The sequence below is a fragment of the Bacillus sp. G402 genome (assembly GCF_051172515.1).
Taxonomy (GTDB): Bacteria; Bacillota; Bacilli; order Bacillales; family Bacillaceae; genus Bacillus; species Bacillus altitudinis.
This window is the reverse complement of the sequence record NZ_JBPIZC010000001.1, coordinates 284,721-341,293: the sequence shown is the minus strand read 5'-3', so window position 1 is coordinate 341,293 and position 56,573 is coordinate 284,721. Positions and strand designations below refer to the sequence as shown.

General features: G+C 41.7%; 64 protein-coding genes (2 of these 64 cut by a window edge). 7 read left to right on the top strand and 57 right to left on the bottom strand.

Translation table 11 applies throughout. From position 1 onward, the window contains the following. The 8 genes from ACSBQP_RS01855 to ACSBQP_RS01820 all read right to left on the bottom strand — a co-directional run. Window positions 1-150 carry the 5' end (the start) of a glycoside hydrolase family 1 protein gene (locus tag ACSBQP_RS01855; protein ID WP_039165890.1) on the bottom strand. Its footprint begins 1,257 nt before the window's first position, so 150 of the gene's 1,407 nt are visible here — the first part of the coding sequence; its start codon is at window positions 148-150; the stop codon falls past the left edge of the window. Next, window positions 134-1,480, bottom strand: coding sequence for a PTS cellobiose transporter subunit IIC (gene celB / locus ACSBQP_RS01850; protein ID WP_007501108.1), 1,347 nt, complete (start codon window positions 1,478-1,480; stop codon window positions 134-136). Before celB ends, ACSBQP_RS01855 begins: the two co-directional genes overlap by 17 nt. 25 nt (window positions 1,481-1,505) lie before the next feature. Further along, window positions 1,506-1,838, bottom strand: a complete 333-nt coding sequence (locus tag ACSBQP_RS01845; protein ID WP_017357943.1) for a PTS lactose/cellobiose transporter subunit IIA — start codon at window positions 1,836-1,838, stop codon at window positions 1,506-1,508. 3 nt (window positions 1,839-1,841) lie between these two features. Beyond that, on the bottom strand, window positions 1,842-2,153 hold the full coding sequence (locus ACSBQP_RS01840; RefSeq protein WP_017367558.1) for a PTS sugar transporter subunit IIB: 312 nt from the start codon (window positions 2,151-2,153) through the stop codon (window positions 1,842-1,844). A gap of 573 nt (window positions 2,154-2,726) precedes the next feature. Next, on the bottom strand, window positions 2,727-3,512 hold the full coding sequence (locus ACSBQP_RS01835; protein ID WP_041091776.1) for an SDR family oxidoreductase: 786 nt from the start codon (window positions 3,510-3,512) through the stop codon (window positions 2,727-2,729). 13 nt (window positions 3,513-3,525) lie between these two features. After that, entirely contained in the window at window positions 3,526-4,371 is an 846-nt protein-coding gene (locus tag ACSBQP_RS01830) for a GRP family sugar transporter (protein WP_186366168.1), read from the bottom strand. 255 nt (window positions 4,372-4,626) lie between these two features. Further along, a complete protein-coding gene (gene gndA / locus ACSBQP_RS01825) occupies window positions 4,627-6,036 on the bottom strand; it encodes an NADP-dependent phosphogluconate dehydrogenase (RefSeq protein ID WP_025207592.1) in 1,410 nt (469 codons plus the stop codon). Between the two features lie 98 nt (window positions 6,037-6,134). Next, the gene (locus tag ACSBQP_RS01820; protein WP_007501120.1) at window positions 6,135-7,391 is read right to left on the bottom strand and encodes a DNA polymerase IV; all 1,257 of its coding nucleotides are present in this window, start codon (window positions 7,389-7,391) and stop codon (window positions 6,135-6,137) included. A gap of 120 nt (window positions 7,392-7,511) precedes the next feature. Here ACSBQP_RS01820 and ACSBQP_RS01815 point away from each other — a divergent pair, with 120 nt between their 5' ends. Continuing rightward, window positions 7,512-7,793, top strand: coding sequence for a hypothetical protein (locus ACSBQP_RS01815; protein WP_008342247.1), 282 nt, complete (start codon window positions 7,512-7,514; stop codon window positions 7,791-7,793). Between the two features lie 25 nt (window positions 7,794-7,818). Then, window positions 7,819-8,637 (top strand): membrane protein insertase YidC, encoded by an 819-nt coding sequence (locus ACSBQP_RS01810; protein ID WP_007501121.1) that lies wholly within the window; start codon window positions 7,819-7,821, stop codon window positions 8,635-8,637. Window positions 8,638-8,763: 126 nt separating this feature from the next. Here ACSBQP_RS01810 and ACSBQP_RS01805 read toward each other — a convergent pair whose 3' ends face one another. Genes ACSBQP_RS01805 through mce form a run of 4 tightly spaced genes read right to left on the bottom strand, consistent with a single transcriptional unit; the run spans window position 8,764 to window position 12,259 of the window. Next, window positions 8,764-9,228 carry a chemotaxis protein CheW gene (locus tag ACSBQP_RS01805; RefSeq protein ID WP_008342245.1) on the bottom strand — a complete coding sequence of 155 codons (465 nt, stop codon included), beginning with the start codon at window positions 9,226-9,228 and terminating at the stop codon, window positions 8,764-8,766. Between the two features lie 14 nt (window positions 9,229-9,242). Further along, complete coding sequence (locus ACSBQP_RS01800) at window positions 9,243-10,364, bottom strand: tripeptidase T (protein WP_035390776.1); 1,122 nt, start codon at window positions 10,362-10,364, stop codon at window positions 9,243-9,245. A 16-nt stretch (window positions 10,365-10,380) separates the two neighbouring features. Continuing rightward, window positions 10,381-11,844, bottom strand: a complete 1,464-nt coding sequence (locus ACSBQP_RS01795) for an acyl-CoA carboxylase subunit beta (RefSeq protein WP_282745247.1) — start codon at window positions 11,842-11,844, stop codon at window positions 10,381-10,383. After that, a complete protein-coding gene (mce, locus tag ACSBQP_RS01790; protein WP_435028138.1) occupies window positions 11,837-12,259 on the bottom strand; it encodes a methylmalonyl-CoA epimerase in 423 nt (140 codons plus the stop codon). Before mce ends, ACSBQP_RS01795 begins: the two co-directional genes overlap by 8 nt. Before the next feature lie 101 nt (window positions 12,260-12,360). On the opposite strand from mce, the gene prli42 reads away from it, so the two are divergent. Then, window positions 12,361-12,453: a stressosome-associated protein Prli42 gene (gene prli42, locus ACSBQP_RS01785; protein ID WP_017357951.1), complete on the top strand. Its 93-nt coding sequence runs from the start codon at window positions 12,361-12,363 to the stop codon at window positions 12,451-12,453. Window positions 12,454-12,492: 39 nt separating this feature from the next. Here the strand turns inward: prli42 and ACSBQP_RS01780 are convergent, their stop codons facing one another. The 6 genes from ACSBQP_RS01780 to ACSBQP_RS01755 all read right to left on the bottom strand — a co-directional run bounded on the left by ACSBQP_RS01780 (window position 12,493) and on the right by ACSBQP_RS01755 (window position 17,013). Further along, a complete protein-coding gene (locus ACSBQP_RS01780) occupies window positions 12,493-13,002 on the bottom strand; it encodes a L,D-transpeptidase (protein WP_008342241.1) in 510 nt (169 codons plus the stop codon). A gap of 52 nt (window positions 13,003-13,054) precedes the next feature. After that, a complete protein-coding gene (locus tag ACSBQP_RS01775) occupies window positions 13,055-14,008 on the bottom strand; it encodes an aromatic acid exporter family protein (protein ID WP_046343934.1) in 954 nt (317 codons plus the stop codon). Between the two features lie 111 nt (window positions 14,009-14,119). Next, complete coding sequence (locus tag ACSBQP_RS01770) at window positions 14,120-14,842, bottom strand: amino acid ABC transporter ATP-binding protein (protein ID WP_144625413.1); 723 nt, start codon at window positions 14,840-14,842, stop codon at window positions 14,120-14,122. Continuing rightward, window positions 14,835-15,488: an amino acid ABC transporter permease gene (locus tag ACSBQP_RS01765; RefSeq protein WP_008342239.1), complete on the bottom strand. Its 654-nt coding sequence runs from the start codon at window positions 15,486-15,488 to the stop codon at window positions 14,835-14,837. The genes ACSBQP_RS01770 and ACSBQP_RS01765 overlap by 8 nt, the downstream gene beginning before the upstream one ends. A 126-nt stretch (window positions 15,489-15,614) precedes the next feature. Next, window positions 15,615-16,379, bottom strand: coding sequence for a transporter substrate-binding domain-containing protein (locus ACSBQP_RS01760; RefSeq protein ID WP_017357953.1), 765 nt, complete (start codon window positions 16,377-16,379; stop codon window positions 15,615-15,617). 196 nt (window positions 16,380-16,575) lie between these two features. Further along, the gene (locus ACSBQP_RS01755; RefSeq protein WP_007501138.1) at window positions 16,576-17,013 is read right to left on the bottom strand and encodes a BrxA/BrxB family bacilliredoxin; all 438 of its coding nucleotides are present in this window, start codon (window positions 17,011-17,013) and stop codon (window positions 16,576-16,578) included. A gap of 167 nt (window positions 17,014-17,180) precedes the next feature. On the opposite strand from ACSBQP_RS01755, the gene ACSBQP_RS01750 reads away from it, so the two are divergent. Then, on the top strand, window positions 17,181-18,074 hold the full coding sequence (locus ACSBQP_RS01750) for a YegS/Rv2252/BmrU family lipid kinase (RefSeq protein ID WP_008342237.1): 894 nt from the start codon (window positions 17,181-17,183) through the stop codon (window positions 18,072-18,074). Between the two features lie 14 nt (window positions 18,075-18,088). On the opposite strand, the gene ACSBQP_RS01745 is transcribed toward ACSBQP_RS01750, so the two are convergent. From ACSBQP_RS01745 to ACSBQP_RS01705, 9 genes are all read right to left on the bottom strand, one after another. Further along, complete coding sequence (locus ACSBQP_RS01745; protein WP_008342236.1) at window positions 18,089-18,382, bottom strand: YesK family protein; 294 nt, start codon at window positions 18,380-18,382, stop codon at window positions 18,089-18,091. Between the two features lie 68 nt (window positions 18,383-18,450). Continuing rightward, window positions 18,451-19,707 (bottom strand): dihydrolipoamide acetyltransferase family protein, encoded by a 1,257-nt coding sequence (locus ACSBQP_RS01740; RefSeq protein ID WP_335357804.1) that lies wholly within the window; start codon window positions 19,705-19,707, stop codon window positions 18,451-18,453. A gap of 19 nt (window positions 19,708-19,726) precedes the next feature. Beyond that, complete coding sequence (locus tag ACSBQP_RS01735; protein WP_007501148.1) at window positions 19,727-20,710, bottom strand: alpha-ketoacid dehydrogenase subunit beta; 984 nt, start codon at window positions 20,708-20,710, stop codon at window positions 19,727-19,729. A gap of 12 nt (window positions 20,711-20,722) precedes the next feature. After that, window positions 20,723-21,715 (bottom strand): thiamine pyrophosphate-dependent dehydrogenase E1 component subunit alpha, encoded by a 993-nt coding sequence (locus tag ACSBQP_RS01730; protein WP_017357956.1) that lies wholly within the window; start codon window positions 21,713-21,715, stop codon window positions 20,723-20,725. 17 nt (window positions 21,716-21,732) lie between these two features. Further along, entirely contained in the window at window positions 21,733-23,157 is a 1,425-nt protein-coding gene (lpdA, locus tag ACSBQP_RS01725) for a dihydrolipoyl dehydrogenase (RefSeq protein ID WP_046527195.1), read from the bottom strand. Further along, window positions 23,147-24,268: a butyrate kinase gene (gene buk, locus ACSBQP_RS01720; protein ID WP_017357958.1), complete on the bottom strand. Its 1,122-nt coding sequence runs from the start codon at window positions 24,266-24,268 to the stop codon at window positions 23,147-23,149. Before buk ends, lpdA begins: the two co-directional genes overlap by 11 nt. A 33-nt stretch (window positions 24,269-24,301) precedes the next feature. Then, window positions 24,302-25,396 carry a branched-chain amino acid dehydrogenase gene (gene bcd, locus ACSBQP_RS01715; RefSeq protein ID WP_007501155.1) on the bottom strand — a complete coding sequence of 365 codons (1,095 nt, stop codon included), beginning with the start codon at window positions 25,394-25,396 and terminating at the stop codon, window positions 24,302-24,304. A gap of 25 nt (window positions 25,397-25,421) precedes the next feature. Then, complete coding sequence (yqiS, locus tag ACSBQP_RS01710; RefSeq protein ID WP_046343939.1) at window positions 25,422-26,315, bottom strand: phosphate butyryltransferase; 894 nt, start codon at window positions 26,313-26,315, stop codon at window positions 25,422-25,424. A 125-nt stretch (window positions 26,316-26,440) separates the two neighbouring features. Continuing rightward, window positions 26,441-28,513: a sigma-54 interaction domain-containing protein gene (locus ACSBQP_RS01705; RefSeq protein ID WP_019743379.1), complete on the bottom strand. Its 2,073-nt coding sequence runs from the start codon at window positions 28,511-28,513 to the stop codon at window positions 26,441-26,443. A gap of 149 nt (window positions 28,514-28,662) precedes the next feature. Here ACSBQP_RS01705 and ACSBQP_RS01700 point away from each other — a divergent pair, with 149 nt between their 5' ends. Then, window positions 28,663-28,899: a DUF2627 domain-containing protein gene (locus ACSBQP_RS01700; protein WP_017357960.1), complete on the top strand. Its 237-nt coding sequence runs from the start codon at window positions 28,663-28,665 to the stop codon at window positions 28,897-28,899. Window positions 28,900-28,932: 33 nt separating this feature from the next. Here ACSBQP_RS01700 and ACSBQP_RS01695 read toward each other — a convergent pair whose 3' ends face one another. From ACSBQP_RS01695 to ACSBQP_RS01555, 29 genes are all read right to left on the bottom strand, one after another. Then, the gene (locus tag ACSBQP_RS01695) at window positions 28,933-29,670 is read right to left on the bottom strand and encodes a glycerophosphodiester phosphodiesterase (protein WP_017367573.1); all 738 of its coding nucleotides are present in this window, start codon (window positions 29,668-29,670) and stop codon (window positions 28,933-28,935) included. Between the two features lie 226 nt (window positions 29,671-29,896). Then, window positions 29,897-30,997 carry a Rap family tetratricopeptide repeat protein gene (locus tag ACSBQP_RS01690; protein WP_019743381.1) on the bottom strand — a complete coding sequence of 367 codons (1,101 nt, stop codon included), beginning with the start codon at window positions 30,995-30,997 and terminating at the stop codon, window positions 29,897-29,899. 449 nt (window positions 30,998-31,446) lie between these two features. Next, the gene (gene spo0A, locus ACSBQP_RS01685) at window positions 31,447-32,250 is read right to left on the bottom strand and encodes a sporulation transcription factor Spo0A (RefSeq protein WP_008342226.1); all 804 of its coding nucleotides are present in this window, start codon (window positions 32,248-32,250) and stop codon (window positions 31,447-31,449) included. A gap of 282 nt (window positions 32,251-32,532) precedes the next feature. Next, complete coding sequence (gene spoIVB / locus ACSBQP_RS01680) at window positions 32,533-33,810, bottom strand: SpoIVB peptidase (RefSeq protein ID WP_017367575.1); 1,278 nt, start codon at window positions 33,808-33,810, stop codon at window positions 32,533-32,535. A 198-nt stretch (window positions 33,811-34,008) separates the two neighbouring features. Continuing rightward, window positions 34,009-35,742, bottom strand: coding sequence for a DNA repair protein RecN (recN, locus tag ACSBQP_RS01675; RefSeq protein WP_017367576.1), 1,734 nt, complete (start codon window positions 35,740-35,742; stop codon window positions 34,009-34,011). A gap of 34 nt (window positions 35,743-35,776) precedes the next feature. Continuing rightward, window positions 35,777-36,226: a transcriptional regulator AhrC/ArgR gene (ahrC, locus tag ACSBQP_RS01670; protein WP_007501163.1), complete on the bottom strand. Its 450-nt coding sequence runs from the start codon at window positions 36,224-36,226 to the stop codon at window positions 35,777-35,779. A gap of 345 nt (window positions 36,227-36,571) precedes the next feature. Continuing rightward, window positions 36,572-37,426 carry a TlyA family RNA methyltransferase gene (locus ACSBQP_RS01665; protein WP_007501164.1) on the bottom strand — a complete coding sequence of 285 codons (855 nt, stop codon included), beginning with the start codon at window positions 37,424-37,426 and terminating at the stop codon, window positions 36,572-36,574. Further along, window positions 37,423-39,324 carry a 1-deoxy-D-xylulose-5-phosphate synthase gene (dxs, locus tag ACSBQP_RS01660; RefSeq protein WP_435028137.1) on the bottom strand — a complete coding sequence of 634 codons (1,902 nt, stop codon included), beginning with the start codon at window positions 39,322-39,324 and terminating at the stop codon, window positions 37,423-37,425. The genes ACSBQP_RS01665 and dxs overlap by 4 nt, the downstream gene beginning before the upstream one ends. A gap of 151 nt (window positions 39,325-39,475) precedes the next feature. Then, a complete protein-coding gene (locus tag ACSBQP_RS01655) occupies window positions 39,476-40,372 on the bottom strand; it encodes a polyprenyl synthetase family protein (protein WP_205831366.1) in 897 nt (298 codons plus the stop codon). Further along, entirely contained in the window at window positions 40,356-40,616 is a 261-nt protein-coding gene (locus ACSBQP_RS01650) for an exodeoxyribonuclease VII small subunit (protein WP_003215880.1), read from the bottom strand. Before ACSBQP_RS01650 ends, ACSBQP_RS01655 begins: the two co-directional genes overlap by 17 nt. Further along, window positions 40,600-41,958 carry an exodeoxyribonuclease VII large subunit gene (xseA, locus tag ACSBQP_RS01645; protein WP_017357964.1) on the bottom strand — a complete coding sequence of 453 codons (1,359 nt, stop codon included), beginning with the start codon at window positions 41,956-41,958 and terminating at the stop codon, window positions 40,600-40,602. The genes ACSBQP_RS01650 and xseA overlap by 17 nt, the downstream gene beginning before the upstream one ends. 70 nt (window positions 41,959-42,028) lie before the next feature. Beyond that, a complete protein-coding gene (folD, locus tag ACSBQP_RS01640) occupies window positions 42,029-42,880 on the bottom strand; it encodes a bifunctional methylenetetrahydrofolate dehydrogenase/methenyltetrahydrofolate cyclohydrolase FolD (RefSeq protein WP_007501171.1) in 852 nt (283 codons plus the stop codon). Between the two features lie 14 nt (window positions 42,881-42,894). Next, window positions 42,895-43,287, bottom strand: a complete 393-nt coding sequence (gene nusB, locus ACSBQP_RS01635) for a transcription antitermination factor NusB (protein WP_008342218.1) — start codon at window positions 43,285-43,287, stop codon at window positions 42,895-42,897. Window positions 43,288-43,496: 209 nt separating this feature from the next. Next, complete coding sequence (locus ACSBQP_RS01630) at window positions 43,497-43,904, bottom strand: Asp23/Gls24 family envelope stress response protein (protein WP_017357965.1); 408 nt, start codon at window positions 43,902-43,904, stop codon at window positions 43,497-43,499. Between the two features lie 25 nt (window positions 43,905-43,929). Next, the gene (gene accC, locus ACSBQP_RS01625) at window positions 43,930-45,279 is read right to left on the bottom strand and encodes an acetyl-CoA carboxylase biotin carboxylase subunit (protein ID WP_008342217.1); all 1,350 of its coding nucleotides are present in this window, start codon (window positions 45,277-45,279) and stop codon (window positions 43,930-43,932) included. A gap of 11 nt (window positions 45,280-45,290) precedes the next feature. After that, the gene (accB, locus tag ACSBQP_RS01620; protein ID WP_019743732.1) at window positions 45,291-45,773 is read right to left on the bottom strand and encodes an acetyl-CoA carboxylase biotin carboxyl carrier protein; all 483 of its coding nucleotides are present in this window, start codon (window positions 45,771-45,773) and stop codon (window positions 45,291-45,293) included. A gap of 194 nt (window positions 45,774-45,967) precedes the next feature. Next, entirely contained in the window at window positions 45,968-46,600 is a 633-nt protein-coding gene (locus ACSBQP_RS01615; protein WP_024718861.1) for a SpoIIIAH-like family protein, read from the bottom strand. After that, window positions 46,600-47,235: a stage III sporulation protein AG gene (spoIIIAG, locus tag ACSBQP_RS01610; RefSeq protein WP_370529232.1), complete on the bottom strand. Its 636-nt coding sequence runs from the start codon at window positions 47,233-47,235 to the stop codon at window positions 46,600-46,602. Before spoIIIAG ends, ACSBQP_RS01615 begins: the two co-directional genes overlap by 1 nt. A gap of 28 nt (window positions 47,236-47,263) precedes the next feature. Further along, window positions 47,264-47,896: a stage III sporulation protein AF gene (gene spoIIIAF, locus ACSBQP_RS01605; RefSeq protein ID WP_007501185.1), complete on the bottom strand. Its 633-nt coding sequence runs from the start codon at window positions 47,894-47,896 to the stop codon at window positions 47,264-47,266. Window positions 47,897-47,910: 14 nt separating this feature from the next. Further along, window positions 47,911-49,104, bottom strand: a complete 1,194-nt coding sequence (gene spoIIIAE / locus ACSBQP_RS01600) for a stage III sporulation protein AE (RefSeq protein WP_017357967.1) — start codon at window positions 49,102-49,104, stop codon at window positions 47,911-47,913. Between the two features lie 19 nt (window positions 49,105-49,123). Continuing rightward, a complete protein-coding gene (gene spoIIIAD, locus ACSBQP_RS01595; RefSeq protein WP_087978339.1) occupies window positions 49,124-49,537 on the bottom strand; it encodes a stage III sporulation protein AD in 414 nt (137 codons plus the stop codon). Next, window positions 49,534-49,740, bottom strand: a complete 207-nt coding sequence (spoIIIAC, locus tag ACSBQP_RS01590; protein WP_003153142.1) for a stage III sporulation protein AC — start codon at window positions 49,738-49,740, stop codon at window positions 49,534-49,536. The genes spoIIIAD and spoIIIAC overlap by 4 nt, the downstream gene beginning before the upstream one ends. A gap of 19 nt (window positions 49,741-49,759) precedes the next feature. Then, a complete protein-coding gene (spoIIIAB, locus tag ACSBQP_RS01585; RefSeq protein ID WP_435028134.1) occupies window positions 49,760-50,275 on the bottom strand; it encodes a stage III sporulation protein SpoIIIAB in 516 nt (171 codons plus the stop codon). Continuing rightward, window positions 50,269-51,192: a stage III sporulation protein AA gene (spoIIIAA, locus tag ACSBQP_RS01580; protein ID WP_083693024.1), complete on the bottom strand. Its 924-nt coding sequence runs from the start codon at window positions 51,190-51,192 to the stop codon at window positions 50,269-50,271. Before spoIIIAA ends, spoIIIAB begins: the two co-directional genes overlap by 7 nt. 66 nt (window positions 51,193-51,258) lie before the next feature. Then, window positions 51,259-51,540, bottom strand: coding sequence for a YqhV family protein (locus tag ACSBQP_RS01575; protein WP_017367580.1), 282 nt, complete (start codon window positions 51,538-51,540; stop codon window positions 51,259-51,261). A 375-nt stretch (window positions 51,541-51,915) separates the two neighbouring features. Continuing rightward, on the bottom strand, window positions 51,916-52,473 hold the full coding sequence (gene efp / locus ACSBQP_RS01570; protein WP_008342209.1) for an elongation factor P: 558 nt from the start codon (window positions 52,471-52,473) through the stop codon (window positions 51,916-51,918). A gap of 25 nt (window positions 52,474-52,498) precedes the next feature. Next, window positions 52,499-53,560, bottom strand: coding sequence for a M24 family metallopeptidase (locus ACSBQP_RS01565; protein WP_007501193.1), 1,062 nt, complete (start codon window positions 53,558-53,560; stop codon window positions 52,499-52,501). Beyond that, window positions 53,557-54,000, bottom strand: coding sequence for a type II 3-dehydroquinate dehydratase (gene aroQ / locus ACSBQP_RS01560; RefSeq protein ID WP_007501195.1), 444 nt, complete (start codon window positions 53,998-54,000; stop codon window positions 53,557-53,559). Before aroQ ends, ACSBQP_RS01565 begins: the two co-directional genes overlap by 4 nt. 109 nt (window positions 54,001-54,109) lie before the next feature. After that, the gene (locus tag ACSBQP_RS01555) at window positions 54,110-54,637 is read right to left on the bottom strand and encodes a YqhR family membrane protein (RefSeq protein WP_060781186.1); all 528 of its coding nucleotides are present in this window, start codon (window positions 54,635-54,637) and stop codon (window positions 54,110-54,112) included. A 221-nt stretch (window positions 54,638-54,858) separates the two neighbouring features. On the opposite strand from ACSBQP_RS01555, the gene ACSBQP_RS01550 reads away from it, so the two are divergent. Beyond that, on the top strand, window positions 54,859-55,815 hold the full coding sequence (locus tag ACSBQP_RS01550) for a DUF1385 domain-containing protein (RefSeq protein ID WP_017357970.1): 957 nt from the start codon (window positions 54,859-54,861) through the stop codon (window positions 55,813-55,815). A gap of 38 nt (window positions 55,816-55,853) precedes the next feature. Next, complete coding sequence (locus tag ACSBQP_RS01545) at window positions 55,854-56,249, top strand: SA1362 family protein (RefSeq protein ID WP_435028131.1); 396 nt, start codon at window positions 55,854-55,856, stop codon at window positions 56,247-56,249. Here the strand turns inward: ACSBQP_RS01545 and ACSBQP_RS01540 are convergent. Further along, window positions 56,246-56,573 carry the 3' end of a patatin-like phospholipase family protein gene (locus ACSBQP_RS01540; RefSeq protein ID WP_008342205.1) on the bottom strand. The gene runs 548 nt beyond the window's last position, so 328 of the gene's 876 nt are visible here — the last part of the coding sequence; its start codon lies beyond the right edge, outside the window; it ends in the stop codon at window positions 56,246-56,248. The genes ACSBQP_RS01545 and ACSBQP_RS01540 overlap by 4 nt on opposite strands.

Here is a 56,573-nt window from a genome sequence, read left to right as displayed (position 1 = left end):
ATTCGGCTCTTTTTCAAACCAGTGATCCCAAATGTTCGGTCCCTTTCCATCTCCTGGATAACTGCCTTCTGTTTGGGTAGCAGAGGCAGAAGATCCCCACCAGAAACCTTCTGGAAATGTATATGATTGACTGTTAGTTTCCATCGACATGTATTGAGTCTCCTTCACCTTTGATGTTTGTTTGTTTCGTTTTTTCTGTCGTGACTATTTTTTCATTTTTCACATTCATACGATCAATAAATTTTAGGAACGGGAACCAAATGACAAACACAATCATTAAATTAAACAGTTGAAGCAGACCGCCCGCTAATGAATTCGTTGCCATGACTCCGCTAATAAAGATCGGGACTGTCCATGGAATATTCACGCCTGTCGGAGGCGGCACAATACCTGCGGCCATCGCAAAATAAGAAATACAAGTAATCACCATTGGCGCCAAAATCCATGGAATGAGAATAAGCGGGTTCATCACAATCGGTAAACCGAAGATAATGGGTTCATTGACGTTAAATAAACCTGGTCCTAAGCCGAGCTTTGCTACTTGTTTCAATTGCTTACTTTTAAGAAAAATTAAAATCGTAAACACAACAGCTAGCGTCATACCGGTTCCACCCATACCCACTGTATAGATTTCGATAAACTGCTTGCTGATGATGTTCGGAACCTCACCTGTTTTTGTGTAGCTTTCTAGATTTTGAATGGACAATGTATTCCAAATCGGGTCCATGACAGAGTTGATAATAATTTGGCCGTGGAGCCCAAAGAACCAAAGAATTTGTATAAAGAAAATAGCGATCAAGGTCGGAATGATACCGCTTCCAAGTCCGACAAGCGGCGCCTGAATCGCATTGTAAATCAAGTCATGCATGTTGGTTTTGAACCCTTGTGTAATGATGATATTGATCAGTAAAAAGGTTGTGAGTGTCAAAGTAGCCGGGATGAGTGCAGCAAAAGACTTAGAAACAGCTGGCGGAACCCCTTGCGGCATATTGATGACAAATTTCTTTTGGACAAAATAGCGATAAATTTCAGCAGACAAAAAGCCTGTGATCATTCCAAGGAACATTCCCTTTGCGCCCAAACGATCGACTGGGATGACGCCTGCAATGGATGCACCGCCCTCTTGTTCTAGTAAAAATGGCGTAAGGAGAAGAAAAGAGGCTAAAGCGATCACACCGCCAAAGACAGCTTCCACATCATAGCTTTTCGATAAATAGTAGCCAATCCCAAATACAACAAACACACTCATAATGCTGATGGTCGCACTAGGTGCAATATTCAGTGCAGACTGAACACCTTCAAGTGCTGTTTGACTCATGATCTTATCTAAAAATGGCAAATTCATTAATACGACCATGATGGAACCAAAAATCGTTAATGGGAACGCAAGCATAAAGGCATCCCTTAATACCCCTAGATAGCGATTGTTGTTCAATCTCCCAGCAATCGGAACCAAAATCGCACTTATTTTATCAAACATTGGTTTTCCCCCTTGTTTACACCCTTTATTGTTTCAGTGATTGCAATATCGGTAAGAGCTCTCCCACAAGCTCTTTTATCGTCATCGTTGACATGAAATGATCTTCGGCATGCATGAGCAGCAAGGAGAATGAAATCGTTTCTCCGCTTGCCTCTTGCTGTACCATTTGAAAATGGATATCATGTGCATTCCGCAAGTCATCTTCCGCTTCTTTGAGAAGGTCAGATGCTACTGTTTCATGACCTTCTCTAAATTGTTTAAGAGATTGAAGCAATTTGCTTCGTGCATTTCCGCTGTGTAAGATCAATTGAAAACTGATTTGTTCTTCCGTGAGTCCTTCGAGCGTTTTCTTTTCCATCCTTTAAGATTCCCCCATCAATGAAACCGCTTGTTCATACGCTTTTTGTCCATCTGCTAGCCCATACGCCTGCATATCGATGACCTCTACTTCAATCCCATATTTTTGAGCTTCTTTTTGAAGATCCCCTTTTAAAAAGCTCATTTGCGGTCCAATTAATACAACATCGGCATGTGCCATTTCTTTTTTCGCTTGGTCTTGTCCGACTGCCCAAATCTCTGCTTCTTCCCCTATAGACTCAGCATGTGCCTTCATCTTTGTGACTAGTAAACTCGTAGACATACCTGAACTGCATGCTAATAAAATACGTTTCATTTCTCTCACCCCATTGTTGTAATAAAAGCGCTTCCAGTTAATATTATATATTTTTATTTTTAAATGTCTAGACATTTAATTTTATATGTATGTATTTTATTTTATAAATGACCGTATCATTATTCATAACAAGCTTTCAGAACAAAAGAGATCTCATCCAGATATGAACGAGACCCCTTTTCTTTTAAAAAATACTCTCCGAATGAACCATAAAGTAGCTTTTTCTTCAGAAGATTTGAGAACTTTGTTAAAATAAGTGCTAATGACTTAGCTCATTCAAAAACCCATAAATCATGAGAAGTAACTGCCCCGAGATGGAAACAGATGCTATTCCCACTCAATTTGATGGATAGGTAAACGTCTTTTGCTGCTACTTTTCGAATCTATTCATATCTTTGCAATCAAAATTTGGGTAAAGACTGTAAAAGAAACGAGCATATTTGAATAGGGAGTATAAACGGATAAAAGCGTGTGAATGTTTATACACACGCTTTTCACTCGTCTTCACATGCACATACTAGATCATAATTTGATGTTGTATTGTCCTCTGGGCCCAGCCCGTGATCATCACGATTATCCTTTTCCTGCTTGGAATCCAGGGTACTTGGTCATACCGCCGTCTACATATAACGTCAACCCTGTCACATAGCTCGCCTCTTTTGATGCAAGCCAGACAGCACATGCTGCCACTTCTTCCGGTTTTCCGATATAACCAATCGGTATCAGCTCAATGACGCCCTTTTTCAATGCTGGATCATCAAATTTTTCGGCATTGATCGGGGTATCAATTGCGCCTGGTGCAATGCTGTTTACACGAATTTTTTTAGGGGCATATTCTAGTGCCAGCGTTTCCGTCAAAAGCTTGGCGCCTCCTTTACTTGCTGCATAATGGACAAAATGAGGCCACGGAATTTGCTGATGGACCGACGACATATTAATAATCGACCCCTCGATCCCGTGTTCTGTCATATACTTTAATGCATCACGGCACCCTAAAAACATTCCTGTTAAATTGGTGGACATCACTTTGTTCCAGTTATCTAGCGTCATTTCAGTTGAAGGAACTTCATTTTCAATTCCTGCATTATTGATCATGACATCAAGACTGCCATATGTATTGACAGCTTGATCAATCATCGCCTTCATATCCTCTTCTTTTGATACATCCCCTTGAATTTTGACAGCCTGTCCGCCACTTTTTTGAATCTCAGCAATCGTGTCGTCCGGGTTTTCTTTATCTGAGAAATAATTGATCACTACATTGGCTTTTTCTTGTCCAAACCGGCGCGCCATCGCCTGACCTATCCCTGTACCTGCTCCTGTGATGAGAACTGTTTTTCCTTCCAAATCTGGATACATTCGCTTAAACCTCCTATTTTGTAAAACCTAGTAGCACACCGCCTGCGATAATCATCAAGCAGCCTGCAATGACAAAGCTTGTTTTAGATGCTTTCTCTTTTAATAAATAAATACCGCCTAAAGTCGAGATGACAATTCCTGTTTGAGACATGGAAAAACTTACTGCTACGCCAATGAGTGGAATCGCCAAAAGAAGCCCTAGATTTCCTGTCGACCACACAAGACCAGCAATGATATTTCTGAACGTATATTTGCTAAACGGGTCTTGCTTTAGACTAATCGCTAACGATGAAATCAGCATGCCGACAGATTGCGGAACGAGCGCAGACCAGCCATCTATATGAAACCATCTTAAAATGACGACATATCCGACGTAGCCTACGGTTGAGATGAGCAAAATGATGATTCCCTTTTTAAAATTGCCGCCTTCGTTTCCGCCACTCTTTTTTTGACCGAGGGATGTCATGACAACGCCAGCAATAATAAATAAAATGGCACAAGAACCAATAAGTATGACCGTCATGGTTTGCCATTCTTTGAAGACAATGACACCAAATAATGTCGTGCTCACAAGCTGCATACCCGTTGATAAAGGAACAGCCTTTGACACCCCTAGAAAGGCGACACTTGAAAGCTGATTCATTTGCCCAATACTCCAAAAGATCCCAGAGATAACGGAAACCGCAAAAATAAGCGGTGTCAGTTCCGGCATTTTGATCAAATAAGCGCCGATTGAAAACAAAAAAGCGCCGAGGGTAATGCCGAGTGTTTGCTGATAGGCATTCCCGCCAAGTTTGACACTGATGAGAACAATACTTCCCCAAAATATCGCTGGGAGAAGTGCATATAAAATGCCCACTTCTATCCCTACTTTCTGTACTTTTTTACTTAGCATCCCTCTTTTTCGGATTTTTAGCCGAATAGATGTAAACACAAAAAAGACCTTACCAAAGGTAAGGTCACAGCGTGTAGACAAACCCTCGCATTCGGTGTCAGTCCTGCAAAGGTTTTCTATCACGCTAAAAAGAAGACAAAGGGCTAAAATCAAGTTCATTTTAGCCCTTTGTCAACAATCTAAGACCTTACCAAGGTAAGGTCTTTTGAGGTTTTATACTTATTTCATCCATTCAGTATGGAAGACGCCTTCTTTATCTGTGCGCTCATACGTATGTGCGCCGAAGTAGTCACGCTGTGCTTGAATTAAGTTAGCTGGAAGGACAGCTGTACGATAGCTATCAAAGTAAGCAAGTGCACTTGAGAATGAAGGAACAGGAACACCTTGTTCTACTGCAAGTGAAATCACTTTACGAAGTGATGATTGATAGCTTTCTACGATATCCTTGAAGTAAGGATCAAGTAATAGGTTTTTCAATTCAGGGTTACGGTCATATGCTTCTTTGATTTGCTGCAGGAAGGCTGCACGAATGATACATCCACCACGGAAGATCATCGCAATTTCACCGTATTTCAAATCCCAGTTATACTCATCAGACGCTGCTTTCATTTGCGCAAAACCTTGTGCATATGAGCAGATTTTACTCATGAAGAGAGCTTTTCTAACAGCTTCGATTAATGCTTGTTTATCTTCAGCTGATTGAGTTGGCTCAGGCCCTTGAATTAATTGACTTGCTTCCACACGCTCATCTTTCATCGCAGAAATAAAACGAGCGAAAACAGACTCCGTAATGATTGGAAGCGGGACACCTAAATCAAGTGAGCTTTGGCTTGTCCATTTTCCAGTTCCTTTTTGGCCAGCTTTATCTAAGATGACATCTACTAGCGGCTGGTTCGTTTCTTCGTCCACTTTTGTGAAAATGTCAGCTGTGATTTCGATTAAGTAGCTGTCAAGTTCTCCTTTATTCCACTCTGAGAATACTTCATGAAGCTCCCCTGCTGATAAACCAGCGACATGCTTCAAGATAAAGTATGATTCAGAGATCAATTGCATGTCTCCGTACTCGATACCGTTATGAACCATTTTGACATAATGTCCTGCTCCATCTGGACCGATATACGTTGTACAAGGCTCACCATCTACTTTCGCAGAGATGGCTTCTAAAATTGGTTTCACTAGCTCGTGCGCTTCTTTTTGACCGCCAGGCATGATAGAAGGACCTTTAAGTGCGCCTTCTTCACCGCCAGAAACACCTGTACCAATGAAGTGAATACCACTTTCCGCAAGCTCTTGGTTACGTCTTTGTGTATCCTTGTAATATGTATTTCCACCATCAATTAAAATGTCACCTTTCTCTAGGTGAGGCAATAATGATTGAATGGTTGCATCTGTTGCTGCACCCGCTTTTACCATTAAAAGAATTTTACGCGGCGTTTCAAGCGATTGAACAAATTCTTCAATGCTGTATGTGCCTACAACGTTTTTCCCTTGTGATTCTTGAAGAAACTCTTCTGTTTTGCTGCTAGATCTGTTATAAACGGACACGGAGAAACCGCGGCTTTCAATATTTAGGGCAAGGTTTTTTCCCATAACGGCTAGTCCAACGACACCGATTTGTTGTTTTGACATAATTCTGACGTCCCTTCTAACACACTATATTGATTACTGCTGAAATGATGTACCCTTTGAAATTACCACAACATCACCTCTTTTATCAAGTTTTCAGGCTAGTCATTTCCTCTTTCGTCCTGAAAAAAGTCTTTATTAAAACTTGTACCACTTGTTTTGCTCTCTTTTTCCTTAATGGTCACTCCTCTTTGGATGAGTGGTTTACCGTATTTTTCTTTCAGTCCGTCTAAAAGAGATTGGAGCGGTTCGTCTTTTGCATCTTCTGTATAAGAGAATAAATCAAGCTGCTTGACGGCTGATTTTCGTTCCACAAGATCGGTCCCCGTCACGCCTAAAAGTCTTACTGGCTGGTCATTCCAATGCTTTAGGAATAGCTGCTTTGCCGCCTCAAATAGATCTTCCTTTCGATCAGTAGGATTCGTGAGTGTGACGCTCCGTGTGATATTTTTCCAGCTTGCATACCGAATCATAATGAGCAGCCGGTTTGCCATCACTTCTTTTCTTCGTAATCTGGCACTCACCGATTGCGACAGTTTCTCTATTAATGAGACGAGTTCATCTGTATCATCAGAATCGTGAGGAAGAGTGGAAGAATTGCCGACAGATTTAAATTCGTATATCCTTTCTGGGTCGACAATGCCGTCATGCTCTCCGTTTGCCTTTTGCTTTAACCTCGGTCCATTGATGCCTAATAACTCTTTTAGCGCATATTCATTCGCTTTCGCTAAATCTTCAATTGTATGAATTCCGATGGTTTTCAGCTTATCTGCCGTTTTCTGTCCAACCCCATGCATGTCACCTGCAGGGAGCGGCCAGAGCATTGTCGGGACATCTCGTTTACGCAAAATGGTAATGCCCATTGGCTTTTTCCAATTAGACGCCATCTTCGCTAGAAATTTATTCGGTGCAATGCCAATACTCGATGGAAGCATGAGCTCTTCTACGAGCCTCGTTTGAATATCATGAGCGGTTTTCACGGCATGCTCAGCATAAGGTGTATCGGTTAAATCAATATAGCCTTCATCAATTGAAACGGGTTCAACTAAGTCACTATATTCTCTTAGTATGGTAAACATTTCTTGTGAGGAGCTGCGGTACCGGTCGAAGTTGGGTGTACGCACAATCAGTCCCGGACATAGCCGCTTCGCTTCCCAGAGTGGCATCGGTGGCTTCACCCCGAGTGCTCTTGCCTCGTAGCTGCAGGTCACAACAATCCCTTTGCGCTCTTTTGCATTTCCGCTAATGGCTAAAGGTTTCCCTCTCAAAGAAGGATCATACGCCATTTCTACCGATGCATAAAAACTATTCATATCAATATGAAAAATGATTCGCCCCTTCTTTTGAGAATCAGCCATTCGCTTGCCTCCTTAGGTGATCTACTTTCCTTCACTTCACCGTGATTTCACCTGTTTGTTCCATTAGACATTTCATATGGTGTATAGTACACTGTGAGTAATGAAATGGATGTGATAATCATGATTATTGATACATTCAATGAAGTCTTTTTCCTTGTTGAATTCTTTACGATTATTCTTCCAGCGCTGACCGCCATCGGTATTGCTTTCTTATTAAAAGACTGCCGAATGAACGAGCACCTCGGAGGACATCGTTTAGAAGAGTTGGATGCATCTTGTTTGAATCGAACAGACTTTCTGTTTATCATATATGATCGCATTACAACTTGGATTAGTAAAGTCATTCGAATGAAAAGATCATCAAATGATGATGAAGACCATTCGCTTCCTCTCTCTTATTAGATTTTATTATTGAGGAGGAAACGAATTGAAACGTTTATTGACTATTTGTACGACTTTATTTTTGATGATGGTAGCGTCACCGGCATTTGCTGCAAGTGCGCAAACAAATACAAGCTCTGATGGGTTTTTCCATCATTATTTTGTTCAGCCTTTTTCTGAGTTGATTATCTGGCTTGCGAACTTTTTCCATGATGACTACGGTTTATCTATTATGTTCGTGACATTGATTGTCCGGCTGCTTATTTTCCCGCTTTTTGCAAACCAATTTAAAAAGCAGAGAGTGATGCAAGAGAAAATGGCACTCGTTAAGCCTCAGATTGACCAAATACAAAGCAAATTGAAAAAAACGAAAGAACCTGAAAAACAAAAAGAACTGCAAATGGAAATGATGAAAGTATATAAAGATAACAATGTGAACCCGCTGGCAATGGGCTGTCTGCCGATGCTGATTCAAATCCCAATTGTTCTTGGCTTTTACTCAGCAATCCGCTCAACACCAGAGATCGCAACACATTCGTTCTTATGGTTTAACTTAGGACAAACTGATCTTTTGGTGGCGATCTTTGCAGGGGCCATGTATTTCTTGCAATTTTACGTCACACAAAAATTCGCAAAGCAATCAGGCACCCAAACAGAAGCCGCACTGAAACAAGCAAAAATCATGGGCATGATTTTCCCAGTCATGATGCTGTTTCTATCAATTAATGCTCCCGCTGCTCTTCCTTTATATTGGATGACAAGTGGACTTTTACTCACCATTCAAACGATTATTTTAAATGTGATGTACCAAAAATCAAAAACAAAAGCTGCGGCAAATGATTCAATTAACCCAGCAGCTGAATAAATGATAGCCCCCTTACCCGAACATGGTAAGGAGGCTTTATTTATCTTCTGTAGAGCGCATCAAATAAAAGATGCGTGAGCTCCAGCACGCAAAATGACCCCTTATCCATGGATAAGGGGCCTTTGTTTATGCCAATTCCTCTTTCAATCGCTCAGGCAATTGATCAAGATCCTCAATTTTCCCAAGAAACTTATTAGGGTCCACTTGTAAAATCATCTTGTTCTCTCTCTCAACGACGCCGAAGAAATATTCAGATGCTTTTGTGTTCATATGAAATGGCTTGATCTCACTTAGCTCGATATCAATGATATCTTTTGCATCAGAAACAAGGCAGCCAATCATTTGATCGTTTAATTCAAATAGTAGAACCTTAGACTGTTCGGTTACATCCAGAGGTTTTCCGTGCAGCATGACACCTGTGTCACTGACTGGAATGACCTCTCCTCTTAACGACATGAGTCCTTTAATCTCTTTTGGAAGGTTCGATACTTCTTGTAAATAAGGGACCTTCTCAATTGAGCGTATATGTTCTACGCTGATACCAAAATCCTCTTGTCCCACTTGGAAAATAATGATCTTTTGCGTGCTCACAGAGTCTCCTGCCTTTACGATGGATTTGTCGTTTCTTCGATAATGGCGAGAACCATTTCAGCTGTCTTGACTAATTCTTCAATCGGCATTTTCTCATTTTTCGTATGAATATCTTCATATCCAACAGCTAGGTTGACGGTCGGGATGCCGTTTCCAGCAATGACGTTTGCATCACTGCCTCCCCCGCTTGTCTGTAGTTCTGAAGGACGGCCAATTTTCGCAGCCGCTTTTTTCGCCACTTCAACGACTTGATCGCCGTGTGAGAATTTAAAGCCTGGATACATGATGTCAATTTGTACATCGGCACTTCCGCCCATTTCTTTAGCGGTTTTTTCAAAGGCTTCTTTCATTTTCGCTACTTGCGCTTCCATTTTTGCCGGTTCTAAAGAACGTGCCTCTGCCAAAATATCCACTTGATCACAGACAATATTCGTTTGTGTTCCGCCTTCAAAGCGGCCGATATTCGCCGTTGTTTCTTCATCAATACGGCCAAGCGGCATGCTCGCGATCGCTTTTGATGCAATCGTAATCGCAGAGACGCCTTTTTCAGGTGCCACACCTGCGTGAGCTGTTTTTCCGTAAATGGTTGCACGTACTTTCGCCTGTGTTGGCGCAGCCACGATAATAGTACCGACTTTGCCATCTGAATCAAGCGCATAACCATATTTTGCTGTCATCAGTTTCGGATCTAACGCTTTTGCTCCTACAAGTCCTGATTCTTCACCAGCTGTAATGACAAATTCAATCTTGCCATGCGGTACATTTTTCTCTTTTAGGACACGGATCGCTTCAAACATCGCAGCAAGCCCTGTTTTATCGTCAGCACCAAGAATGGTTGTGCCATCTGTCTTGACATAGCCGTCTTCAATGACTGGCTTAACACCATTACCTGGTACAACTGTATCCATATGAGAAGTAAAATAAATCGTATCTGCCTCTTGATTCCCTTCAAGTGTGCAAATAAGATTGCCTGCTCCATGACCGGTTGTCTCTTTTGAATCATCTTCAACTACATTAAGCCCTAAACCAGTAAATTTCTCTTTTAGGACTTCAACAATTTTTTCTTCATGTTTCGTTTCTGAATCGATTTGAACAAGTTCTAAAAATTCGTCTAATAAGCGTTTCTCATTGATCATGATGATGTTCCTCCTCTTATAGCGGCATGTTTCCATGCTTTTTTAACGGTCTATCTTCTTCCTTACTGCGAAGCAGGTCAAATGAGCGAATGAGTCGCTCTCTCGTTTCATCTGGCATTAAAATATCGTCGATTAATCCTAATTGTGCTGCCTTCATGACACTAGGTTCATTGTCCACCTCACGCAAGGCAGGATGAACAATTTCGTCTGCAAACGATTTTCCCATGACATCAATTTCTGCCTCTGGCCATGCATACACAAAGTCAGCACCTAAGCCCTTACTATTCATCGCAACGTATGCACCGCCAAACGCCTTTCGCAAAATCACAGTGATCTTTGGAACGGTCGCCTCAGCGTACGCATACAGAAGCTTTGCGCCGTGGCGGATAATGCCTGCATGCTCAGCTTTCTCACCTGGCAAAAAACCAGGAACGTCCACAAGGGTTAAAATGGGAATATGAAATGCATCGCAAAATCGAATAAACCGAGCCGCTTTATCAGCAGCATCGAGGTCAACGCTTCCTGCCAGCACCTTAGGCTGATTGGCTACAAGACCAATGGAAGACCCTTGTAATCTGGCAAAACCTGTGACGATATTTTTGGAGAAACAACGCTGCGTTTCAAAAAATGAGCCGTGGTCGGTGATCGCTGTCACCACTTGTTTGACATCATAAGTACGTGATGGCTCCTTTGGCAAGATGTTCCCAAGATCGCTCGCATCATGCTTTTGCACCTTACGATGAATGACAGGCCGTCGTTTCGTTGGTATGTACGTTAAAAGCGTTCGAACTGCTTTTAACACGTCTTTCTCATCTTTCCCTGTATAGTGCACATTCCCGCTTGTTTGATGCTGAACCGCTGCACCTCCAAGCCGGTCAGGACAGACCGTCTCTCCTGTTGCTTTTTCTATCACTTTCGGACCAGTTAAAAACATATGAGCTGTTTGCTCCGTCATGAATACAAAATCCGTCAATGCAGGTGAATATACTGCACCTCCCGCACAGGAGCCTAAAATAACGGATATTTGCGGAATTTGACCAGAGTACAGCACATTCCGTTTAAAAATCTGACCGTATCCCTCTAATGATACCACACCCTCTTGAATTCTCGCACCACCTGAGTCTTTTAGACCGATAACAGGCATTTGATTTTTAGCAGCCAAATCCATTAAAGCCGCTATTTTTTTCGCATGCATGTCCCCTAGCGAACCCCCGTACACGGTCGCATCTTGTGCATATACGCCTACTTGTCTCCCATGAATCAGTCCCGTCCCAGTGACAACGCCATCCCCTAAATGTTCTGAGCGGCAGCCTTTAGCAAATGACTGAATTTCCATAAAGCTGCCTTCATCAAGAAGTTCATGAAGCCGCTGACGAACAGTCAGCTTTCCTTTGTTTCGGTGAGCCGCTGCTCGTTTTTCACCGCCGCCCCTTAAAGCTTTCTGGCGCCATTCAGACAAGTCATTGAACGATTCATGCATCTTCCTGTTTCTCTCCTTTCAAAGGTTCGCACAATTCAATTAGCACACCTGACGTTTCTTTTGGTGAAATAAACGCAATGCGCTTTCCGTTCGCACCATTTTGTGCGCCTTTTTGAATGAGCTGCATGCCGAGCTCGTCAAGTTGACTGAGATCAGCCTGAATGTCACCTGACTTTAATGCAATATGATGAAGCCCCTCTCCTCTTTTTGTTAAAAAGGTATGTAATGTGCTGTGATCCGACATCGGTTCAATCAACTCAATGTGCAGATCACCTAGGGAAGCAAAAGATACTTTGACCCCTTGATTCGGAAGTACTTCTATGTCTGAAAATTCCCAGTTAAACAGATTGGAGAACGTACGTGCTGTTTTTTGAATAGAAAAAACGGCAATGGCTATATGATCGATTTGATTCATCCGTTCACTTCCTTTGTACATCACTTGTCGCCTGCGTAAAAACGAGCTAGAATAAAGAAAGATGCGCTCGTCGCAAAAACATTTGATTATAGGGGTGCGATATGTCTCAGAAATTCATGAAATTTATGGTATTGCTCATGATTAGCTTACTGTTAATTTCTTCACTTTTAGCAGGAGCGGCAGCCTTTTTATAAAGCGTTGATAAAAAAGCAGACAAGCAGGTGATTCGTTTTTTAACGAATGGCCTGTTTGTCTTTGGCCAGTTTCTCAAATGCATCGCTTGATGTCGTGATCCATACCTTTGTACCAACTGGAAGCTGATCAAATAGCCGTTCTACATCTTGATTATGAAGACGTACACAGCCTGCCGTAATAAATTTCCCTATCGATGTCTCATCACTTGTTCCATGAATGCCATAGGTTCTCCCGTCGGTTCCTCGCGCATCAAATCCAATCCACCTTCGGCCGAGTGGGTTATTCTTTGCGCCGCCTTCAATATTTTTTCTTCTGTAATAAGGATCTTTCGCTTTGATCATAATCGTAAATTCACCTTCTGGCGTTAAATCAGCTGTTTTGCCAGTAGAAGCTGGGTAGACTTTTTGAATTTTCCCATGATCAATATACGCAAGCTCGTTCGTTTGTTTATTAATAATGACATACGGATCTCCTGGAAGCGGGTTTTGCCCGAGCGGCCAGATAGGTGAAAGGGACATGGTCAGCACAGTATAAAATAAAAGACGCATAGGCTCCTCCTTTTTCATTAGATTGACCAATGAAGGAGGAACTCATGCGTCTTTATTCTTTCATCCCTTTAAAATAACTTTTCAGCACCAAATATTGTTCCATTTCTCCGAGAAAATGAAAGAGTGCGGCTCTAGCTTCAAATTCTTCACGTGTTTGTGGAAGCGGCAGTGCATCGAACTCTTCTTTCATATCAATCAGGCGTCTTAAGAACTTATGCGCCGTGTTCCCTGGGTGAATATGTTCTCGTAAATCTCTAATATATTCTGCAATGATTTGCCCATGCTCCGTTGTAACAGATATGGACGTAATTTTCGGAAGCACCCGCTCAATGATTTCAAATTGCTTTTGTCTCATGTTGAAATAATGATAATACAGATTTTCATGTCTTAAGACATGATTTTCAACATCACGGTATGCAAGAGCTTTCGCTTCTTTAATCAATTGATGCGTCTCTGGTATTTCTTTTCCTGTCCAGTCTTGATTTCCGGTCATTAAATATTGCTCGATTTCTTCAAAGATTTTCGCAAAATTCGCTTCAATTTGTTCACTGTATTGTTTCAGCTTTTTATCAACGCTAGGCATATACAGGTTCATAATGAGTGCGACCCCTACACCAATGGTGATGAGTAAAAGCTCATTCCAGATGAGATGAAGCGTAATGCCTCCAGACATATACAAATGAAGGATGATCACTGAACTTGTGACAATCCCTTCTTTAATCCGAAGCAAGACCGTTGTTGGAATAAAGACGAGCAGCATCAGTCCAATGACGAAAGGATGATACCCAATCAGATCAAAAAACAAATAAGAAAATAAGATGGCAAGACTGCATGCGGCAAAGCGGGCCCCAGATGCGAGGAGTGACCTTTTTTTCGTCACCTGAATACAAAGGATCGTAATAATGCCGGCAGCTGAATAGTTTTGCAGACCGAGCATTTGTGCAATATAAATGGCTAGAGCTGTTCCTAATGCTGTTTTCAGCGTTCGGTAGCCGATTTTAAACATGATGTGATTCACTCTTTTCTGTCTACTTTTGTGAAATGATGAACTTTTTTTACTTTCCCCATTATAATCAAAAAAAGAAGGAGATGTTAAGTCTCCCCCTCGTTTTTTTCATTATAATATTTTTTGCAAGAAATCTTGAGCACGCTGTGAAGACGGAGATTCAAAGAATTCTATAGGATTTGCATCCTCTACAATTTTCCCATCATCCATAAAGATCACACGGTCTGCCACTTCTTTTGCAAAGCCCATTTCATGTGTGACGATCATCAGCGTCATCCCAGATTGAGCGAGCTCTTTCATGACCTCTAATACTTCCTTTACCATTTCTGGATCGAGAGCAGACGTCGGCTCGTCAAAAAGCATGATATCTGGTGTCATCGCAAGGGCACGTGCAATGGCGACACGCTGCTTTTGACCACCTGACAACCGGTTCGGATAATCATTTTTTTTCTCTAAAAGTCCTACCTTTTTTAAAAGATCCTCTGCCTGCTTGATGCTGTCTTCCTTCGATTGGTTCTTTACATTCATTGGCGCATACGTAATATTTTCTAGCACTGTTTTGTGCGGGAATAAGTGAAAATGTTGAAACACCATACCAATATTTTCGCGCACTTTTAGTGCATTTGTTTTTGGATTGGTAATTTCCGTCCCCTGAATCGTAATCACTCCAGAAGTCGGTTTTTCAAGTAAGTTAATACAGCGAAGAAATGTTGATTTTCCTGAACCAGACGGCCCGATGACAGCTACCACTTCGCCTTCTTTAATCGTGGTATCAATCCCTTTCAACACTTCATTTTTACCGAAAGATTTTGTGAGTTTCTCTATTTTAATCATTTGATTTTAACTTCCTTTCCACCGATTTGCCGACGAAGGTAAGAATAAGCACGATGACATAATAGATGAGACCCGCAAAAATAAGCGGTTCAAGATAGTTATAGGTGACGGCACCTGCTTGATAGGCTCGTCTCATGACATCGCCAAGTCCAATGACTGTGACAATCGCTGATTCTTTTGTCAGTGTAATCGTTTCGTTCACAAGTGCTGGTGAAATATTTTTGAATGCTTGCGGAAGCAATAAGTCCTTCATCATTTTAGCATACGGGATACCTAAAGCAACGGCCGCTTCTTTTTGCCCTTTATCAATGGCATTGATTCCTGCACGAATGATCTCAGAAACGTACGCCGCCGAGTTTAGTGAAAAGGCGGCTACAGCTGCCCAGTATTGATCAATTTGAAAGCCGAGCAGCTGGGGAAGACCAAAATAAATAATCAAAAGTTGAAGCACAAGCGGTGTGCCTCGGAAGATTGACGTATAAAAATCGGCTAGCCAGATAAGCGGCTTAAATACACTAATTTTACAGAGCGTTAATAAGATTCCTAAAATAAAACCTAGAAACAGTGATACCACAACAATAGAAAGCGTTACTTTAAGACCTTCTAAAATAAAGGGCATCTGAGGTATGACATCTTTAAAATCCATCATGATATTCTCCTTTTTTTCCTTCAGATAAAATCAAAGAATAAACAGGAAAAAAGTTCAACACATGTTGAACTTTTCAGCGCTTTCTACTTGATTTTCATGAATGACGCTGATCCTTTTCCTGACTTACTTTTCATCAGCAAACCATTTTTTAATGAGTTTATCAAGTTCGCCATTATCCTTCATTTCTTTTAATGATTTATTGAATTTCGCTGTTAAGTCGCTATTTTTTTTGAATGCAATGGCTGAACCTTCGTTTGAGCTATTCAATCCAAATGCTTGGAAATCTTTTTCCTTTTTCAAGTAGCCAGCCGCTACTTTATCTTCAATAATAGCTGCATCAAAACGGCCTGCTTTAATTTCTTGAATGATATCAGAGATTTTATTACGATCTTCAACCGTTAAGTTATATTTCTTTTGCAATCCGTTTGCTTCATCTTGCTGGATAGAACCTAATTGAACGCCAACCGTTTTGTCTTTTAAATCTTTCTCTGTTTTCATACCGCTAGATTTTTTTGATACAACCAAGTTTTCAGCATTGTAGTAAACATCTGAGAAATCAACTTGTTTTTTACGCTTTTCAGTAGGTGTCATACCTGCAAGCACAATATCAGCTTTATTTGTTTTAAGAGCTGACACGAGGCTTGCAAAGTCCATATCTTGAATTTCTAGCTTGTAGCCGTTCTTTTTCGCTAGAGCTGTAGCAAGGTCGACATCAAAACCGATAATTTTATCACCATCTTTTGATTCAAATGGCGGATAATCTGCTGAAGTCGCCATAATGAGTGTTTTGTCGTCTCCTGATGCGTTTGAATTATTAGAAGAAGTTCCGCATGCTGCTAATGCAGCTGCAAGACCAGCTGTCATAAGTAATAATAACCACTTTTTCATATGATAATGCCTCCTAGTATTTAAAATCATGAGTAGATTTGAATATTTATTCACTATAATGTATTTTAAACACTTTCTTTTTGATATGCAATAGTATTTTGCTAAAATTATTTTGATTCGTATGTCATATAAAACAAAAAAACAGACCGATCAAAAGACCGGACTGCCTCTAAATGATTCATTCAAAAGTAACATGTTACACTTCTTCGCAATACTCATCGAAAGCGGCTTGAAGTTTTGACACCACTTCCATCGGTTCATGTCCTTCGATTTCGTGACGTTCGACCATTTTAATGATCTTCCCGTCTTTTAATAGAGCAAATGATGGTGAAGATGGCGGGAAGCCTTCAAAGTATTCACGTGCTCTTGCGGTTGCTTCTTTGTCCTGTCCAGCAAACACTGTGAGCAATTGATCTGGACGCTTATCGTAATGAACAGAATAACCAGCCGCTGGTCTTGCAATACCGCCTGCACAGCCGCACACTGAATTCACCATAACAAGTGTCGTTCCTTTTTTCGTTAGCGCTTCATCAACTTCTTCAGCTGTTGTCAGCTCCGTATAGCCTGCCTGTTTAATTTCTTCTCGTGCTTGTTTCACGATATCATTCATAAATAAATTAAAATCAATATTCATAACCGTCCACTCCTTCTACGTACCAAACCATTTTAACTACATCATATCAAGGAAAACGCCGGCGGGCAAATGTCTTGTTTCGTCCCCTTCACTTTTTTCAAACGTCGTTTATGACCTGTGGAATTGGGGAAAAGTGATAATAAAGTGATGAAAGGGAGAACTGCGTGATGGCACAATTCAAAAAAGCGATACTCATTTATAACGGAAATGCTGGACAAAAAAACATGGAAAAAACACTAGGTCAAACAGTGCCTCTTCTTTCTTTACATATTGATGAACTCATCCTTAAGCCTACAAAACAGCCGAATGATGCCTATCATTTCTGCCGCGAGATGGATGAGTCGATTGAATTGTTGATTATACTAGGCGGAGACGGAACCGTCCATGAATGTATGAATGGAATTGGCGGTTTAGAAAAAAGGCCAGCTGTAGCGATTTTACCTGGCGGGACGTGCAATGACTTTTCTAGAACGCTAGGCATCCCGCAGCAGATGCCAAAGGCCGCTCAAATGGTGATAGATGGCACTGAAAAAAAGGTCGATTTAATCAAAGCAGATGATCGATACCTTTTAAATTTTTGGGGGATTGGTCTCATCGCAGATACCTCAAACAATATTAATGATAAAGAAAAAGCTGTCCTCGGAAAAATCAGTTACTTCACGAGCGCTCTTCGAACCCTTCAGCAGACAGAACCTTTCTATGTACGCATTGAAACGGAAGAGGAAAACTGGGAAGAAGAAGCTGTGATTGTCCTTGTCATGAATGGGCACTTTATCGGTACAAATAAAATAGATCTGCCAAATGCTTCAATTGATGATGGAAAAGCCGAAATTTTAATTTGCAGAAATACGAGTTTCTCTGCTTTAAAAGAGATTTTTTCAATGAACCGCGAAGAGCTAGAAGATTTTAAAGGTGACCTGTCTCTTATACAAGCATCCCGCATTCATATTCATACTAAAGAGGAAATGGATGCAGATACAGATGGTGAAGTATACATGACCGCTCCTTCTTCCCTTGAAGTATTAAAACAGCATTTGACCTTTATTGTTCCGGCAGAATAAAGAAAACGCCTGCATCATTTCGATGCGGGCGTTTTTTTGATATAACGTCTGTATAAATATTCAAGTGCATACCCTAGCAGTGTACCTATCAGAAGGGAAATGCCTAATAAACTATTGGCGACTCCTTTAAATCCACCTATCATCAACAAGCAATAGGCGATTTGAATGATTGAAACGATCGATATGATGAGCAGTAAGCGTTCAGGATGATTGCGTGATTTGGAAATATACCGAAGAAAAGCGAACGCAATGGCTGTGATAAACATCAGACCAATCGTAAGAAAAGCAAAGAAATCTAATCCAGACATCTCATCGCTCCTTTCTGATTGATATGGAAATCCCCCTCTCATTGTGAGAAGGGGACATATAAATGAGCTTAATAGACGGACGTCTGCTCGTCAATGCCTTCAAGAATTTGTTTAATTCTTTGCAGGAATCTACCGCATACAAGACCATCGAGTACTCTATGATCTAATGAAAGACAAAGATTCACCATATCTCTTGCGGCAATCATACCATTTACAATCATCGGGCGCTTTACAATAGATTCTACTTGTAAAATGGCTGCTTGCGGATAGTTAATGATCCCCATTGATTGAACCGAACCAAACGATCCTGTGTTGTTCACAGTGAAAGTGCCGCCTTCCATGTCACTTTGCTTCAGTTTGCCTTGTCTGACCTTGAAAGCAAGTTCATGAATTTCCTTGGCGATTCCCTTAATCGTTTTCTCATCCGCATCTTTAATCACTGGGACAAAAAGAGCGTCATCTGTCGCAACAGCAATGGAGACATTGATCGCTTTCTTTTGAACAATTTTATCACCAGCCCACATGCTGTTCATTTCAGGGAATTCCTTTAAGGCCTGAGCCACTGCTTTGACAAAGAACGCAAAGAACGTCAAATTAAAGCCTTCTTTTGCTTTGAATTGATCTTTTAGCTGATTTCTTCTTGTCACAAGGTTTGTCACATCCACTTCCATCATCGTCCAGGCATGTGGAATTTCATGCTTGCTTCTTAGCATGTTTGCGGCAATCGCCTGTCTAATCGGAGTGACCGGCAGTTCAACATCTCCAGGCATTGAAGGGATGGAAGGAGCTGCTTTTGCTTGTGACGGCTTTGCAGGTTCTGTTTGACCCGTACCTTCACTCACAGGTGCTGCCGTTTCTTGTGCGACTCCACTTTCGATAAGCTTCAGCAAATCTTTTCTTGTGATTCTGCCGCCAGCTCCCGTTCCATGAACAGCCGCTAAATCAATTCCGTGCTCATCTGCTAAACGCAGGACTGCCGGAGAGTATCGTTTCTTTTGACTCTGATCCACATTTGTTTGGTCAGGTTCTGGTGCTTCATCTTGCGCAGGCGCCTCTTCTGTTTTCGCACTCTGCTGCGCACTGCCTTCTACTTCAATTTCACAAAACACTTCTCCTACTTGAAGTGTATCACCCTCTGCAGCCGCTAGTTTAGTGATTGTTCCTGTAAAGGATGACGGAACTTCTGCATTTACTTTATCTGTCATGACTTCCGCAATCGGATCGTATTTATTCACATGATCGCCAGGTGAAACGAGCCATTTGCTAATGGTTCCTTCTGTTACACTTTCACCAAGCTGAGGCATTTTCATTTGTTCAGTTGCCACTTTGAAACCCTCCTCTTTCTTAAAACGCCGCTAGTTCTCTCATTTCAGCTTCTACCTTATCCGGATTAACCATGAAGAATTTCTCCATTGTCGGTGCATAAGGCATTGCAGGGATATCAGGTCCTGCTAGACGTTTAATTGGCGCATCTAAATCAAACAAGCAGTGCTCTGAAATGATGGCCGCTACTTCACTCATGATGCTTCCTTCTTTTGTATCTTCTGTTAACAAGAGGACTTTCCCTGTTTTTGATGCCGCTTCAATAATCGCTTCTTGATCAAGCGGGTACACTGTACGTAAATCGAGAATATGAGCAGAAATTCCGTCCTTCGCAAGGCGCTCTGCTGCTTGGAGGGCAAAATGAACACAAAGGCCATATGTAATGACCGTAATGTCATCGCCTTCTCGTTTCACATCCGCTTTTCCAATAGGGAGCGTATAATCCTCTTCAGGCACTTCTCCTTTAATGAGACGGTATGCACGTTTGTGTTCAAAGAACAATACAGGATCTGGATCACGCACTGCGGCTTTTAACAACCCTTTGACATCATAAGGTGTAGAAGGCATCACAATCTTTAAGCCTGGCTGATTGGCAAAAATGGCTTCGACCGATTGTGAATGATAAAGCGCCCCGTGTACGCCGCCCCCGTAAGGAGCACGAATGACCATTGGGCAGCTCCAATCATTATTGGAACGATATCTAATTTTTGCAGCCTCTGAAATGATTTGGTTGATGGCTGGCATAATAAAATCCGCAAATTGCATCTCTGCGATCGGACGCATTCCATACATAGCAGCCCCAATACCTACACCTGCAATCGCTGATTCGGCAAGAGGTGTATCCATGACGCGCGCTTCTCCAAATTGCTCGTAAAGACCCGCTGTTGCTTTAAATACGCCGCCTTTTTTCCCGACATCCTCTCCGAGCACAAACACTTTCGGATCTCGCTCCATTTCTTCTTTCATCGCTAGTGTAATAGCGTCTATATATGACATAACAGGCATTTTTCTTCCCCCTTACTCCGCATACACGTAACGAAGTGCGCTTTCTGCATCGGCATAAGCTGCATTTTCCGCTTCATCAGTGGCTTCGTTTACGATTTGCATGATTTCTTTGGTCATGTCTTCTTTCATTTCAGAAGTCATGACATTTCCTTCGATTAAGTACGTTTCATATTGAATGAGCGGATCTTTCTTTCTTGCTTCGAGCACTTCTTCTTTTTCTCGATAGCTAGAATCATCGTCATCACTTGAATGCGCAGTTAACCGGTAAGAAATGGTTTCGATCAATGTTGGGCCTTCGCCTCTTGCCGCACGATCTCTCGCTTCTTTGACCGCTGCATACACTTCAAGCGGATCATTTCCATCAACCGTCACACCCGGCATTCCGTACCCTATTGCACGATCTGAAATACGCTCACATGCCACTTGTTTGTCATACGGGACAGAAATCGCATACTTATTGTTTTCACACATGAAAATAACAGGCAGCTTATGCACCGCAGCAAAGTTGGCGCCTTCGTGGAAGTCTCCTTGGTTTGAAGAACCTTCACCGAACGTAACAAAGCTAACAAAATTCTTTTGCTCTAGACGCCCGGCAAGTGCGATGCCAACCGCATGAGGAACCTGTGTTGTCACAGGTGATGATCCAGTCACAATTCGGTTTGATCTTTGCCCAAAATGACCTGGCATCTGTCTCCCGCCTGAGTTTGGATCGTCTTTTTTCGCAAAACCAGACATCATCAAATCTTTCGCCGTCATCCCAAATGCAAGGACAACCCCCATATCACGGTAATAAGGTAAAACGTAATCCTCTTCCCTATTGAGGGCAAAAGCGGCACCGACTTGCTGCGCTTCCTGTCCTTGACAAGAGATGACAAATGGAATTTTTCCAGAACGGTTTAACAGCCACATCCGTTCATCAATTTTTCTTGCTAAAAGCATGGTTCTATATATGTCAATCGCTTGTTCATCTGATAATCCTAATTCCTGATGACGCATGTTACTCATCATGTTTCCCTCCTTGATTAAAAATGGATCGCCTTTCCGTCAACAGCCAGTGCTGCCTCGCCAATTGCTTCTGACAAGGTTGGATGCGGGTGGATCGTCTGCCCCACTTCCCACGGAGTTGCATCTAATACTTTGGCTAATCCAGCTTCAGATATCATATCTGTTACATGAGGACCAATCATATGAATCCCTAAGATATCATCTGTCTTTTGGTCAGCAATGATTTTGACAAATCCATCAGACTCTCCAAATACAAGCGCTTTTCCGATGGCCATGAAGGGAAACTTCCCAATCTTGACTTCGTAGCCTTGCTCTTTTGCCGCCTGTTCAGTCAGTCCAACACTAGCGGTTTCTGGGTGAGAGTACACACATTTAGACACGAGCGTTTCATCAAGCGGCTTTGGATCTTGACCAGCCATATGTTCTACTGCAATCATGCCTTCATGTGATGCGACATGCGCCAGCTGAAGACCGCCAATGACATCACCTATTGCGTAAATATGCGACTCTTTCGTTTGATAATGCTCATTCACGACAATGCCTTGCTTTTCTGTCTGAATGTCCGTGTTTTCAAGACCTATGCCTTCCACGTTTGGCACTCGGCCAACTGAAAGAAGCAGTTTCTCTGCTTCAAACGACTGAGTGTCTCCACCTTGTTCCACTTGGATCTTGACGAGATTCTCGTGCTTTTCGGCAGTATCTGGCAGAACCTTCGCATTTGTCACTAAGGTAATCTCTTTCTTCGTCAAAAGCTTTTCCATTTCTTTAGAAATATCTTGATCCTCTGTTGGCAAAATGCGATCTGCAAATTCGATCACTGTGACTTTAACACCAAAATCGTTAAGCATGGAGGCCCACTCGATCCCAATCACGCCTCCGCCGACAATCAGCATGGACTGAGGGAGTTCTTGCAGTTCAAGTGCTTCGTCTGATGTAAGGATGTGTGTTCCATCCGCTTCAAGTCCGGGCAGGACGCGCGGTCTTGATCCAGTCGCAATGATGACCTGCTTAGGAATCAGCATTTCATTTTCATCGCCATTCGCCATTTCTACCGAGATGGTGCCCGGCATTGGCGAAAAAATCGAAGGGCCTAGGATACGGCCTATTCCTTCGTATACATCAATTTTTCCTTGTTTCATTAAGTGTTTGACGCCGCCTGCTAATTTGTCGACAATCTCTGTTTTTCTTTTTTGTACGCTTGCAAATTGTAAGGCAATTCCGCTTGCTTCAACGCCAAAATCAGCGGCACGTTTGACCGTTTGATAGACTTCTGCACTTCTAAGCAGCGCTTTAGATGGGATACAGCCTTTATGAAGACATGTTCCACCGAGCTTTGATTTTTCTACGACTGCTGTTTTCAATCCAAGTTGAGAGGCACGAATGGCCGCTACATAGCCGCCTGTGCCTCCACCAAGAATGACGAGGTCATATTCAGTTGCCATGACTTGTCACTCCTTTCTCCGCCTTTTGATCATTTGGGTATTCTTTTGGTGATTCTTCTTCTTTTAAAATGCGAAGCGCTCCTTCTGCTAAGGATTGCAATTCATTTTCGCCTGGGTACACAACAACATCTGAAATCCAGTCAATGTATCCTCTAATGCTTGATGTAATTTGTTTGCTGTATGCAAGGCCACCTGTTAACACTATGACGTCAACAGCTCCTTTTAAAACCGCACTAGCCGCACCAATTTCTTTGGCAATTTGATAGCACATCGCTTCATAAATAAGCGCCGCACGCTCATCGCCTGCTTCAATCATTCGCTCTACTTTTACTGCATCTGTCGTGCCAAGATAGCCCGCAAGACCGCCTTCGCCAATAATGCGTTTGAGCATTTCCTCTTGCGAATATTCACCAGAAAAGCATAAATTGACAAGGTCACCTGTTGGGAGAGTACCTGCCCGCTCTGGGCTGAAAGGACCCTCACCATGAAGACCGTTATTCACATCAATGACTTTTCCTTTTTGATGTACACCAATCGTAATTCCGCCGCCCATATGGGTAATGATCATGTTCAAATCTTCATAACGTTTTCCAAACGAAGCAGCCGTTTTTCTTGCGACTGCTTTTTGATTTAACGCATGAAAAATGCTTTTCCGCTCAATTGTTGGCAGTCCTGAAATACGAGCAATTGGCTGTAGTTCATCTACGACTACGGGATCAACAATAAAAGCTGGGATGTTAAGGCCAAGTGCAATTTCTCGGGCAATAATTCCGCCTAGATTAGAGGCGTGCTGGCCAGCATACCCTTCTTTTAGATCTTCAACCATTTGCTCATTTACTTCATATGTGCCACCTTCAATCGGACGAAGAAGACCACCGCGTGCGCAAACTGCATCAAACTTTGAGATGTTCATCCCCTGTTCATGCAGTGTTTTCAAAATGGTTTCTTTACGGAATGAAAATTGATCAATGATATGAGGAAACTGCTTGATTTCCTCATCTGTATGTCTTAATGTCGTTTCAAAAATAGATCGTTCATTATGAAACACACCGATTTTTGTTGAGGTAGAGCCAGGATTAATCGTGAGAATACGCCATTCTTTTGTCAGCAAAAACAAAACCTCCGTTTCAACTCATTCATCCATTTAGCGACGACTTAAAATATGTTGACCATTTTGCAGGAATTGGCTTCTTGATTTGCGCATTCTTTCAATTCGCTCTTCAGCCAATCGGTCTGCCGCTTTATAAGTTGGAATGGCATCACGGTTAGAGATTTCAATCACTCGCTCAATGTTTTGGTAAATGCCTTCTACTTTTTTCATTGCACGATCTGCATTATAGCCATAAAGCTCATCTGCAACGTTAATCACACCGCCTGCATTGATCACATAATCCGGTGCGTACACAATGCCCATTTCATGAATAAGATCTCCATGATGAGTTTCTCTCAGCTGGTTATTCGCTGCACCTGCGATGACCTTTGCCTTTAATTTAGGAATCGTCACATCGTTAATGGTTGCACCGAGTGCACATGGTGCGTAAATATCACATTCTTGATCATAAATATCATCAGGGTCTACCGCTTTTGCACCGAAGTCTTCTACAGCTCGCTGAACTGAGTCTTTGTTGATATCAGTGACGATGAGCTGTGCGCCTTCTTCATGCAGGTGTTTACATAGGTTGTAAGCCACGTTTCCAACACCTTGAACGGCAATTGTTTTTCCTTCTAATGAATCTGTACCGAATGCTGCTTTTGCAGCTGCTTTCATCCCTTTATATACACCGTAAGCAGTCACTGGAGATGGGTTTCCTGAAGAACCAAATGCAGGAGAGATTCCTGTGACAAAGTCTGTTTCTTCATGGATAAGATCCATATCTTCTACCGTAGTACCGACATCTTCAGCGGTGATATAACGGCCATTTAATCCTTGAATGTAACGGCCAAAAGCACGGAACATTTCTTCATTCTTGTCTTTTCTCGGATCACCGATGATGACCGTTTTACCGCCGCCAAGGTTTAGCCCTGCCGCCGCATTTTTATAGGTCATACCTCTTGCAAGACGCAAGGCATCTTCGATAGCTGCTTCTTCATTTTCATATGTCCACATTCTTGTTCCGCCGAGTGCTGGCCCAAGTGTTGTATCATGAATGGCAATGATGGCTTTTAAACCAGACTGTTCATCCTGACAAAATACAAGCTGTTCATAATCGTATCGTTCCATATATTTAAAAAGTTCCATTTTCTTTTCCTCCTATTACTTTCACTTAATTTGATGTACAGATGGCAAGTGCAATTGAATAGAGCTTACTTTCTGCTGAATCAGACCGGCTTGTTAAAGCAATCGGGGCCTTCGCTCCTGCCACCACAGCCCCCACTTTTGCATGAGCAAAGTAGATGAGAGATTTATAAAGAATGTTGCCTGCTTCAATGGTTGGCACAAGCAAAATATCAGCATGACCAGCCACATCACTAGTAATATTTTTATGAGAAGCGGCCGTTTGAGAAATGGCATTATCTAAAGCAAGCGGCCCATCAATCAGGCAGCCAGAAATTTGACCTCTTCGATTCATTTGCGCAAGGCTTGCAGCTGTGAGTGTCGAATCCATCGCTGGGTTTACGACTTCTACCGCTGATAATACCGCCACTTTGGGCATATCATTTCCGACAGCTTGTGCGACTTGAACGGAATTCATCGTAATTTCTTTCAGCATATTTAAATCAGGCGCAATGTTCATCGCAGAGTCCGTCACATAGATAAAACGGTCAAAGCCCGGTACTTCGAAGGCTGCAACATGTGAAAGGACACTCGCTGTCCGAAGCCCATACTCTTTATTTAGGACAGCTTTTAACAATACGGCTGTCGGGACATGACCCTTCATGAGAATATCTGCATGATTTTCACTTACTGCCTGAACGGCAATTTTGGCAGATTCTTCGGGTGAATCTGAATGAATAATATCTATCCAGTCTTCATTGATCTCATGCTGTTTGACTAGCTCCTTTAGGTTGCGTTTGTTTCCAACCAGCAGGAAGCGAGCGACTTTTCGTTCGATTGCCATTTTGATGGCATGAAGCACTTCTTCGTCTTCTGCATGAGCCACAGCCGCTGTTTTATTCTGCAGCTGCGAGGCTTTGATAATCAGATCGTCAAGCTTCATACTTGCCCACCTTTCCTTGTGCTCGGTTCCTCTTTTTATATGCAAGTTCCGTGCCAGCTTGAAATGTGTGAAAAATAAGCCTTTTCGCAAAGAAATCATGCAATTTCTTGCAGGTTACATGCATGTTACTGCATGCTATCTTTTGCAAGCTGATACTTATCCATTTTATAGTAAAGATTTCGAATGCTGATCCCTAACGTTTTCGCTGTTTTTGTACGATTGAATTGATGTTTTTCAAGGGTTTGTTTGATCAGCTGCGCTTCAAATGCTTCTACAGCATCCGAGAGCGTCTCACCCTCAAATTGACTAACAGCCAGTTCCTGCTGCTCTTTTTCCTCATGCTCGTCTGACTCCATGAAGGCGATATGCGCTTCATCGATCCATTCTTCTTGCGGATTCAAAAAAATCATCGCTCGTCCAAGCACATTTTCAAGCTCTCTCACGTTGCCTGGCCAGCTATATGATCGAAGTCTATGAAGCGCACGATCTGTTAAGCCGCTGACGTTTCGCCCATAGTCTAAATTGATCTTCTGAATGAGGCGTTTACTTAATGATTCAATATCTTCGAGACGCTGTCTGAGTGGTGGAATCGATATCGGGTATCTGTTCATTCGATAATATAAATCCTCTCTGAACTTACCTTCTGCCATCGCCTTTTCAATATTGACATTTGTCGCTGTGATCACACGCACATCGACCGGTATCGCTTTCGTTCCGCCTACCCGAACAATTTCTTTTTCTTGCATGACACGCAGCAATTTCGCTTGTGTACTTGGCGTCATTTCACCGATTTCATCTAAAAAGATGCTGCCTTGATTGGCTTCTTCAAACAGCCCTTTTTTCCCGCCTCGCCTTGCACCAGAAAACGCTCCTTCCTCGTAGCCAAACAGTTCTGACTCTAAAAGAGTTTCTGATAAGGCAGCACAGTTGACACGGACAAAGCGGTTGTACTTGCGATCACTTTCATTGTGAATGGCATGCGCAAACAGCTCTTTCCCAGTACCTGATTCTCCGCGGAGTAAAATGGTTGCCGGCGTTTTTGCGCCCAGCTTTGCCTGCTCAAGTGCGACAAGCATTTGTTCACTTTCTCCAATAATGTCTTCAAATGTGTACTTTGCTTCAAGTGTTCGGATGAGCTGTCTTGCTTTATTTAATTCATTCGTCAATGATTGGATTTCGGATACATCGTGAATGACCCCGACACTGCCTTTTAGAATGCCGTCAACAATAACAGGTGCTACATTGACGATGACATCTTTTTTGTTTGGACCAACCTTCATTCTGACGCCACGAACAGGTCTTCTTGTTTCAAGCACCTTTAAGTGCATGCTTTCCCCTTCGGAAATATCAGCACCAGCTGGTTTACCCACGACCTCTTTATCCGATAAACCGGTCATTTTCGTATAAGCACGGTTGATCAAAATACCTTTCCCCTGCTCATCGACAACCGATATGGCTTCATCTGATGATTGAATAATCGCCTCAAGCATCGTTCTTACTTCTTTGAGGTTCGTTACTTCCTCCGCAAGCTCCACCGCATCTGTTATGTCTTTAAAGATCGATAAAGCACCTAACATTCTCCCCGCGTCATCAATAATCGGCAGACGGGTGGTCACAATTTGAATTTGCTGATTCAAAAATTGCTTTTGGTTAAATTCCGGCTCCCTTGACCTTAATATATCGGGAAGTTTCGTGTTCGGAATCACTTCTCGAATGTGACGGCCAATCGCATCCTTTTGCGAACACCCCACCATTTTGGCAGCCGATCGATTAAACAGGACCACTTCTTCATCCATATTAATAAAAATCATGCCATCATTCGTTGCATTAAAAATGCGGTCATGTTTATAGGTTTGTTCCTTCAATATTTGAATAAGCTGTTGTTTCTCTGCCATTAATTCTGACATGACATATGCCATCGAGCTTGGCACAATCACAGCATGCTCTGGTTTTTGTTCAATTAGTTCCTTCAGTACAGCAGAACTGCCTGTGGTTTCAATGATGATATCAATGTCATCTTTTATGTATTCTTTCCAATCCGTCGTCGTCTCAATTCCATTCTTTTTCGCTTCATCCATCCCCGGTGCCTCGAGATCAAGGTCGGCGATCGCAATGATTTGAACCGTATTTGTTTTCAGCAATGTTTCAAGCAGTGCTGATCCACCTTGTCCTGCACCGACAATCAAGACTCTCTGCATCCCGTTACCCCTTTATATGAAAAATTTTGCACACCATATTTTTCCGTTGCAAAAAATTGCACAACACCTATATTACCACGTTTTCCTTTCTTGACAAAATATTTTTTGAATTAGACAATGGAAGTAAATGACGTTTAAGGGGACATTTGATGGGGAGAATACTGGCATTAGTGATTATTTTAATACCTGGAGCCTTTGCAGCACTTGGCATTAAGCTGCTGCGTGACACTGTTTTCGGCATCATCATTGCACCATTTCCATATTTATGGCTGCAAGGAATTGCAGGGTTGTTATTTTTAGGGGGAGGTCTTTATGTTGTTGCAGGATTTATTTTATATAGAGACCGTAAACGAAATAAAGTAACAACTCGTTTTAAGCAAAGGTAATCATGAAAAAGACCCGCTGTTGATAGCGGGTCTTTATTTCATTTCTTCTCTTATTTTGACGGCTCGATCAGGAAAATCTGTAAAGATTCCATCAACACCCAAGGTCAACATATTTTTTATTTGCTTCTCACTGTTTACAGTAAACGGTCTGATCACTTGTTGGTCCGCATGGAGAGCGGATACTACTTCTTTTGTCACCCCAGCGCCCTTTATATTCGGATGGTAGCCCTTTGCCGGGATTGTTTTTAAATACATGTCCGGTTGATGAATCACATCCATCGTGAGGACCGCCAGTTCAATGTGCGGCATCAGCTTGTGAAAAAGAGCTAAGCTGCCGTGATGAAATGATGAGACAAGCACTCGATCCTCTATTTGAAAGTGCTCAATTTGCTCTTTTACTTTTTCTTCAATCCCTGGATATCGATAAATAGAGTTTTTTAATTCAATGTTGATCATAAAGGATGGTCTCTGCGTCACTAGCTCTAATACTTCTTCTAATAGAGGAATGGAGACCGCACCCGTTTCTTCATAGAAAGAATGACTCGCATCTCCTCTTTTTAACTCTTCATATGTATAGTCTTTCACTAACCCTTTCATATTGGTCGTTCGGTTCAGCTTTTCATCGTGAATGACAGCTAGTCTGCCGTCTTTGGTGAGCTGAACATCAAGCTCAATCCCATCCGCTCCAGAATGGAGTGCGTGCTCAAAGGCAATCATGGTGTTCTCTGGATAGTTTCCTTTAAAGCCTCTATGTGCAAAAATTTTCGTCATATGCCACCTCTAAATATGATGATTACCTATATTATGACGTGTCTTTTTTCGTTTTGCCAGTTTGAGCACATAAAAAAACCTCTTCTAATAAGAGAGAAGAGGTTGACAGGTAAATTCGATCACGTAATCGCTCTGATGGCTTGCTCTGTCGTCTCTGCGTCAAGAGCAAAAAGGGAAGAAACAACTGCGACTGCTGTAACGATTGTTACACCTAACAACAACTTTTTCATAAGATAACCTCCACTTTCTTTTGAAGTATTTGCGCATCGAATTTCTTTTCAAGAAAACGAATGGCATTTTGATAATCATTTCGTTCCTTGAAGTATTTCGATATTTGTTCAGACAAATCCTCAAGCTCCACATATAATCTATTTTTTTCTATGTAGTCTAATTTTTCAGAGAATACGTCTGCTGCTCCACTATTTTCGCACATCAAATCCAAAATTTCAAATTTTACTATATATTCATTATTTTGGATATCGCAGCTATATTGAATCCCCTCTTTAATATATTCTTTCGCCTCATGATCTCCTAAATGAACTAAGGCATTTGCGAGAACATATAAAGATTGGATGAAATAATGGCTATTGTCGCGATGAATTTGAATGCTCATCCCTTTTTTGGCGTATTGCGCACTTTTTTCATAATCAGGTTTTGCGTAATAAAGAACCGCTAAATTGTGATAGCACTTCCCAATCAGCACTTCATTGTTAATGCGCTTACTTTTCTCAAGTGCCTCTTGGTACTTTTCCTCAGCTTCATCAAACTGTAGTAAATCAATACAGTTGCTCGCATGTAAGATCAAGCTGTCAATCGCCTGTGCGGTATATTCTTCATGCGCTTTAAATGTATCAATGGCTTTTTTAATATGATTAATGGAAATGAAATTTTGCTTCAGTTCGTAATAAATGGAAGCGACTTTATGATGAAAAGTTCCGACTTCAAGATCTTCATTCACACGTTTTAGCCGCTGCTCAGCAATCTTATAAAAACTAATCGCCTCATCATATTTTTTGACATAGGCAGCATATTGGCCTTTATAAAAGTAAAAATAAAAATTAATAATGTCATCTGCTTTTTCATCCAGCGTTCCGACACTTTTCATAATCTGATTGGCTTTTTCAATATTTCCAAGTAACATTTCATGTCTGCCGTCGACTAGCTGATAATAAAGAAGAACTTCTCGATCCTCATCTGTATTTTTTAGCAAATTCTGAATTTTCTCTTTATAGACAGCAGATTTTTCTAGGTCATTCTGAGAAATGACCCTCGTCCACTTGCTAATTTCGTTCGCAACCTCAGCAGAGTGGATTTTCAGCTTTCCCATAACCTCACCCTCTTCTTTTCATTATTATAGCATAGTAAAAGAATGTGAAAATTATTAAATTCGACAATGGGAATATTCAGTTCAAATGGCACAATCTCTAAGAAGCCAGTGACTTTAAAACGCCAACCAATCAGGTCAATAGAAATAGAACTTTCGATCTCATTTACTTTATTTACTAATTACATAAGACCTTTTCCTCTCATCCTTTTTCTTACGAATGAGCGTTTTCTTCTTCTATAATCCAATTGATTAGCGTAGCTGATTACCACTATTTTATGTCCTATTCATTTCTTTCATGCTTTATTTTTCATTTTATTCTGAAAATAAAGCGACCCGTTTGTCCAATTTAAATATTAAAGATGATTTTATCAACATATCCATTTTTTAGCAATATTTTACAAAAATAAAAAAACGCCTCATTGAAGAAACGTTTTTTTATGGACGTTGACTTAGCTTGCTCTATGCTCTAAACGCAGACGATCAGCCACCATCGCAATAAATTCTGAATTGGTCGGTTTGGCTTTTGACATGCTGACTGTGTAGCCAAAGAGTGACGAAATGGAGTCAATATTCCCTCTGCTCCAAGCCACTTCAATGGCATGACGAATCGCTCGTTCTACCCTGCTGGCTGTCGTGTTAAATTTCTTTGCAATGTCTGGGTACAATACTTTTGTAATACTGCCGAGTAGTTCAATATCATTGTACACCATCGAAATGGCTTCTCTTAAGTATAAATAGCCTTTAATATGAGCTGGCACGCCAATCTCATGAATAATCGTCGTAATGCTCGCATCTAAGTTCTTACGTTTCGGTTCAGGTTTGCTGCGAAGGACACTGTTTTGGATAGATGAAGATCGATGGCTGACTTGTGTGCCGTTTCCACTGACTTGACGGATATGACCTACGAGGTTTTCCATATCGAATGGTTTCAAAATGAAATAGGATGCGCCCAAATCGACTGCTTTTTTCGTTACGTCTTCTTGTCCGAAAGCCGTCAGCATAATGACACTTGGCTGTTTGGTCATTTCATTGTTTTCACGGAGGCGTTCCAGTACAGCAAGACCGTCTAAATGAGGCATGATAATATCTAAGAGGAGAACGTCGGGCTCTTTATCTTTAAATAATGTCAGACATTCCTGACCATTATACGCCACGCCAAGTACTTCCATATCTTCCTGTCCCTCAATATACTCTGTCAAAAGGCCAACAAGTTCTCGATTGTCATCAGCTACACACACTTTAATTTTCTCCACGTTCTTTCCTCCCCAATGTCGATTCCTTAGTCTTTTGCATTTCTCTTCTGAGTGTTCAATTCGACAAAACCATGCTATCCCCTTTAAAAAAGTTTAATTTTCCGAATAATAGAGCATTATCTAGCTTTTTCTACGTTTTTCTTAATGAATCGACGATTATTGCAATTTGACAACACACTGTTTTCCATTTTGTCGAAAAATCTCTTTTTCCTTATTTTATAACATGATGGAAGAGAAAGAAAGGGTAGAAAAAACTGCCGGAAGATTCGCGGCAGTTTTTCATCAGCTTGCTTTTTTGTTTTTTTGATAAAGGTCAATTCCTGCTTCTGACAGCATCCATTCAATGTGTACGCCGTATCCGCTTGTCGGGTCATTGACGAACACGTGAGTGACCGCTCCAATGACTTTGCCATTTTGGATGATCGGACTACCGCTCATTCCTTGAACGATCCCGCCCGTTTTGCTTAATAAGCGTTCATCTGTTACTTTAAGCACCATTCCTTTTGTTGCCGGGAATTTTTGTGGTGTTGTGCTGACGATTTTAATATCAAATTTCTCTACTTTATCATGGTCCACGACCGTTAATATTTCGGCTGGACCTTCTTTTACTTCATTTGATAATGCGACTGGAAGTGGTTTGTCTGCTACATGATTTTCAAGTTTTTCGGTTAACGTACCAAATATACCGAATGGACTGTTACGTGAAATATCACCTATCGTTTTTCTTTCGGAAGAAAACCTGGCCAATTTTTCCCCAGGGTTGCCTCCTGTCCCTTTTTCAATGGATGTGACAGTTGATCTGACAATTTCACCATTGTCGACCACGATTGGTTTTTTTGTATCCATGTCAGAAATCACATGCCCAAGGGCGCCATATTTTTTAGAAGATGGTTCAAAGAAGGTCATCGTCCCGATTCCTGCTGCGGAGTCACGAATATAAAGACCAATTCGATAAGTACCTTCACTTGAATCTTTAGCGGGTGTTAATGTCGTTTGAAAGGTTTTATGGTCTCTTTTTATGAGTAAATGAAGGGTTTCCCCCGTTTTTCCGGCTTTCTGAATAAATGGGGTGAGGTCATTCATCTTCTCCATTTTCTGACCATTGATCTCAATGATCATATCCCCTGATTGAATGCCTGCAGCTTCACCTGGTGATTTTTTGCCGTCTGCTGTTGTGATTTGATGAAAACCGACAACGAGAACTCCGACAGAATGGAGTTTGACGCCAATGGATTGTCCTCCAGGAATGACTTTTAATTCGGGAAGAACATCGACTTTTGTTTTCTTAATAGGAAATCCTTTAAAATCATAAACAATTTCGGCTTTTCCCGCCTTTTGTCCCGTTACTTCAAGTTGATTCTTTTTCTCTGAAAGACTAAAGGCTGGTGAAGAAGCATTGGCTGACGCTTCAATGGATGTATCAATCGAATGCTTCTCGTGTTCAAATACTGCGACAGTTGTTGGAATGCTGATATATTCCTTCACTATGCTCATAAACCCTGTACTTATTAAAGAAACAAGGAGAATCACACCAATGGCTTTTCTCATCTTTTCGGGCATTCATTTTTCACTCTCCTCGCTCCTTACCCACACCAGAACATTAATGTTTTGGCTACATCTTTACTTTTGCCTTCTTAGCGAGGATTTATAACCGACACCTTTAGAAAATGATTGGATAAATTGATAAAAGAAAAAGACGATTTCATGCGTATATACGGCGAATATGAGACAATATAAAAAAGGCAGCTGTTGTTTCAGCTACCCTGTCGTTTTGACATCATTTGCTTGGTGCAGTAATTCTTTTGCATGCTGTTTTGTGAGCTCAGTGACTTCTACACCAGCAATCATTCGGCCAATTTCACTCACTTTTTCATCATCACTGAGTGGTTTGACGTTCGTCATTGTTCTACCAGCTTTAGCGCGTTTAGAAATAAAAAGATGTGTATCAGCCATTGCTGCGACTTGCGGCAGATGGGTAATACAGAGTACTTGTGAGCCTGCTGCGACTTTATAAATTTTTTCAGCAATGGCTTGTGCGACTCTGCCGCTAACGCCCGTATCCACTTCATCAAATATAATGGACGTCACTTCTTGTTTCGCTGAGAAAATACTTTTCACTGCCAGCATGACACGTGAAATTTCTCCTCCAGATGCTACTTTTGACAAAGATTTCATCGGTTCACCCGGATTTGTAGAAATGACAAATTGCGCTTGATCTATGCCATTTTTCCCGAGCTGTACGGGTTTTCCATCTAAAAGCGGGCAGTCCGTACTGCCAAATGGTGCATATCGAATCGTAAAAGCGGTATCAAAAGAAGACTTCTCCATATATAAATCCTTCAATTCAGCTTGAATATGCTTCGCCAGTTTTTTCGCCCATTTTTTACGGAGCTCTGACACGTTAAGCGCTTCAAGCAATGCATCCCGGCTTATCGCATCAAGTTTGTTTTTAAGTGTCTGCAAATGGCTGTCTCGATTTTGGATTTGGTCTATCTCCTCTTCAATCTTAGCCGCATATTCTAAAATTTCCTCAACGGTTGTGCCGTATTTTCGCTTCAGCTGCTTCATCTCATTTAGTCTAGACTCAATAAAATCAAGACGGGCTGGGTCAAATTCTAATTGATCAAGCATGCTGCGCATTTGAAAAGTAGAATCTTCTAATAAATAATAGGAGTTTGACACTTGCTCAGAGAGCTTTTTCAGATCGTCGTTGATCTCAGAAACTTGCTCAAGCTCGCTTGAAGCCATCCCAACCCAATCAAGTCCTCCCTGCTCATTACGCAGAGCATTATATGCGTTTTGAAGTGAGGAAAAGATTTTTTCAAAATTGCTGATTTGATGACGTTCCTCTTGAAGCTTCTCATCTTCCCCAGGCTCTAATTGTGCCGCTTCAATCTCTTCCAGCTGAAATTGCAATAAGTCTAACCGGTGAACCATTTCCTGTTCATTTTCAGACAGCTGTTTGAGTTTTTGCGCCGTCTTCATATATTGATCATACGCTTCTTGATACTGTGAGAGAGCATGTGCAATTTCTTCTGCTCCAAATTGATCAAGCAAATGTAAATGATTTTCATCTTCCATTAACAGCTGATTATCGTGCTGTCCATGTATATCAAGCAAAAGACGGCCAACTTCTCTTAAAAGCGAGATGGTGACAAGCTTACCATTAATGCGGCAAATGCTTTTCCCGCTTTGATTGATATCACGGCGAAGAATCATCATTTCATCAGATGCATCAATTCCTTGCTCCTCGCAAAGGGCAAATACAGGATGATCTGCTGGTACAAGAAAAAGACCTTCCAGCTCTGCTTTTTTTTCACCATAACGGACAAATTCGGATGATCCTCTTCCCCCTACGAGAAGTGAGACAGCGTCAATCATGATTGATTTTCCGGCACCTGTTTCCCCTGTTAGAACTGTGAGTCCTTTTTCAAACGAAACCGTTAACTCCTCGATGATTGCAAAGTTTTTAATGGTTAGTTCTGCTAACACTCATTTGACACCTCTTTTTGTAAACCTGATCTCTTTATAGAAGTTCTAAAATTTTAGACGAAACTGTATCCGTATCGTCTGGCGTGCGGCAAATGATTAAGATGGTATCATCCCCACAAATGGTTCCCATAATTTCTTCCCAATCTAAATTATCCATTAAAGCACCGATGGCTTGAGCGTTCCCAGGCATTGTTTTTAGAACGATTAAATGACTGGCAGCATCCATTTTAATAAATGCGTCCATTAAGGAACGCTTTAATTTTGATAGTGGGTTAAACCGCTGATCTGCAGGAAGGCTGTATTTATATGTTCCATTATTTGTTGGCACTTTGACTAAATGCAGTTCTTTGATATCTCTTGATACGGTCGCCTGTGTGATGTTATATCCATCCGCTTTCAAAATATCGACTAATTCGTCTTGTGTTTCGATTTCTTGGCTTGCGATAATTTCTCTAATCTTAATATGTCTTTGACCTTTGTTCATTTTGACCCCCCTAGGCGTTAGAATCTCAGTTTGTCTTTACGTTCTATGTTATATGATGCACACTTCAAAAAACAAGCATTACGTGAGAAACGGTTAATTCTGATCTTTTGACCATGTAAAAAGGAATAATAGCGAGCTATTATTCCTCGCATTCTTTGTCAGTCCTGCGCTCTGGTGCTCACGAATGCCAAATTCGCTTCGCGCCAGTACTCGTCCTTCCTAGACTGCAAAGGTTTTCTATCACGCTGAAAAGAAGACAAAGGGCTAAAATCAAGTTCATTTTAGCCCTTTGTCAACAATCTAAAAGGAATAATAGCGAGCTATTATTCCTTTTGTTTCAATAATTCATGTGTCAGCCGGCTCAGGACTGTTTTTCTTTTCTTTCAATACGGCATGGGCTTCTTTGACGACTTTTTCAAGTTCAGATACTGGAAGTGCCGTATTCTCTTCTTGATCGGGATGCAGGACCAAGTGGAGGAGAAATTCGATATTTCCATCTCCGCCTGTAATGGGTGAAAACGAAACATCCTTTACATCATAGCCTTCTTTTGCAGCAAATTGATTCATTTCTTCTAGCACACCAAGGTGTACAGAAGGTTCTCGCACAATGCCTTTTTTTCCAACAAGCTCTCTGCCCGCTTCAAACTGCGGCTTTACTAGCGCAATACAGTCGCCGCCTGGGATAAGAATATGCTTTAATGCGGGAAGAATGAGTTTGAGCGAGATAAATGATACATCAATAGATGCAACCTCTGGTAATCCTTCGGTGAAATCTGCCGGAACAGAATGGCGGAAGTTGGTGCGTTCCATGACGATCACCCGATCATCCTGTCGTAATTTCCACGCAAGCTGATTGTAGCCAACATCCACAGCATAGGATTTGACTGCTCCATTTTGGAGTGCGCAATCTGTAAATCCCCCTGTTGATGAGCCGATATCAATTAAAAGCTTTCCTTCAACGGTTAAATCAAATTCTTGAAGTGCCTTTTCGAGCTTTAGCCCACCTCGGCTGACATATTTCAGCGGATTCCCCTTCACAGTCAGCGGGGTATCACGAGCGATTTTTTCTCCTGGCTTATCCAAACGGTTTTCATTTGAATAAACGATCCCTGCCATAATGGCGCGTTTTGCTTTCTCTCTCGTTTCCATTAGTCCTTGTTCGACTAATAAAACGTCAAGTCGTTCTTTCTTTGATGTCATGATCCAATTCCTTTTCTTGGTGCTGCGGGAAGCAGATTACGTAACGTTTCAGCAACCTGCGTTTTCGTCAGTCCAATTTCCTCAAGTAGCGCATCGACACTTCCATGCTCAATAAATTCATCTGGAATGCCCATACGTTCTACTTTTATATGAGACGCTTTTTTGTCGTGAATATATTCTAATACGCTGCTGCCAAATCCACCTTGAAGCACCGCTTCTTCTATTGTTAAAATTGGCAAACCTTCAGACAGTATCTCATTTAACATGCCTTCATCAAGAGGCTTAATGAAACGTGCATTGACAACACGGATTGATTTACCTTCTTTTTGCAGTTCTTCTGCTGCCTGCAGCGCCATTTTAATGGTTGTACCGAATGTTAAAATGACAGCATCTTTCCCGGGACGAAGAACTTCCCAAGAACCAATTGGGATGGTTTTCAGCTGTTCATCCATTTTGACGCCTAGTCCATTTCCACGCGGGAAGCGCATGGCGATTGGACCATCATCATATTGAATGGCTGTGTTGACCATATGCTGTCCTTCATTTTCATCTTTTGGCATCATGAGAACCATATTCGGCATATGACGCATGAAAGCAATGTCAAACACACCTTGATGCGTTTCTCCATCTGCACCGACAAGACCTGCACGGTCAATTCCAATGAACACATTGAGATTTTGACGGCAAATATCATGCAGCACTTGATCATAGGCTCTTTGAAGGAACGTTGAATAAATCGCTAAAAATGGCTTCATGTCCTGTGTAGCAAGTCCGGCTGCCATTGTTGCAGCGTGCTGCTCTGCAATTCCAACATCAAACATTCGCTCAGGGAATTCTTTTGCAAATCCTTCAAGCTTTGAGCCAACGGGCATTGCAGGTGTAATCGCGACAATCCGCTCATCTTCCCGTGCAAGCTTTCTGACGGTTTCACTGACGAGACCACTCCATGACGGTGCAGCTGCTGTCGGTTTTACAAAGTCACCTGTGTCGATTTTGTATGGGCCTGTTCCGTGCCATGTGCCGATCTTATCAGATTCGGCCGGCTTATAGCCTTTTCCTTTTTTCGTGATGACATGAAGGAGAACCGGGCCTTTTGTTTTCTTTGCGTATTCAAGATTCTCAAACAAATCTTCATAGGAATGTCCATCTACTGGTCCTAAGTAAGTAAAGCCCATTTCCTCAAAGAACATACCAGAAACAAGCAAATATTTCAGACTGTCCTTGATACGTTCTGCTGTTGCAGCAAGCTTCCCACCTACTGCTGGGATACGCTTGAATAAATATTCAAGCTCGTCCTTTACCCATTGGTATTTACCAGCTGTACGTAGTCTGCCAAGCATTGTATGGATCGCACCAACGTTTGGCGCAATACTCATTTCATTGTCGTTTAAGATCACAATCATGTCTTTTTTTTCATCCCCGATATGGTTCAGTGCTTCTAACGCCATACCGCCGGTTAGTGCACCATCGCCGATAATCGGGAGAATGTATTCATCTGTTCCTTTAATGTCACGCGCTGCCGCCATTCCCATTGCACCAGATAATGAGGTTGAACTGTGTCCAGTCTCCCAAACATCATGTTCACTTTCATTTCGTTTGGGGAAACCGCAGAGCCCTTTATATTGACGAAGCGTATCAAACTCGGCGCCTCTTCCAGTTAACAGCTTGTGAACGTAAGATTGATGTCCAACATCCCAAAGAAATTTGTCTTTCGGGCTGTCAAATACTTTGTGAAGTGCAACAGTAAGTTCAACGACACCAAGGTTTGGACCAATGTGCCCACCAGAGTTCGCTAACGACTCAATTAAAAACGTGCGAATGTCCGCACTCAGCTCCTCTAATTCTGCATTTGACATTCCTTTTAGAAACGTTGGATTTTTTATTGATAAAAGATCCAATCAGGATCAACTCGCTTTCAACAAAATTTCTATCTACATATATAATGCCTTATTCCTATGAAAACCAATTCAGGAATAAGAGTTGTCTCATCATGATAAACTGTTTACAGTTTACCACAATTGCTCGAGGACCCTCAAATCTAGGCTGTTTTTAGTGATCTCGTGAGGCAATCAGATCGCATAAATCATGCAGCAAGTTTTGCTCCAACTCAAGATTTGAGACAATTTCTTTCGCACGAGTGATATGTTCATCCAGCTTTTCTTTTGCTCCTGAAAGCGTTAATAAAGAAGGATATGTCGACTTTTCATTTGCTGTATCGGAGCCGATCCGCTTTCCTATTTTCTCTTCGCTGCCTTCAAGATCTAAAATATCATCACGGATTTGAAAAGCAATGCCAATATGATAGCTGAATTCTCTCAGCTTTTCGATCTCATCATCAGATGCACCTGCCAGTATCGCACCAGCAACCACACTAAAGGTGAGTAGCTTTCCTGTTTTGCGGGCATGAATCGATTCTAATTCAGAAAGAGGGATTTGTTTCTGTTCTGCTTCCATATCATCAAATTGCCCGCCAACCATTCCGAGTGCACCTGCTGATGTAACAAGTTCATCGATGATTCTAAGCTTTTGATCAGCAGGTACATCGTCAGATAATTGCGATGTAATCAGACGGAAGCTTTCAGTGAGCAGCGCATCACCTGCAAGAACGGCTGTTGCCTCGCCGTATACTTTATGGTTGGTCGGCTTTCCTCGGCGCAGATCATCATCGTCCATACAAGGAAGATCATCATGTATCAACGAATACGTATGAATCATTTCCACTGCACAGCCTACTGGTATACCGTCTTCTTCCTTTTTCCCATACGCATTTAAAAGAGCAAGAACAAGCACAGGACGCAGTCTTTTTCCGCCAGCCTTCAGAGAATAAAGCATAGAAGATTTCAGCTCTTCTGGAATAGACAATTCCTGCACATATGTAAATAAATAATCTTCAATTGCTTGTTTTCGTGTTGTTAAAAATTCGTTTAAGTTACTTGTCACCAGCATCTGCCTCCTTCACCGAAAAAGGAGCCAGTTCACCGTCCTCTTTCAAAATGAAATCCATTTGCTTTTCAACATGCTGTAATTTTTCATGGCAAAGTTTTGAGAGCGTCATACCCTCTTGGAAATAGTGGATAGCTTGTTCAAGCGGTACATCGCCTTCTTCGAGCTTTCCCACAATCTCTTCAAGTCCTTTCATGGCCTCTTCAAATGTCATTTGTTCTTCTTTTTGTTTATTTGATTCTGTCATGATGATTGCCCTCCTTCTCAATAACCTCACAAATCAGACGTCCATCCTTCATTGTAATCGTCAGTTGATCCTTCGTTTCTACTTGATTCACACTTTTAATGAGCTCATCTTCTTTATAGGCTAAACTATAGCCTCTTTCCATGACTTGAAGCGGATTTAATGCATTTAGTTTACCAAGAACCGATTGGAACTGCGAATGAATTGTTTTCATTTGCACATTCATGCTCCGAACGAGCTGTTCTGTTTCATTGGCGTGACGTTTTTTCGCCTGAAGCAGCTGCTCTTTTGGATGAAGCGGCTTCAGTCTATATGTTTGGCGGTCAAGTTGACTGCGTTTTTGTTCCATTTGTCTTGTCAGCTGTTTTTGAAAACGATCAAATACCATATCGAATTGCTGCTCTTTTTGCTCTTGTAATCGTTTTGGAAAACGGAAAGCATAGGAGGATTGAAGTGCCACAAGACGGTCTTTTGCTTGTGACGTTCGATTTTTTACCGCTCTTGTTAACCGAATGTCGATTGATTTGATTCGTTCGATTAAGTCGGCTGTGCTTGGAACAGCTAGTTCTGCTGCTCCTGTTGGTGTGGGTGCTCTCATGTCTGCAGTGAAATCACTAATGGTAAAGTCTGTTTCGTGCCCAACGGCAGAAATGATTGGAATGTCTGATGCGAAGATCGCTCTTGCGACTGCTTCTTCATTAAAGGCCCAAAGTTCTTCAATCGATCCTCCGCCTCTCCCGACAATCAAGACATCACAAAGCTGTTTTTCATTGGCTTCTTTAATCCGTTCCACAATCGAACGCGGAGCATTTTCTCCTTGGACTAATGCCGGAAGCACAATGATCTTGGCCTGCTGATAGCGCCGATTGATCGTGGTAATGACATCTCGAACAGCTGCTCCTGTTGGGGATGTAATGACACCAACAACCTCTGGAAATTCAGGAATTGTTTTTTTATAGCGCTCATCAAATAAGCCTTCACTTGCTAGTTTCTTCTTCAGCTCTTCATAGGCAAGATGAAGAGCACCAACACCATCAGGCTGCATTTCTTTTGCATATAATTGATAGCTTCCGCTCGGTTCGTAGACTTGAATTCCGCCACGTACGAACACTTTCATTCCGCTCTTTGGTGAAAAAGGTAGCTTGGACGCGGAGCGCTGGAACATAACAGCTTGCATACGTGCATTTTCGTCCTTTAAGGTGAAATAAACATGACCTCTTGAATGAATCTTCACATTTGATAACTCACCTTTGATCCAAATATCTTCTAAATGAGGGTCAACATCAAATTTTCTTTTTATGTATTTTGTAAGGGCTGTGACCGTCACAAAGGCTTTTTCACTCATGACGTATTCCTCCTCTTCAAAAACGCACATTCATCCACCGGCAGCACGCAGGTGGATGAATGGATCAAGCTTATGATAATGTACGTTTTGCTGATTTAACCGTATTGTGTGCAAGCATCGTAATTGTCATTGGACCCACTCCGCCAGGGACTGGTGTGATGTAAGAAGCTTTTTCTTTTGCTGCTTCAAAGTCAACGTCCCCTACAAGTTTCCCCGTTTCTAGACGATTGACTCCTACATCAATGACAATAGCGCCTTCTTTAATTTGGTCAGCTTTAATAAAGTTTGCTCGACCGACGGCAACAACTAAAATGTCCGCTTTTAACGTATGTTCTGAAATGTTCGCCGTTCTTGAATGACAGTAGGTGACGGTTGCATTTTCGTTTAGTAGCAATTGTCCAACTGGTTTGCCGACGATATTGCTTCGTCCTACAACGACCACTTCTTTGCCAGAGAGATCCACACCTGTTTTGTTCAATAATTCAACAATACCTGCTGGTGTGCAAGGGAGGAATGTGTCTTCCCCAAGTAGCATTTTCCCGATATTTAGCGGATGAAAACCATCTACGTCTTTCTCTGGTGAAATTCGTTCAATGACGGCTTTTTCAGAAATATGTTTTGGCAGTGGAAGCTGAACAAGAATTCCGTGGAATTGATCATTCGCATTGTACTGATCAATCATCTTTAGCAATTCCTCTTCTGTTAAAGAAGCATCTAAATGATCAAGCTGGAAATGCATGCCCATGGCTTCTGCTGCTTTTTTCTTCCCGCGTACGTAAGAAAGTGAAGCCGGATCATCACCGATTAGAATAACGGCAAGACCAGGTGTGACTCCTTTTTGTTTTAGCTCTTCTACTTCTTTTGCTAATTGTTCACGCTTTTCTTTTGCTGTTTCTTTCCCATCGATGATTGTTGCTGTCATGTCGAATCCTCCTATTACTGCTTTAGGTCGTTTTTAATGTTTGAAAGTACACCATTTACAAATTTCGGCGCCTTATCGTCACCGAACAATTTAGCCAGTTCAATGGCTTCATTCATTGAAACACTCACCGGGATATCTTCTTGATATACCATTTCGTACACAGACAGCCTTAAAATGGCTCTGTCTACGTTCGCAATACGATCAAGTTTCCAATTCACAAGATGCTGTGAAATCATGTCATCGAGCTTGTCCTTTTGTTCGAGCACACCGAAAACCAGTTCCTCGAAAAAAGGATCTGATTCTTGTTCATCCAGCGCATGTGTAATGGCCTCTTTCGGATCAATATTGCTGACATCAATTTGAAATAATGTTTGTAGCGCCTTTTCTCTTGCAGTTCTTCTTTTCATTATTTACTCCTTTAACCACTTTATCCGCTTGTCGTTAAGCCATACAGAGATCATAACATATTTTGACCGCAGTCGCACCAAGATCCATGCGAGCTGTGACGAAAAACGAATCACTCCATGCGTGACGTAATCATCATGTTGAATTTTCCCAAAAATGGGCTTTAAAAAACCAAAGAGGCAATGCCTCCTTGGTTTCACTTCAACCCTTTTTACATTTCTTGATCAACTTCGGCTTCAGCTGTTTTTGTATCAAATTGAATGCCGACGACATGAATGTTGATTTCATTAATTGTTAAGGCCGTCATGTTTAAAAGGGTTTGACGGATATTTTCTTGAACAGCAGTGGATACCTTTGGAATGGATAGGCCAAATTCAACCACACAATACACATCAATTGTGATGCCTTCATCAGAGACATCTACTTTCACACCTTTACGGTGATTTTTCTTCCCAAAGCGTTCTGCCACATCAGCAGCGAAGTTGCCGCGCATTTCCGCAATTCCTTCGACCTCTGATGCAGCGATCCCAGCAATGACTTCAATCACTTCTGGCGCAATTTGCACTTTTCCCAATTGATCTTCATCAAGGTTCATTTCAAGCAAATTGTTTTCTGACACGATCATTCACCTCCGAAAGCTGTTATTATTTCATAATTTGATACGTTTCTAAAAACTTCGTATTAAAATTACCGCTCACAAATGTTTCGTGCTCTAGTAATCTGAGGTGGAATGGAATCGTTGTGTAGACTCCTTCAATGACGAATTCTTGCAGCGCACGTTTCATTCTTGCAATTGCTTCTTCTCTCGTTTTACCATATGTGATCACTTTCGCAATCATACTATCGTAATATGGCGGAATCACATAACCAGGATAAGCGGCAGAATCAATACGTACTCCTAAACCGCCTGGCGGAAGGTACATTTTAATTTCACCAGCAGAAGGCATGAAGTTTTTCTCAGGGTTCTCTGCATTAATACGACATTCAATCGCCCATCCTTCGTATACGACATCCTCTTGCGTAAGGGAAAGCTTTTCACCTGAAGCTACTTTGATCTGTTCTTTGATCAAATCAACACCAGTGACCATTTCCGTTACAGGATGCTCTACTTGGATACGTGTATTCATTTCCATGAAGTAAAACTTCTCTTCATTATAATCGTAAATGAATTCAACCGTTCCGGCACCTGTGTATTCAACAGCTTCGGCTGCTTTTACGGCAGCTTCACCCATTTGCTCACGAATATCTGCATTTAGTGCAGGTGATGGCGTTTCTTCCAGAAGCTTTTGCATTCTTCTTTGGATAGAACAATCACGTTCACCTAAGTGAATGGTATTCCCATGCTGATCAGCAAGGACTTGAATTTCAACGTGTCTAAAGTCTTCAATGAATTTCTCCAAATAGACACCTGGGTTCCCGAAGTTTTGAGCTGCTTCCTGCTGCGTGATGGTGACACCGTTAATGAGCTCTTCTTCTGTGCGAGCCACACGGATACCTTTACCACCGCCGCCTGCAGTTGCTTTAATAATGACAGGATACCCAATACCAGCTGCTGTTGAAACAGCATCATCAAGATCTTTTACAATTCCTTGAGAACCAGGGACAATTGGAACACCAGCTTGCTTCATTGTTTCTCTTGCCACATCTTTCGTTCCCATTTTGGAAATTGCTGACGCAGTTGGTCCAACAAAGATGACATTACATTCCTCGCAAAGCTCTGCAAAGTCTGCATTTTCAGCAAGGAAACCATATCCTGGATGAATGGCATCTGTACCTGTTAGTTTTGCCACGCTGACAATATTTGTCACATTTAAATAACTATCTTTTGAAGCAGTCGGTCCGATGCAATATGCTTCATCAGCCATTTGAACATGCAGCGCATCACGATCCGCTTCAGAAAATACCGCAACTGTTTCAATTCCAAGCTCTTTACAAGCACGGATGATTCTAACTGCGATTTCTCCTCTGTTTGCAATTAATAGCTTTTTAATCATGATCGTACTCCTTACTCTGCTTTCACTAGAAAGAGGGGTTGTCCGAATTCTACAAGCTGACCGTTTTCAGCTAATACTTCGACGATTTCGCCTTTTACTTCTGCTTCGATTTCATTAAACAGTTTCATCGCTTCAACGATACATACAACTGAGTTTTCCTTCACTTTAGAACCTGTTGTCACATATGGATCTGCTTCTGGTGAAGAAGAAGCGTAAAATGTGCCAACCATTGGGGATGTGATTTTATGCAGGTTTTCAGACGCAGTTGCCTCTTGTGCAGGGGCTTCGGTCTGAGCTGGAGCTTGTGCTTTAGGAGCTTGTTGAGCTGGAGCTGCTTGGACAGGAGCCACTGGTGCTTGTGCCGCAACTTGCTGAACGACTTCTTTATTTTTCTTTAACTTGATTTTTGCACCTTCGTTTTCGTACGTAAATTCATCAATTGTTGATTCGTCAATTAATTTAATTAGTTCATGAATCTCTTCAATTTTTAACATGGATTTGCACCCCTATGTATGGATTTATCTTTTTTTATAGGCTAGTACTAAAAGTACATACTATAACCATCTTACAGGAGGATTTCGTTGAATTCAACTATTAATGTGATGAGACTCCTCGCACAAGCACCTGAAAAAGGGCGTCAACCCGCATGAAAAAACGCCCTTTTCAGAAAAGGGCGCTTGTGCATTTTTTATTGATTCGATGGCTCAAAAGTGACGGCTACGTTATCAAGCCCTCTCATTTCTTTTGTGACCAAATCAATAATATCTGCTGCTTGGGACTTTGATTTTTTGTCAGAACGTACCGTGATGTTCACTTTATCTCCTTCTGCACTGACGAGCGCATCTTTATATCCTTTTGTTTTGATTAATGTCTCCAGCTGACGCTCTGTTCCTTCTGCCTCACTAAGCGCTGTCATTTGATCATAAGCTTCACTTTTCTCTTGCGCTGTTGCATCATCGCTAGACACGATTTCGTTATACTCTTCACGCTGCTTGCTGCGCTTATCTTCCAGTTCAAGTCTGTAGGTTGTGAAAAGTTCATCATCGGTCTGCTCTGAAACAGCCTTTCCTTCTTCTCCACTTGTTTCAACATCTTCTTGTTTCGCATTGGTTTCTTTGTCAGTTGATTTCTCTTCTGCGTTCTTTTCGGTTCCTTTGTCAGTCCCTTTTTCTGGCTCAGCCTTTTTCTCTTCCATTCCTTTTGATTTTGTATCTTCTACTGTCACAGCATTCTCACCTTGCGGGGACATGATATAGTACACACTTAATACGACAACTAAACTTAGCATCGTTAATAGCCAAACCGTTTGTTTTTTTAACATCATTCCGAATCCTCCTTGATTTTTTTAGGGGCAACAGCCACTCTATGGCTCGGTACATCAAGCACTCGTGTAACCGCTTCAATGATGGTTTTCTTTATTTGAACGTTGTCTACTCCTTGAGCAACAACGAGGACACCTCGAATGTCTGGCTTTTTCGTTTGGACAACAACAGGTGTTTCTTCATTGCCATTTTTAATAATGACAACCTCTTCTTCTTTTGTTTGATCCGTGACACTTCGCACGCCGCCTTCTTTGTCTGTTTCCTCGGTTGTAGTGCTTTTATTGGATTTGTTTTTTTCAAACACTTTTAAAGAAGTTGCGTCTACATTTACCACGATGGAAACATCCTCAACACCAATGATCGTTTCTAAAATCTCTTTCAGCTGATTTTCGTATTCTTGTTCAACATCCTCTATTGAGTTGTTTGACTTACCTGAAGAGGATGGTTTGAACACCGCCTGCTCTTCTGAGGATGTTTTTTTAGACGCAGGAACAGCAGCCTCTTGTTTGCTTGATGGCGGTGACAGAATCTGACTGACTAACATGAATGACACGCCGATAATGAAGACAAGCAGTAAGTAATGGTGCTTCGTTAATTTTGGTTTCCCTTCACCTTTTTCAGGTGCTTGGAACATTGATTTCAGTTTTTGTCTCCAGTCTTTGTTATTCATGATCTGCTGCGTCACCTCCCTCAATGTTCAGCGCAATGTGTTCAGGCCGTGTATTCCATACATCTGCAAGCGTCTCTTTCACCCTCGCCATCTCTTTTGCTGACGCCCCGGCGCTTTCCTCCTTTTGCCTGGAGAGATCAATGTCGACCTTTGCCACCGTTTCTACAGCATCACCTGTGAGCGGGACAAGGACTGCTTTGATGCGAAATTGATCTGCCTCCATATTCTGATCAAGGTGCTCCTCATCTGCCAACACTTCTACGTGTTTCATTTCATAGCTCTCCTTCTCCAGTGGCTCCTTTGCGCTTTTTTCTAGTTGGACAGCCATTTGCTTTAAAATATATGCACGCTGTGAAGCTTGTATTTCTTTTTTTTCTAAATTCATCTGATTTTTTATTTCTTCTGATTGCGCTTGGTCCTTCCCTTTCATGATTTCTGAGAAAATTTGGTCTGGATCTGCCCGGAATAACGCAAAGATCGGATTGAGCATCACGACAATTAACAGTAAGCTGACGACCATTTTTGCATACTTCTGCATGCTTGAATTGGGAAGCAAAAGATCAATCACAATCGCAAATAAAATAAATAGAATAATACTTGTGATCCATTCTGTGAGAAAACTCAAATGGTGTCCCCTCCTTACTTCATCATCATGGTGAGGTTGCCAGCTGTGATGATAACGGTAATGCTTAAAAAGAACATAAGCGATACAACAGCTAATGCAGCAAATATATAAAGAACACTTTTTGAAATGACATCAAGGCAGCTTATAATCGGCCCGCCTCCTAAAGGCTGAAGAATCGCAGCGGCCAGTTTATAAATGAGAGCGAGCGACAGCACTTTAATTGCTGGGAAAGCCGCAATTGAAATCAAAATGGCGACGCCTACAAGACCAACCGTATTTTTCAGCAGCACAGAGGCGCTGATAACGGTATCTGTCGCATCAGTAAACATTCTGCCAAGGACAGGGATGAAATTTCCGGTAATAAACTTGGCTGTGCGAAGAGCGATTCCATCAGTGATAGCAGCAGATGCCCCCTGTACAGAAATGACGCCGAGGAATACAGTTAAAAAAACAGCGAGCCCGCCAATGGCGACATTTCTTAACAGCTGGGCAAGCTGGGTCACTTTGTATTGTTCGGTCAATGTACTGACGATGCTCAAGATCGCTGATAAAAAGATGAGCGGAAGAACGACATATTGAATAAAAACACCGCTCGTGTTCATTAAAAACAAAATCACAGGATGAAAGAATCCGGCTGAGACAAGCCCGCCTGATGAGGCAATAAGTGCTAATAAAAGAGGAATAAGAGCAAGAATAAAACTAGTCATCGTTTGAATGGCTTCTGTTGCATAAGAGATCGCAACATGAAAACTGTTTAATGCAATAATGATAAGCACCATATAAACAAGAGCGTATGCAACTTTACTAACAGTGCTTTGTTCAAACGCATTTTGCAAAAGCTGCAAAAGCGAACAAAAGATGGTGAGTAATATAAGTGTACCTAAGAGCTTTCCATTGGCAATCAGCTCATGAAACAGATAATGAACAAAAGCCTTCAGCCACGTTTGGGGAGACAGCTCTTTATCGCCATCGATCATTTCCTTCACTGTACCTTTTTGGCTTTCAGGCAGAAAGCCGCCATACTCGTCCAATATCGTTTCCCAAAAGTCACTGATAGAATGAAGCTCTAAGGCATCAGCCTGTCCACCCGCAACTTCTTCTGCGACCGGTTCTTCACTTGATAAAGGCACACTTTCTTCTGCACCTGCATACGGAACGATCATCCAAAAGAACATCATAAACCCTAGCACAGCTGTCACCCGTTTCATCATCATCACCTCTTTTCCATCAAGTCATGGACGGGATCATACCTAGGATCGTCTCAATGATGACCGTTAAAATCGGTACCGCCATGACCAAAATAAGAATTTTGCCGCCAAGCTCTATTTTTGAAGCGATGGCGCCTTGTCCAGCATCCTTTGTGAGCTGGGCACCAAATTCTGCAATATAGGCAATGCCAATGATTTTCAAAATGGTTTCAACGTATTTCATATTGACGCCTGCACTTGCTGCAATTTTTTCAATCATGGAGATAATGGCATAGATTTGATCGATTAAATAAAGGAAAATGACACACCCAGTAAACACAACAAGCATAAAGGCGAAGGTTGGCTTTTGTTCTTTGACGATTAATGCTAGAAAAGTAGCGATTAAACCAAGTCCAACAATTTGAATAATTTCGATTTGTAAGCCCTCCCCTATCCTTGAAATAGAAATACGGCTTTAATCTTCTTAAACAAATCATCCACAATGGTAGCAACCATAAATAAAATGTAGATAAATCCAAGCAGTGTCACCCACTGTGCGTACTCTTTTTTCCCCATTTGATCTAAAATCGTATGGAGAAAAGCCACGACGATACCCACTCCCGCAATTTGGAAAATGACGTTTACATCAACGCCCATGCTCTCGACTCCCTTCTTCTCACATCAATAACAGAATCAGTAGTAACCCACTTAGAAAACCAAGACTTCTCACCATTTTTTCATTTTTCGCTTGGGCAACTTCAGCTTCTTTTTCCTCTGATTCCAAATGGCCTAAAGCTAGCTTGATATATTTTTGCTGAGCCGTCACATCATGCTGACCAAGGGTTTCTCCAAAGTACTTCAGCGCCTCATATTCGCCTTTTTTTAATACGGTTTTTTTCCATACATCCTCTAGACTTTCATTCCATGCATGCCTCGCAGAAAATGTTCCAACGTTGAGTTTTTCTGCAAATTGTTCAAATAGCCGATTCACAGGCGGTCCTACTTGGGACGCAATTTGGTCAGCGGCTCTAGCTAAAGGTGTTTGACCATACATAATTTCAGCTTCAAGAGATTGGAGTGCAAACCGGAGCTGGCGGATTTGCTTTGGCCGATCACTGTACCGCTTCGCAAACTCGAATCCTCCCCATGTCGTAGCCGCAACAATGAAAATAGCACCAATAAGCTTTAACATACGTCCACTCCCCGCCTCCTCTTCAGCTCTTGTCCCTCTTGGTCAAATATCCGTCCGATCGTGCCAGGCCCTTTTTCTCTATTTAATTCCACATATCGATCAAACACACGAAGCTGCCATAACGGTTCAAATGATGGCCGTTTAGATAAGTCTTCAAGAGAATACCCATGAGCTGAGACGATAATGGTGACTCCAGCATGGATTGCTTCTAGCAGTGCCTGTACATCTTCACTTTTTCCGATTTCATCGACAATGATGACTTCTGGGCTCATGGACCTGATCATCATCATTAACCCTTCAGCCTTTGGGCACGCATCAAGTACATCAATCCGGTGCCCAAAAGAATGCTGCGGCACTCCTCTTATACAACCTGCGATTTCAGATCGTTCATCTACAATCCCTGTTTTTCTAGGAGAAATGGTGGTTGTTCCTGTACTGACAAGACGTGCTAGATCACGCAGCAATGTCGTTTTCCCGGTTTGCGGCGGACCTATAATCAGTGTGTTACACCAATGTTTTTCATATAAATAAGGGAGAAACGGCAGAGCAATTCCGATCTTCTCTTTTGCGATGCGAATATTAAATGAAGAAATATCTCTTAAGCCTTTGACGAATCCATTTTCGACGATGACCTTTCCAGCAAGCCCAACCCGATGTCCGCCAGATATGGTGATATAGCCCTGTTTTAACTCTTCCTCAAGTGTGTACATGCTGTAATTACTGAGCCTGCCTAATAGCTGAGCCGCATCTTCACCTGTTGTATGATAGGAAAGAAAGCGGGGTTTTCCTCCTTGCATCAGCTCAATTGGGCGATCGGTGCGAATGCGGATTTCTTCTATTTGCGCCCACTCTGCTTCTTTTAACATGCTGAGTTCTTGTCCAATTGAGTGCGGGAGAATATCCAACAAACTCCGCAACGAATTCCCCTCCTTTTTTTCTTCTCTAAAATGTATGATGCATGCCGTTAATTATGCCAAGCCATTTCACTTATAAATTCCAACAAGAATAAATACGACACCAATGAAAATAAACACAAGCTTCGCATAGGATAACTGCCCTGCAATTTGATAGATTCCAATCGTCATCGTGATAATAAAAATGAGCGGCCCGATGATCGCTAATATACTATTGATGACAACCGCTTTACGCACATCATTTGTCACTAAAATGAGGATGGCGGCCGTCAGTTCAATCGCGGCAGATAGAAACCTCATCCCTGCCATGGCAGCGACTGATGGGTGTATACCCGGGAGAAATTGTTTCATATAGAACCTCCAGCTTTTTTTACACTATATGCTTCACTAGCTAGAAGTAGTCTTGTTTTTCAAAAGGAAGAGAGATGGATGAGAGAATAGAGTAAGGGGTGTCATAACGAGGCGTCCTATTTTTCAAATAAAAAAAGACTGTAAACACGAAGTTTACAGTCTCAGATAGTTGACAAAGGGATAAAATGAACTTGATTTTATCCCTTTGTCTTCTTTTCAGCGTGATAGAAAACCTTTGCAGTCTAGGAAGAACGAGTACTGGCGCGGAGCGAATTTGACATTCGTGAGCACCAGCACGCAGGACTGACAAAGAATGCGAGGGTTTGCCTACACGCTGAGACTGTAAACACGAGGTTTACAGTCTCTCTCCGTTCATTACGCTCTTGAAACGTATGAACCGTCAGATGTATTGATCACTAGTTTATCACCTTGGTTCACAAAGAAAGGAACATTCACGATTAAACCAGTTTCTGTTTTTGCAGGTTTTGATCCACCTGATGTCGTATCACCTTTAATACCAGGCTCTGTTTCTACTACTTCTAGTTCTACAGTGTTTGGAAGTTCTACTCCAAGTGTTTCATCACCGTACATGACGATTTGAACCGACATATTTTCAAGCAAATATTTCAGCTCATCTTTGATTTGCGTTTCGCTTAGTTCAAGTTGTTCGTATGAACTTGTATCCATGAATACATGCTGATCGCCATTTGCATATAAATATTGCATTGTTTTTGTTTCAATTTGAGCTTTCGCTACTTTTTCACCTGCACGGAATGTTTTCTCTTGAATCGCACCTGTACGCAGGTTACGCAGTTTCGAACGGACAAACGCTGCGCCTTTTCCTGGTTTTACGTGTTGGAAATCCACTACACGCCAAATACCGCCGTCCACTTCAATTGTCAGGCCTGTACGAAAATCGTTTACTGAAATCATTTTGTCATCCTCCTACATTTCACCATCATAATATGATAAGTTCTTTCGGTGAGTGGGTCAATCGTTTATTGCCGTCAGCTGTCAGGACAATATCATCCTCAATTCTCACGCCGCCGACATCCGGCAAGTAAATGCCTGGTTCAACTGTCACAACCATTCCCTCTTCTAACACGACATCTGAGCGTGAGGAAAGGCCAGGTGCTTCATGTACTTCCATACCAAGACCATGTCCAGTCGAATGCCCGAAGTATTGACCGTAGCCATACTTTTCAATGATGTCTCGTGTGATGCGATCAGCTTCTTTTCCTGTTAAGCCTGGCTTGATTTTATCCACACCAGCGTTTTCTGCTTCTAATACGATATGATAAATTTCCTTTAATTTGTCGCTTGGTGTTCCTACAGCAATGGTTCTTGTCATGTCTGAACAATAGCCTTTATAATAGGCACCGAAATCCAGTGTCACCAAGTCGCCAGATTCAATCACCTTTTCGCTCGCTCTCCCGTGTGGCAGGCTTGAACGAACGCCAGAGGCAACAATCATATCGAATGAAGATCCTTCTGCCCCTTCTTTTCTCATGAAAAATTCAAGCTCGTTCATGACCGCAATTTCTGTCAGGCCCGGCTTGATGTACGTGAGAATATGATCAAAGGCATGATCTGCAATCTTCGCAGCTTCCTCTAATATCTTAATCTCTTCATTAGACTTAATCAAGCGCAACTTTTCAACTGATTCTGAGACTGGAACAAGCTCGATACCGCTTGCTTTCCCCGAGTACTGCTGGTAGGTGGCAAATGTCATATGGTTTTGTTCAAAACCAAGACGTTTCACCCCAAATTCGTTTGCCGTTTGGACAGCAGTTTCCACAATGTTTCCTTTATGTTCAATGATGTCATAGCCCTTTACTTGATCCTTGGCTTGCTCTGTGTAACGAAAATCCGTAATAAAGGCGGCTCGATCCTTTGAAACGATGGCAAGACCGGCTGATCCAGTAAAACTCGTCATATAATGTAAATTAAAGCTGCTCGTAATCACTAAACCATCTATGTCTAATTCGGCTAAAAGTTTTCTTAGTTTTTCAAGTTTCATGATACTGCTCCCCCTTCACTGACTAAATAACGAATCGCCAATTTATATCCTTCTAAACCAAGTCCAACGATTTGACCTTGGCATACTGGAGCAAGAACCGAATGATGGCGGAATTCCTCTCTCTTATGAACATTTGTGATATGTACTTCGATGACAGGTAACGTAATACTTGCAATGGCATCTCTCAGTGCATAGCTATAGTGGGTAAAAGCACCCGGGTTAAACACGACGCCATCATACTGATCTTCTGCTTCATGGAGCGCATCGACCAAATCTCCCTCGTGATTCGATTGAAAGAACGTCAATTGAATATTTGCTCTTTCTGCAAACTGAAACAAATCTGTTTCTAAATCTGTTAATGTTTTACTTCCATAAACTCCTGGCTCTCTCTTGCCGAGCCTATTTAAGTTGGGCCCATTCAGCACTAGAAAATGAGGCATATGACCACTCCTTCACCCTAATTCACTCTATATCGATGTCTGTTTCTTTTTCCTTAGAAACCTTTCGTTTCCAAAAATAATTTTATCATATGAAAGGTGGATTTACACTTTATTCTGTCTTTTTCCCGAGTGCCCTTGCAAGCTTCTGACTCGTTAATTCATTATATTCAAATGAAATACTGTACCCGACAAACATGCCATATAAAATATATAGGCAAAATGTCGTCACAATGGTGCTTTGCTGCAAATCTTGCACTTGCTTCACATCGGGGAATATAGGATTAAATACATAAAAAACAAGCAGCCACAAAACCCCTCCATAAATCAGTCCCATCCAAAAACCTTTGATCCGTTTGAGCAGTCCATAATAAATAAAGGCTGCTCCAATAGATAAAATCCCTAAAAGTACAATACTCATAAATGTACCAAGTCCGCCTTTTTTCCATTCACCAAGCACAAATGGCTGCAACAGCATATTTGGACTCACCTCTGAAAAATGAAACATATGGGTCAGAAATCCGATAAAGCCCCAAAAAACTCCGCCGACAAAACCTGTGGCTGCTGCCCTTGCCACCATTGAAGACGTTTGTACTGATTGATTTTTTTCTTCTTGGTTTTTCTTTTCATCACGTTTCATATGAACACCTCCAGCAAGTAGTATGTCCAAAATGTCATGAAAAAAAAGGATTTCCGTGCGAGAGTGTAAAATTTTTATAACAGGGTATACTGGCTAAAAAGAGGTAGATAGAATTCTAGTAGATAATCGACCTGTTAGCTAGTGATTTCCCCTCTTTTCCTGTACAATAAAGGTATAAGGAAATGCATGTAAATTACAGGAAACAGGCAGGTTGATGAAATATGTCCAATCAAACAAAACCTCCAGCATATGGAGGGCAGGCAGTTGTGGAAGGTGTCATGTTCGGAGGTAAAATGAACTATGTGACAGCGATTCGGCGTAAGGATGAGTCGATTGAGTTTTTAAAGCTTCCCCGGACCTCCAATAAACGAACCGCCTTTCTTAAGAAAATCCCTTTTGTCAGGGGTGTTGCTGCACTTGTTGAAGCAAGCGCAAACGGCAGTAAGCACTTAAACTTCTCCAGCGAGCGCTATGACTTAGATCCTTCTGAAGATCATTCTCTTGAAAAAGAACAAAAAAGCTCGAAATTATCAATGATCTTTGGCATTGCTGTGATCGGAGTTCTCTCTCTTCTTTTTAGTAAATTTGTCTTTACTTTAGTGCCTGTCTTTTTAGCTGAACTTGTGCGTCCGGTGTTTTCTGGAAACTTCGCACAAATTGCAGTGGAAACATTCTTTAAATTGATCCTGTTATTAGGCTATATTTACTTTATTTCCATGACCCCTTTAATTAAAAGGGTATTTCAATATCATGGGGCAGAACATAAAGTCATAAACTGCTATGAACAGAATCTTGACATCACAGTGGAAAATGTCCAAAGCCAATCTCGCCTGCATTATCGATGCGGCAGCAGCTTTATTTTATTCACTGTCATTGTCGGCATGTTCGTCTATTTACTCGTACCGACAGATCCTTTATGGGTGAGAGTTCTGAATCGCTTGGCGCTTATTCCGGTTGTTCTGGGCATTTCATTTGAAGTGCTTCAGCTCACAAACAAACTCCGTGACGTGCCAGTGCTTAAAGTGCTTGGCTATCCTGGCCTTTGGCTGCAATTGCTCACAACAAAAGAACCCTCTGATGATCAAGTCGAGGTAGCCATTGCAAGTTTTAATGAACTTCTTCGTTTAGAGGAAGCATCTGCGAAACAAGCATCAGATTCTGCTCATCAAGTGATCTAGTTTATAAATCCGGTAAATTCTTTCGGAGGTGGACAGTTATGAATCGCCGAGTACATCCTGCTTTTACCATTATTTTCGCTTTAGGTGTTTTGGGATTTGTGTATTTACTCACAACGAATCCAAGCAGACTCTTTACAATGCTGCTATCAGTTGTGATCGTTGGAGCGGTTCTATTTGTCTTATTTAGATGGCTGATGAATCGAAGAACTGGAACAGAAGGAAATCTTTATCGTAAAGCAGTCAAACAATCAAAACGTCGCTACCAGCAGCCTAAACCAAAAACGAAAAGCCAGATGAAAAACCGGGTCACTCATTTGCGAAGCGTGCCGACTGACCACAAGTCGAAGCCCGTCCTTCTCAAAAAGAAAAGCCAAACACATTTGACAGTCATTGAAGGCAAGAAAAACAAAAAGAAAAATCGCGCCTTATTTTAAAATGTCCAGCTCTTTAAAAATTGCTCGGCCTTCTGTCTGCCTAGATCGACGAGCGCCTTTTTCTTTTCTGTCATCAGCTGAAAATCAGTGGCGATGACGTGTTCTACAGGAATAAAAATAATATGACGTTCGTGTTTTGTGGCAATATGTCTTTCGTCATGAGCACCACGCATCGTTTCAAATAGAGCGCCAAACAGTTCAAACGCATTGCGGATGGAATGTTGAGGGCGTTCTTTTTCGTTTGGGGTTAATGTGACACCGACAAACGGTCTTTTTTTCTCTTCAGCAAAAAGCCAAATCGGAAAGTTGCTGAGCACGCCGCCA

What these genes read in the sequence shown, in the direction of transcription:
- celB (WP_007501108.1), bottom strand. Translation starts at nt 1,480, where the DNA reads ATGTTTGATAAAATAAGTGCGATTTTGGTTCCGATTGCTGGGAGATTG.
- ACSBQP_RS01845 (WP_017357943.1), bottom strand. Translation starts at nt 1,838, where the DNA reads ATGGAAAAGAAAACGCTCGAAGGACTCACGGAAGAACAAATCAGTTTT.
- ACSBQP_RS01840 (WP_017367558.1), bottom strand. Translation starts at nt 2,153, where the DNA reads ATGAAACGTATTTTATTAGCATGCAGTTCAGGTATGTCTACGAGTTTA.
- ACSBQP_RS01835 (WP_041091776.1), bottom strand. Translation starts at nt 3,512, where the DNA reads ATGTATCCAGATTTGGAAGGAAAAACAGTTCTCATCACAGGAGCAGGT.
- gndA (WP_025207592.1), bottom strand. Translation starts at nt 6,036, where the DNA reads ATGTCAAAACAACAAATCGGTGTCGTTGGACTAGCCGTTATGGGAAAA.
- ACSBQP_RS01820 (WP_007501120.1), bottom strand. Translation starts at nt 7,391, where the DNA reads ATGGCTGATTCTCAAAAGAAGGGGCGAATCATTTTTCATATTGATATG.
- ACSBQP_RS01815 (WP_008342247.1), top strand. Translation starts at nt 7,512, where the DNA reads ATGATTATTGATACATTCAATGAAGTCTTTTTCCTTGTTGAATTCTTT.
- ACSBQP_RS01800 (WP_035390776.1), bottom strand. Translation starts at nt 10,364, where the DNA reads ATGATCAATGAGAAACGCTTATTAGACGAATTTTTAGAACTTGTTCAA.
- ACSBQP_RS01795 (WP_282745247.1), bottom strand. Translation starts at nt 11,844, where the DNA reads ATGCATGAATCGTTCAATGACTTGTCTGAATGGCGCCAGAAAGCTTTA.
- mce (WP_435028138.1), bottom strand. Translation starts at nt 12,259, where the DNA reads ATGAATCAAATCGATCATATAGCCATTGCCGTTTTTTCTATTCAAAAA.
- prli42 (WP_017357951.1), top strand. Translation starts at nt 12,361, where the DNA reads ATGTCTCAGAAATTCATGAAATTTATGGTATTGCTCATGATTAGCTTA.
- ACSBQP_RS01780 (WP_008342241.1), bottom strand. Translation starts at nt 13,002, where the DNA reads ATGCGTCTTTTATTTTATACTGTGCTGACCATGTCCCTTTCACCTATC.
- ACSBQP_RS01775 (WP_046343934.1), bottom strand. Translation starts at nt 14,008, where the DNA reads ATGTTTAAAATCGGCTACCGAACGCTGAAAACAGCATTAGGAACAGCT.
- ACSBQP_RS01770 (WP_144625413.1), bottom strand. Translation starts at nt 14,842, where the DNA reads ATGATTAAAATAGAGAAACTCACAAAATCTTTCGGTAAAAATGAAGTG.
- ACSBQP_RS01765 (WP_008342239.1), bottom strand. Translation starts at nt 15,488, where the DNA reads ATGGATTTTAAAGATGTCATACCTCAGATGCCCTTTATTTTAGAAGGT.
- ACSBQP_RS01760 (WP_017357953.1), bottom strand. Translation starts at nt 16,379, where the DNA reads ATGAAAAAGTGGTTATTATTACTTATGACAGCTGGTCTTGCAGCTGCA.
- ACSBQP_RS01755 (WP_007501138.1), bottom strand. Translation starts at nt 17,013, where the DNA reads ATGAATATTGATTTTAATTTATTTATGAATGATATCGTGAAACAAGCA.
- ACSBQP_RS01750 (WP_008342237.1), top strand. Translation starts at nt 17,181, where the DNA reads ATGGCACAATTCAAAAAAGCGATACTCATTTATAACGGAAATGCTGGA.
- ACSBQP_RS01745 (WP_008342236.1), bottom strand. Translation starts at nt 18,382, where the DNA reads ATGTCTGGATTAGATTTCTTTGCTTTTCTTACGATTGGTCTGATGTTT.
- ACSBQP_RS01735 (WP_007501148.1), bottom strand. Translation starts at nt 20,710, where the DNA reads ATGCCTGTTATGTCATATATAGACGCTATTACACTAGCGATGAAAGAA.
- ACSBQP_RS01730 (WP_017357956.1), bottom strand. Translation starts at nt 21,715, where the DNA reads ATGAGTAACATGCGTCATCAGGAATTAGGATTATCAGATGAACAAGCG.
- lpdA (WP_046527195.1), bottom strand. Translation starts at nt 23,157, where the DNA reads ATGGCAACTGAATATGACCTCGTCATTCTTGGTGGAGGCACAGGCGGC.
- bcd (WP_007501155.1), bottom strand. Translation starts at nt 25,396, where the DNA reads ATGGAACTTTTTAAATATATGGAACGATACGATTATGAACAGCTTGTA.
- yqiS (WP_046343939.1), bottom strand. Translation starts at nt 26,315, where the DNA reads ATGAAGCTTGACGATCTGATTATCAAAGCCTCGCAGCTGCAGAATAAA.
- ACSBQP_RS01705 (WP_019743379.1), bottom strand. Translation starts at nt 28,513, where the DNA reads ATGCAGAGAGTCTTGATTGTCGGTGCAGGACAAGGTGGATCAGCACTG.
- ACSBQP_RS01700 (WP_017357960.1), top strand. Translation starts at nt 28,663, where the DNA reads ATGGGGAGAATACTGGCATTAGTGATTATTTTAATACCTGGAGCCTTT.
- ACSBQP_RS01695 (WP_017367573.1), bottom strand. Translation starts at nt 29,670, where the DNA reads ATGACGAAAATTTTTGCACATAGAGGCTTTAAAGGAAACTATCCAGAG.
- ACSBQP_RS01690 (WP_019743381.1), bottom strand. Translation starts at nt 30,997, where the DNA reads ATGGGAAAGCTGAAAATCCACTCTGCTGAGGTTGCGAACGAAATTAGC.
- spoIVB (WP_017367575.1), bottom strand. Translation starts at nt 33,810, where the DNA reads ATGCCCGAAAAGATGAGAAAAGCCATTGGTGTGATTCTCCTTGTTTCT.
- ahrC (WP_007501163.1), bottom strand. Translation starts at nt 36,226, where the DNA reads ATGAACAAAGGTCAAAGACATATTAAGATTAGAGAAATTATCGCAAGC.
- ACSBQP_RS01665 (WP_007501164.1), bottom strand. Translation starts at nt 37,426, where the DNA reads ATGACATCAAAGAAAGAACGACTTGACGTTTTATTAGTCGAACAAGGA.
- ACSBQP_RS01655 (WP_205831366.1), bottom strand. Translation starts at nt 40,372, where the DNA reads ATGCTGGTGACAAGTAACTTAAACGAATTTTTAACAACACGAAAACAA.
- ACSBQP_RS01650 (WP_003215880.1), bottom strand. Translation starts at nt 40,616, where the DNA reads ATGACAGAATCAAATAAACAAAAAGAAGAACAAATGACATTTGAAGAG.
- xseA (WP_017357964.1), bottom strand. Translation starts at nt 41,958, where the DNA reads ATGAGTGAAAAAGCCTTTGTGACGGTCACAGCCCTTACAAAATACATA.
- folD (WP_007501171.1), bottom strand. Translation starts at nt 42,880, where the DNA reads ATGACAGCAACAATCATCGATGGGAAAGAAACAGCAAAAGAAAAGCGT.
- nusB (WP_008342218.1), bottom strand. Translation starts at nt 43,287, where the DNA reads ATGAAAAGAAGAACTGCAAGAGAAAAGGCGCTACAAACATTATTTCAA.
- accC (WP_008342217.1), bottom strand. Translation starts at nt 45,279, where the DNA reads ATGATTAAAAAGCTATTAATTGCAAACAGAGGAGAAATCGCAGTTAGA.
- accB (WP_019743732.1), bottom strand. Translation starts at nt 45,773, where the DNA reads ATGTTAAAAATTGAAGAGATTCATGAACTAATTAAATTAATTGACGAA.
- ACSBQP_RS01615 (WP_024718861.1), bottom strand. Translation starts at nt 46,600, where the DNA reads ATGTTAAAAAAACAAACGGTTTGGCTATTAACGATGCTAAGTTTAGTT.
- spoIIIAG (WP_370529232.1), bottom strand. Translation starts at nt 47,235, where the DNA reads ATGTTCCAAGCACCTGAAAAAGGTGAAGGGAAACCAAAATTAACGAAG.
- spoIIIAE (WP_017357967.1), bottom strand. Translation starts at nt 49,104, where the DNA reads ATGAAACGGGTGACAGCTGTGCTAGGGTTTATGATGTTCTTTTGGATG.
- spoIIIAC (WP_003153142.1), bottom strand. Translation starts at nt 49,740, where the DNA reads ATGGGCGTTGATGTAAACGTCATTTTCCAAATTGCGGGAGTGGGTATC.
- spoIIIAB (WP_435028134.1), bottom strand. Translation starts at nt 50,275, where the DNA reads ATGTTAAAGCTTATTGGTGCTATTTTCATTGTTGCGGCTACGACATGG.
- ACSBQP_RS01575 (WP_017367580.1), bottom strand. Translation starts at nt 51,540, where the DNA reads ATGAAACAATTTCTCCCGGGTATACACCCATCAGTCGCTGCCATGGCA.
- efp (WP_008342209.1), bottom strand. Translation starts at nt 52,473, where the DNA reads ATGATTTCAGTAAACGATTTTCGTACAGGCCTGACAATTGAAGTGGAC.
- ACSBQP_RS01565 (WP_007501193.1), bottom strand. Translation starts at nt 53,560, where the DNA reads ATGAAACTTGAAAAACTAAGAAAACTTTTAGCCGAATTAGACATAGAT.
- aroQ (WP_007501195.1), bottom strand. Translation starts at nt 54,000, where the DNA reads ATGCCTCATTTTCTAGTGCTGAATGGGCCCAACTTAAATAGGCTCGGC.
- ACSBQP_RS01555 (WP_060781186.1), bottom strand. Translation starts at nt 54,637, where the DNA reads ATGAAACGTGATGAAAAGAAAAACCAAGAAGAAAAAAATCAATCAGTA.
- ACSBQP_RS01550 (WP_017357970.1), top strand. Translation starts at nt 54,859, where the DNA reads ATGTCCAATCAAACAAAACCTCCAGCATATGGAGGGCAGGCAGTTGTG.
- ACSBQP_RS01545 (WP_435028131.1), top strand. Translation starts at nt 55,854, where the DNA reads ATGAATCGCCGAGTACATCCTGCTTTTACCATTATTTTCGCTTTAGGT.